The following is a 51,597-nucleotide window of genomic DNA, read 5'->3' on the forward strand; positions in this document are numbered from 1 at the left end:
GCTTGAAAAATCGGCATTCTCCCTTTCAGGCGGACAGCAGCAGCGGCTTTGCATTGCCAGAACGATTGCAATGAAACCAACTGTCATCCTGCTGGATGAGCCGTCATCTGCGTTAGACCCGATTTCCAACGCAAAGGTCGAAGACTTAATTGTTGATTTAAAGAAGGATTATTCGATTATTATTGTCACCCATAATATGCAGCAGGCATCCCGTATTTCCGATAAAACCGCATTCTTTTTAAACGGCGATTTAATTGAATATGACCACACGGAAAAAATCTTTACCAACCCATCTGTTCAAAAGACAGAAGAATACATTTCCGGACGGTTCGGATAAGGGGGAGAACTCATGGCAATCCAGACGTTAACAAGAAATATCTTTGATGTGAAGGATCTAAACCTGTGGTATGGTGACCATCACGCTTTAAAGGGGGTCTATTTTCCGATTCAAAAGAAGGAAGTTACCGCGATGATTGGACCGTCAGGCTGCGGCAAGTCCACCTTTTTAAAAACCTTAAACCTGATGAATAAAATGATTCCGAATGTCAAAATAACCGGTGAAGTGAATTTTGCCGGGCAAAATATTTTGCATTCCAAAACAGATTTAGTTGAATTACGTAAACATGTCGGCATGGTTTTCCAAAAGGGGAATCCGTTCCCACAGTCGATTTATGATAATGTCGCCTATGGACCAAGAATTCATGGAATCAAGAAGAAAAAGCATCTTGACGAATTGGTCATAAAAGCGTTAATGGATGTGGCGTTATGGAATGAAGTGAAGGATCGTTTAAACGCTCCGGCATTAGGATTGTCAGGGGGACAGCAGCAAAGGTTATGTATTGCGAGAGCATTAGCGACAAAACCGGATGTGTTATTAATGGATGAGCCAACATCCGCGCTTGACCCAATTTCAACTTTGAAAATTGAGGAACTCATTTTTGAATTGAAGGAAAAATATACGATTGTCATTGTGACCCATAATATGCAGCAGGCAGCAAGGGTTTCCGATCGAACCGCCTTCTTCTTAATGGGAGAATTAATTGAGTTTGCGGAAACCTCTAAAATTTTCTCGACGCCAAAAGATTCGCGGACGGAAGACTATATTACAGGAAGATTTGGGTGATATAAATGAATACGAGAGCCAATTTTGATCAAAGTTTACAAGAATTAAAAACGCTGCAATTAAAAATGGCCGGGGAAGCAGAAACAGCTGTTAAAAATGCGATGCTGTCATTGTTAAACCGTGATGTTGAACTAGCAAATAAGGTTATTAATGGTGATCATCTTATCGATGACCTTGAATATGAAATTCATGAAAAAGCATTGATGCTGATTGCCCGCCAATCCCCGGTTGCAAAAGATTTGCGGAGGCTGCATGTGGCGTTAAAAGTCTCATCCGAGGTAGAACGGTTAGGTGATATTGCCGTAAACATTGCCAAATCAACCGTTCAAATCGGGAATGAGCAGCATGTGAAAGAACTAATCGATATCCCTCAGATGATGGAAGTAGCGTTAGAAATGCTGACCGATGCGATCACCGCCTTTTATTCCGAAGATCCTGCACTTGCCAAAAAATGCGCGCAAAAGGATGATCAGGTTGATAAAATGTTTGGGGAGCTAGTACAAGAACTATTAACCTATATCCCGAAAAACCCCGATTTTACCAATCAGATCATTCAATTAGCCTATGTCTGCCGTTATATTGAAAGAATTGCTGACCACGCTACGAATATAGCTGAAAATATTGTTTATCTTGAAACAGGAAAACGATACAATCTCAATGATTAATTAAATCCTATCATTCGAAAGATGAGATAAGCGCACTCTCATCTTTTTTACTTTAGGAAGATCCCACTTGGTCAAAGCAAGTGTTTTGACCTCATGATATCTGACCGTTCCCCCATACTTCTTTCTCATATCCTGTTAAAAAAAGCAGAATCCGACAATTTACGTTTATTGTCCAACTCTCATAATGATGGTACGATTATGTTGAAACAGCAATTCATATTTTTTCCAATTAAGCATATACTAGTGATTTGGTAGTCGGAGGAAAACATGTCTGAGCAAAATATTAATCTGAAACAGCCTTTACAAGGGGAGCTTCATATCCAGTGGGTAACAGCCGATAAACTAGTTCTCTTATGGGATATTACATTGATTACCAAAAAAGTAATCGAATCGTACTTTTCCGTTTGTTTTAGAGACCTTGTTGCACTGATAAGGATCTATGATGTAACCGACATCATCTTTGACGGAAAAAATGCCCATCATTTTTATGAAGTCAGCATTCCTTTAAACAATGGACAGTGGTTTATCAAAGGTTTAGCGGCAAATCGAAGCTATATAGCGGAATTAGCAGTACTCATTCCAACCGCTGGCTACTTTCCCCTTTTTAGATCCAATTGTCTCCAAACTCCTAATCTTAACATGAAAAGCAGCCAGGTAATCAAACAGCAGTCGGAAATGAATGTGAATCAGGTTCCTTCTCCAAAGTGGAGAAAATTGGTTAGTACCTACAGTTATTATGAAGACTAAAGATCTTTGGAGGGACAAAGATGGTCAATGCTATACCACAAAAGGCTAAGATCGATCAAGGTTGGCTGCATAAGCGATGCTTAAAAATATTGCTGCTTAGCTGGGAGTATCCCCCAAATGTCGTAGGGGGGCTTTCAAGGCATGTTTATGGATTGGCCACTCGATTGGCGAGACAAGGCCATGAAATTCATGTGTTAACAGCGGGTGATCGGGAATGGCCGAACTATGAATGGAAAGAAGCGGTGCATGTGCATCGGGTTAGGCCGGTAAATGAACATGATGATCAATTCCTTGCATGGATCGGTGGACTTAATGTCGCAATGGCATTAAAAGGCGAATTATTAGCTAGTGAGATTCCCTTTGACATCATCCATGCACATGATTGGCTTGTTGGGTCAGCCGCGATGGCTCTCAAGGAAGTGCTAAGCATTCCCCTTTTGACCACGATTCATGCCACCGAACATGGAAGAAATCAAGGAATTCATACAGAAATGCAAAATTTTATCCATGAGAGGGAGGTTCAATTAATATCGGCTTCAGATCACCTAATCGTTTGCAGCGAATATATGAAGGAATCGCTGATGACGCTCTTTCAGGTTGAAGAAAAAAAATTAACAGTTATTCCGAATGGAATTCATCTTTCAATGATCAAAACAAGTGCCGCTAAGGTTTTCCCCGAATTGACGAGAAGAGAATATATTTTTTCGATTGGAAGAATCGTGAGGGAAAAGGGGTTTGAAACCATTATAAAGGCTGCGGAGATCGCCAAAGCAATGAACCATGATTACTTTTTTGTGATCGCCGGGGAAGGCCCGATGCTTGAAATATATAGAAAACAGATCATGGAAAGGAATTTAGCTCAGTATGTTGCCTTTATCGGCTATGTGACCGAAGAGGAAAAATTCAGCTTGATTCAGAACTGTGAAATGATGGTGATCCCCAGCTTGTACGAACCCTTCGGAATCGTTGCTCTTGAAGCATTGGCTCAGGAAAAACCCGTCATTGTTTCCAATATTGGTGGAATGAAAGGGATTATTACCCATTTACAAACCGGAATGATAATGAATCCTGATGATCCCTTTAGCTTGCTTGAGCAAATTGAGTTCCTTCGCAAACATAGGCAGCTGGCAAAAAATATCGCGTTAAAAGGTCATGAAGTCGTTAGAAGTTTATATGATTGGGGACAGATTGCTTCTGACACGAGCAGGGTCATGAAACTGATGACTATTGGAGATACCGGTGAGTTAAACCGCTGCAATATAAATTAATTATTTAAAAGGTGAATAGTGCTATGGTGAATATGACCGAATTACAAAAATGTAAGCAGTTATTGAAACAAGAGCCAAGCGTTGGTAAGGTTCAATTTATTCCAGGTCTTTGGGTGAATGGTAAGTATTTCTGGCTGCCAAATCAGACAGAGAAAGTACTTTATGAGGAAGAGTTGGTCATTAAAGTAACGGATAAGCAAATACACTCAAAAGTTGATTTTCATCATATATATATAAGCAATCACAGCCGCCAAACGAAGGACATAAAATTTTTGGCTTTGCATCACTTTCAGAATGTCCATCATGACTGCCTGACATTTGTATCGCCAACAGATCAGCGGATTTTCCATCTTGCTAATCAGACTGTGTGCTTAATGAACTTGCTGACAACTGGGGCAGGGAAGAAGGAATATACAACCGTTCCATTGTGGGATGTATTTAGCGATCAAATTTGGCATTCGGTTAAAACAGGAGAGTTAAAGTTTCAGCCTATGGCAAAAGGTTCGGCTGCCAGCATTCTCGCAATAAAAATGGCGATTGATCCAAAAAAGACCGAGAAAATAGCCACTTGGAGCATTTCGGGAAATAAGAAACACGATGTAGCGGCATTTGAACAAGCCCTTCTGAAAAATCCACTAGCATTTCCGATTGAAAAATGATATTATAGAAAAGTCGTATGAACGAACAAGCTTAATCGTTTGGAGGGAAATGAACATGCGTGTGAATATTACGTTAGCTTGCACTGAATGTGGAGACCGTAACTATATTTCAACAAAAAATAAACGTAACAATCCAGATCGTCTTGAGCTTAAGAAATATTGCCCAAGAGAAAAACGTACAACGTTACACCGTGAAACAAAGTAAACAGCAGGGAAATTCCTTGCTGTTTTTTTGTACATTAGTACAGGAGGGTTTGAAATGAACGATAAAAATTCAATTCGGCAAAAAGTTAGAGAGGTTCTTAACAAGATTCCAAAACCACTCTACGAGGATTATTCATATAAAATTGCTTCTAGACTATATGAATTAGATGTATGGAAACAAGCTGATGTTATTGGAATCACCATTTCCAGACCCCCTGAAGTGGATACATACCAATTGATCCGTAAGGCATGGGAGCTGGGAAAAACCGTCGCCGTGCCAAAATGTCATCCAAACGATAAGCGCATGACGTTTAGAACAGTGACTGAATTTTCTCAACTTGAGTCTGTTTACTACGGATTATTAGAGCCAATTGTTGAAGTAACAACGGAAGTGGCCAAAGAGGAAATGGATTTGATTATTGTTCCCGGGGTAGCCTATACAAGAAACGGTTTTCGAATTGGATTCGGCGGCGGCTATTATGATCGATATCTATCGGGATATTCCGGAAACACCATATCGCTTGCTTTTACCGAACAGCTGATTTCCGATTTTCCGGTTGGCGAATACGATCTTCCTGTTAGCAAAATTATTACTCCGAAAGAAGTTATAGAAATCGTATGATCATAGCAATGTTGTTTTTTTTCTTTATTGCAAGCATGGCCATTGCCGGATATTATTCCAAATCTTTAAGCCGTTCTGGTACCGTTGCTGCGATCATTGTTGGCTGTGCTGTCTATTCTGGGTTTGAAATGAAAGGCTTATTGCTGCTGGGGATTTTTTTTGCTTCGTCAAGTTATTGGTCAAAATATAAAAGCGCCTTGAAAATGAAAATGGAAGAAAAGCTGGCAAAAGGAGCAACAAGAGATTGGCGGCAAGTGCTTGCAAATGGAGGCGCGGCAGCACTATACAGCGTCCTCTATTTTTATCAGCCATCCCCATTGTTTATCGTTGGATTTACGGCGGCCCTTGCCAGTGCTAATTCAGATACATGGGCATCAGAGATCGGCAGTTTAAGCAAACAAAATCCGCTCTATATTCGAACGTGGAAACGAGTGGAAAAGGGCACATCAGGTGCGGTAAGCGGACTGGGAACAGTCGCGGCAATATTAGGTTCGTTATTGATCGCCTTGATGAGTATATTAGTTTTTAACCTGCCATTGCTGCTTGGATGGGTTATTTTTCTCTCTGGTTATCTTGGTAACGTGATTGATACTTTGATTGGGGCCTATTATCAACAGCTTTATGTTTGCCAGAATTGTGGAATAAAAACGGAGAAAACGGTCCATTGCGGTCTGCCAGCGGTACGCATCAAGGGGATTTCATGTGTTGATAATGATATGGTAAACTTTTTATCAGGTGCTTTCGCTTCCCTTTTGGCTATATTTTTTTATTTTCAAATACAGTAATTGATAAAATAAGTTTTTCATTATAAAATATATTGCCTAAAAATGTACAATCTAATTTTGAAAGGTAAATATTGAGGCACAAATGAAGGGGGATTATGATGTTGAGTCGAGTGAATCGGGTGGCTGTAATTGGAACAGGGTTTGTTGGTTCAAGTTATGCCTTTGCACTGTTAAATCAAGGAATAACGGAAGAATTGGTGTTAATTGATATAAATAAGGATAAAGCCGAAGGAGATGCGATGGATTTAAATCACGGACTTCCGTTTGCTCCTACAAGTACAAAAATTTGGCATGGCAGTTATGCCGATTGCGATGAGGCTGATATAGTCGTCATAACCGCTGGAGCTAATCAAAAGCCCGGTGAAACAAGATTAGACTTGGTTGAGAAAAATACCCGTATTTTTAAAGGGATTGTTGGCGAAATTATGGCCAGTGGATTCGATGGAATTATTGTTGTAGCAACGAATCCTGTCGATATCCTCACATATGCTGTCTGGAAATTTTCCGGTCTGCCTAAGGAAAGGGTCATTGGTTCCGGGACGATATTGGATACCGCCCGTTTCCGCTTCTTACTTGGTGATTATTTCGATGTGGATTCACGCAATGTTCATGCCTATATTATTGGCGAACATGGAGATACAGAACTGCCGGTTTGGAGCCATGCCGATATTGCCGGCACTTCGATTTCAGAATGGACGAAATATAAACATAAATATGATCAGGCGGATTTAGACGCTATCTTTTTAAATGTTCGCGATGCCGCCTATCAAATTATTGAGAAAAAAGGAGCAACCTTTTACGGGATTGCCATGAGTCTTCTGAGATTAACGAAGGCTATTCTCCATAATGAAAACGCCGTACTGACAGTTTCTGCCTATCTTGATGGCGAATATGGACAGAAAGATATTTTTATTGGTGTACCTGCGGTAGTAAATCGGGATGGTGTGAGAGAAGTAATTGAGATGGATTTAAATGATGAGGAGAAGCAAAAGTTTGAGCATTCAGTTAAAGTATTAAAGGAAACGATGGCCCCTGTGGTGGCAAATGATTGACGATAAGATTGGGGATTGGTTTCATTAATTGAAATCAATCCCTCTTTTACTAACTATGGATAAAAATAAAGTTCTTTTCACAGAATAAGGTCAGGAGGGATTGGCGATGTCACGTATGATTTCATCGATATTAATGATTGGGTCGATTGGCTATTTTATCTACCGCTATCGATTCAGAATCATGAACTTACTGCTTGCATCTACCTGGCTGCGCCGGCTTGCAGTTGCATCCATGATGGGGTTACCGGGAGTAAAAAACAAATTAATGCAGTCTGTATTTGGAAAACCATCTGAATGGTAAACGCCTCAGATGGTTTTATTTTTAATTCACTGATTTTTAATTGCATTGATAAAGGATGTTTGTTTCATCTCACTTCTTGTTTTCGATTATAATGAAAGAAGGAAATATTGTAGAAAGCAGGGGAGAGATGAAGAGTAGAGAGGAATATATTTTTTGGAAATTGGCGCATAGTTTTATTGCGGACTATGGTTATCGGATTATTCAATTGTTTGAAAATCATCAGGAACTCTGGCTTGAAAAACTTGAAAATAAAGCAGTTCCGATTATTCGGCTTAGACTTCAGGATTTAGATTGGAGCAATGTTTTACAACGGGATATTGAGTTTACCGCTGCCAATGGTGAACGAGTTCGGCAGCAGCTGAACCGGCGGGAACTGCCCATTTTAAACCTTTATATTAGTGAATATCCACCCGTTGATGAATATGAATTTCGGATTGAACACCCATATGTGCATCCTCAAGGAAATAAAACAACGGTACGGACCATTTTGTTGGCACAAGGTTTGATCGATCAAGGGTTTCAATTTCTATCAGAGGCAATGCAGCACCCGACTCAATTTCCTATCGCTGCGGAGTATACCGAGTATGACGTTCAGACACTAAAGGCAGAAACTTTATCTTTAGCCATGAATAAAGAAAAAGCCGATAGAGCTATTCTTTTTAACAGCAAGCCCTTTTTTACATATGTGTTGATCGCCATTCAAGTAGCCGTATTTGTGTTGATGGAAATAAGCGGCGGGAGTACGAATACTTCCACACTTATTAAATTTGGAGCAAAAGTAAACCAACTCATTTATGATGGAGAGTGGTGGCGCTTTTTTACGCCAATTTTTCTGCATATTGGCTTCTTGCATTTACTGTTTAATACAATGGCCTTATATTATTTAGGAATCACCGTTGAACGCATCTTTGGCAAACTGCGTTTCTTGTTTATTTATCTCTTTGCCGGGGTAATAGGGTTTATCGCCAGCTTTATATTTAGCACAAATTTATCTGCCGGCGCCAGCGGAGCGATTTATGGCTGTTTTGGGGCCTTGCTTTATTTCGGTATGATTTATCCCAAATTATTTTCCCGAACAATGGGCATGAATCTGCTGGTTGTGCTGGGAATTAACCTGATTTTTAGCTTCACGGCGCCTAGTATTGACAATGCTGGTCATTTGGGCGGGTTAGCAGGCGGCTTTCTGGCTGCAGGTATTGTACATTTTCCAAAGAGAAAGAAATGGCTGTTGCAAATGCTTTTCCTTATTATTTCCGTCGCGATAACGTGGGGAGCCCTGTCATACGGATATAGTCCGGCAGTCAAATCACAGGATGAAACTTCAGCCCTGATGATGGCCCAAGAATATCTTAAGCAAAAAAATTATGATGCTGCCTATCGTACGTTAAAAGATTTTGAAAAGAGTGCTGACCAGCCAACGGATAAGACATATTTTCTGTTATCCTATGCAGAAATAAAAAAGGGACTGCTCCCCGATGCAAAATTACATTTACAAAAAGCGATTAACCTTAATCCAAAATTTCATGAAGCCTATTATAATCTGGCTCTAATCAATCTTGAACAAAATGATATAGAAGCAGCGAAGATGAACGCCGAAAAGGCGGCAAAACTGAAACCAGATCGCAATGATTACAAAAACTTGGTGCGGGAAATTAATCAACACCTTCAATCATCTGACGCAGGAGAATAGGTTCACCTTTGGCTGTTTCGGTTAACACCAGTAAATGGGTTTTATCTTTTGCTATTAAAATGAGCGGGAGGGTACTGCCTTTGGGATCTATTATTGTACCATCCTGTTTCTTGATTCCAAGTAAATAATTTTTATAAAGCCCTTCCCACAGACGGCCAATGAACATGGCTGTTTCTTCTTTGTTAAAACCGGGGAAGTGGTTGCTGGCCATTTTGGAAAAAACATCCAACGGATATACATCATATTCGTCTAGGTGAATGCGGTAGTGCCTGACACCTTTATTTAGACTGTATTGCATCATTCGCCGCGTTTGTTCATCCAGGTTGGTTTTCCAACGGTTTTGGGCGGCCGTCTTGGGGGTATGGAAGCCAATATAGCTGTCTGTAGTTTGCTTGATTACGTATAGCTGATCCTGTGTCATCCGTTGTGCACTGAAAATGTCTTCGCCTTTTTCATGCAATTCAGCATGGTGGAAAGTGATTGCTTGCCACAAAGCGTTTTCTAAAGCGGGGATTGCTTTCGTTTGCGATAGGCTGTCCGTATGCTGCTTCCAGTCAGCTAACGTACCAATGAGCCGGCCGTTCGAATACAACAAGCCGGCATCTTGGCGTAAATAAGCTTGGCGGTCAAGTGTTGAGTGAATCCTCCATAAAATTTTTTGCCCGGTTAGGTTAAGTGAAGTACTGGCGGTTTTAAACGTAACATTTGTCGCAATTGGAAAGAAGGTAATACTTTCAAGTGCTTTCGGTTGTTTTAGATGCTCTTTAATTGTATAAAATGCCGAGAAAAGAATCATCATCCCGACTAAAATGTAAACCCTTTTCATTTTTGCTTTCATCCTTCCCGGGACAGAGATGTGTTTGTCCTACTATTGTTATATGGGAAAATGAAGCAGCCAATGACAAGAAAAGGACAATTTCATGACTATTAATGTTTCTTTCCGATGTCGCATACATTCAACTAGGACTCATGAACGTCCTTAAGGACTTGCCAGTCGGCAAGTTTTCAATTAAACATGAAAGAGTATATTGCCCTTGAGGATTCGTTTTGTCATAGGTTATACTTTGAATGGAAAGAGGGCTCAGTATTACGTTATTATCTTCAAGCTGTTTACGGGCGACCGCCAAAAAGGTCATTTGCTTCTCCGCTTTAAGGGTAACAAAGAAGAAATGAAAGGCAGGTGGCACATTTCAATGAAAACAATCTATGATATACAGCAGTATCTTAAACAATTTGGGACAATCATTTATATTGGTGATCGGATTGCGGACCTTGAATTAATGGAAGTGGAATTAAAGGAATTGTATCAATCACAATTAATCGAACCTCGTGAATACCAGAGCGCCCTTTTGCTGTTAAGACATGAAATCCAAATGGAAAAAGATAAAAGACAGGTGAAATAAGTTGACAAAACAATGGATAGCCGGCGTTGATTTAGGTGGCACGACCACTAAGATTGCTTTCATAACATTGGACGGAGAAATTATTGAGAAATGGGAAATCCCCACAGACAATACTGATAAAGGAAAAAATATAACGAGAAATATTGCTAATTCAATCACTGAAAAGCTGGGAAACCTGGGTCAGAAGAAGGATCAGCTGCTTGGTGTTGGTATGGGAGCACCGGGACCTGTGGATTATAAAACAGGTGTCATCTTAAATGCAGTAAACTTGGGCTGGCATGATAATTTTCCGCTAAAGGATTATCTTGAAGCAGCGACAGCGCTTCCGGCCATCATTGAAAATGATGCCAACTGTGCTGCTTTAGGCGAGATGTGGAAGGGTGCCGGGAATGGGGCAAAGGAACTTGTTTGTGTCACCTTAGGAACTGGGGTTGGCGGTGGTGTCATCACCAACGGAAAGATAGTCCAAGGAATGAATGGTGCTGCGGGTGAAATCGGTCATATTACCGTTATTCCTTCTGGGGGGGCTCAGTGTAACTGTGGAAAGACAGGCTGTCTGGAAACAGTGGCTTCTGCAACCGGAATTGTTAGGTTAGCGAAGGAAGTACTTGCAAAGCCGACAATGGCAGGGGAACTTGCCGAAAAATATACGGCCAATGGCTATATTTCGGCAAAAGATGTCTTCGATTGTGCCCGAAATCAGGATGTATTAGCTAATCATGTTTTGGATGAGGTCGCTTTCTATTTAGGATTGGCATTGGCCAACATCGCTAATACCTTAAATCCAGAAAAAATCGTTCTGGGCGGCGGTGTTTCAAAAGCAGGCAATATCTTGCTGAAAGCTGTAAGAGAACAATTTGAACGTTTTGCCTTTTCCGCGGTACGCGCCTCAACAAAGCTGACACTTGCTACATTAGGGAATGATGCCGGAGTAATCGGTGCCGCCTGGTTGATAAAAGAAAAGATTGAAAGCTAAAAAGCCTGCCTGCAGGCTTTTTATTTGGATAATCTTAAATGTAGGACTTATTTCCTGTCTCTGAAATAATTCAGAAAAATTTGAAACATATTTGCCATTTTATTCGTATTAATAGATAGAGAAAATTGGGGGAGGGGGAAAATGCTTCGATTACATAAAAACTTGTCTGATTTGGCGATTCTTTTTGTTGTAATACCCCTGCTATTAAGTGCCTGCATGCAACAGGAACCGGAAAAACCAAAAGTGAGTGTTCCGGTGGCAACTGAAAAAACCAAAGACATTCCTGCTTCACATGTTAGGGAATGGAAATTACCGATTGCCATTCCAGAAGGTGAATTTGATAAAATTGCTGGCTGGCTTACAGATACCCAAATTCTTTACATAACCAATCTTCAGCAATCATCAAATGTCTATCGCTATGATCTTTTATCGGGAAAAAGCGAATTGATTTTTCATAGTGATCATCCTATCGTTTCCTTGCAGATCAGCCCTGCCAAAAAGTATCTGTTAATTCACTCTTCTCCTTCAACATACGAGGGAGTGGTCACAATTATTGATATGAATGGAACAGTGCTGCTTAAGAAAGTACTTGTTTCTCATGAATTAGCATATGAATGGAATCCTTATGATGAGTCGAAAGTACTGATTACTGAATTTGCCGAGGATTGGACCTTTAAAGTACTATTAATGGATCTAAAAAATAATGAGACTACTAAGCTTTCCCTGTCACAGCCTTTTATAAAGTGGTTGTCTCAAACCCAACTGGCCTATGTAAATTGGGATAAGGAACAACCTGTATTAGTTGCCCCGCTGATCAGGAAGGACTTAAAGACAGGAAAAGAGACACCTTTGTTTAAGGATCTGATCCAATTCTCAGCATTTCCTCATCTGCTGATGACAATAACAGTCAACGATCAACAACGATCCAATGCGATTTATTCCTTCTATGATCGAGAGTTTAAGCAATTATTTTCATTTTCAATTCCTCAATTGACAAAGTTTTCAGATTGGCTGGTTCCTTATTTTGATTATAACGAATCCAGTGGGAGCTTCATTACCCTCCAGCCAAGAAATAGTGGGGAGGCGGACACCTATACTGGCGGTTTTGACCTTGTGAAATATAATCTTAACAAAGAGGAGAAACAACTCATCATGGGGGGCTTGGAAAATGAGCCAGTAATTTTTGCTCCTTCCGGAGAAGCGCTTCTATACGGCAATCGTTTTGAAAAAATAATTGATCTTCATGAAAGAAAACTTTATCAGGCCTTAAAGGAATAAGGAGTTAAAAAAAGACTGTCGCTGGACAGTCTTTTTGCAGGAACAAGACCTATACCTGTTCCGAAGGCGCTTGCACTTTTCTTTCCTATGTCGCATAAATTCAACAACGCCTCATGAATCGTCCTTCAGGACTTGCCAGTCGGCGAGTGTTCATTTAATGAGTTCCTGTTGGAAATCCTGAATGAATAACAGTCATAACGGTAAACCAGCCAAAAACAGCAAATGAAGCAATTCCCCAAAATGCCCCTAAAAGATTTTTATTCTTTAGGGCAGTGAATGCACCAATTGCTGCAAGCAGCGTAACTAACCCAAAAATAATAACTAATCCCATGAATAATCCCCCTTTATGGCTATTGCCCATTGTTAGAAAAAATTATGTAACAATATTATATACATTCCTTTCCTATTTTATATTTTTTTCTGACATTTGTCGAGGATAAAAAAGTAATATTCATAAGCGGCTTTGATTTAGCCATGATGATTTCTTTTTTTCTTTTGCTGAATAGTGTTAAAATAAGTATTATCGTCATTCCAATTTGGAGGTACCGTTCATGAAATGGCAACAACTTCCCTTAGGGAGCTTACAAACAAATTGCTATATCGTCGAGAATCCTGATCGCTCGTGTTTAATCTTCGATCCGGGCGGTGAAGCGAAGAAACTGATCAGTTTACTTCAATCCAGAAGCTTAAAACCGTTAGCAATATTATTAACCCATGCTCATTTTGATCATATCGGTGCTGTAGAAGAAATTCGCGAAACGTACCATATTCCAGTTTATGTTCATAAACAGGAGGAAAAATGGCTTTTGGACCCAGCTTTAAATGGATCGCAGTTTTTTTCTGTGATCGAACCTATTAAAGTGAATCCTGCTGATCAGCTGATTCAAAATGAAGGGAAAATGAAAATTGCTGACTTTACGATGACGGTTTTTCATACACCAGGCCATTCACCAGGAAGTGTCTCATATTATTTTGAGAATGAAGGAGTCGTCATCGCGGGGGATGCCTTGTTTCAAGGCAGTATCGGCCGTACCGATTTGCCGGGCGGAAATCAATCGATGTTGTTGAAGAGTATTCATGATAAACTTTTAACACTTCCGGAGGAAACGTATGTATTACCTGGTCATGGGGGAGTGACTACGATTGCCGCGGAAATGGATAGCAATCCGTTCTTGAATGGTTTTTTATAAAGAGGATCGCTAAGACTCCTGCAATCTGATAGGCCCAAACTGCCAATAGAAAAGCCCTTCTTATGTGAAGGGCTTTTCTGGGGGATGTTCTATTCATGTAATGGGAGGGGATATTGTTAAGCTACTACATTTACAATATAATAAAGTTTTCACTATGTCAATAGTGTTAATGTAAAAAGGAGTATGTATGATTCCCTATTTAGAAAAGTTAATTTTAGATTCACCCGGTCATTTAATAACCTATGCTGACTTCATGTCCGCAGCCCTCTATCATCCGGAATACGGCTATTATATGAAAGCAAAACAAAAAATAGGCCGCCAAGGAGATTTTATTACTACCAGTAATATTTCTGATGTCTATGGAAGATTGATGGCTAAGTGGTTTGCTGCCCTGTGTAAAAAGACGAAGATTCCCTATTATTTTTGCGAGATTGGTGCCGGTAATGGCCGCTTTGCACATGCATTTTTGCAAGAGTGGACAGCCACGATCAAGACACCCATACAATACATAATCATTGAGACCAGTCCCTATCATCGAATGCTGCAAAAAGAATTGTTAGAACCATTTCCATTCGTTTCTCAATATGAACGTTTAGCTGATTTGAATTCAATGGAGGGGATGATTTTTTCTAATGAGCTTTTTGATGCATTACCGGTCCATGTCATTGAAAAAGAAAATGCCCAGCTGTTTGAAATCATGATTGGGATGAAAGCTGATCAGCTAATTGAACATAAAGTGCCTTTAACAAATCAAGAGATTATTTCTTTTTTGCAGGAAAATCAAATTGATTTACTAGAACGGCAACGGCTGGAGATTCCCCTAGCAATGAACGATATGCTGCAACAAATTGCCTCAGCTTTGATAAGAGGAATAGTGGTGACGGCGGATTATGGTTATACAAGAGAGGAATGGATGGATCCGCGGAGAGCGAGAGGGAGCTTAAGAGGGTTTTATCAGCATCAGCTGATTGATAACGTGCTTCTGCATCCCGGTGAAATGGATATTACCAGCCATATCCATATTGATCATTTGATTCAAAAAGGTAACGACCTCAATCTGCAATTTGTAACAAAGCTGAGACAGGATGAATTTTTGTTAAAAGCCGGAATTTTAAAGGAATTAGAGGATCATTATGACCCGAACCCGTTTTCAGAAGTGAGCAGGCGAAACAGGGCGATTCGCAGCCTAATTATGCCCGGTGGAATCAGTTCCTATTTTCAGATTGTTATCCAGCAAAAAGGATTAAATCATATGAGTGATGCTATTTTGTCATGAAAAAACGCCGGAAATTTATCCGGCGTTTCTTTTAAAACTTACTGTCCACCCAATGGCATCATGAACGTAGTCCAGTATGTGAAGCCCGCAAAGAAAATGGTCAGATAGGCCCCAAACACATACATATACATACGCTCAGAAAGTTTTAGATAGCTTAGCAGGACAAAGAAACCAGTTTGAGCTAAGAAAAGCATGGCTGTTTTATCCATACCACCTAGAAAAAACATGACCGTAAAAATGCCTGTCCAGAAACCACAAACTCTAAACATGCGATCCATATGTATCCCCTCCTTTTACCCTACGATACCATCAATACAATATTATAAAGTAAAAGTCGGCAGAATGTAAATAATGGTTTCGTATTAGTTTGTTACAAGTGCTTGATAGGAGCAAGTTTCGCATCCAGAAATGATATTTTCTTTTTCAACCAATTGGACAGAATCGAATAAGACTTCAAACATGCCCTTGAGGAATTCTTGGTGCATGCTGCAAACTGTTTCGTGCTCTTCTGCCACTTCTTTAAATGGGCAATTAAAAATTTGAAAATAAATTTTTGTTTTATCACCGTTGGCTTCAAATTCAGGGTAGAAGCCAGCTAGGGTAGCAGCATTTTGTAATAAACTTAACTTTTCATCAAAGTTTAATTCATCACTCAGTGATCTTTTTGCCTTTTCTTGTTCAATTAATTCAGCGCCAAATCGTTTCCCTGTTAAAAAAAGCGCCTGCTTTCCAGCCTCTCCAAGTGTTAGCATTGTTTGGATAGCTACCTTTGATAACAACATGTAATCACGGAATGGGAAATGAAGTTGGATCACATCGTCGGATAAACGATATAATCTGCTGGGTCTTCCGCCTTTTCCGGTTTTCTTCGTTTCTGATACAAGCATATTGACATCTTCAAGTTTTGATAGATGCAACCGCGCCACATTCGGGTGGATATTAAAATTATCCGCTACTTCTTGAACTGTCACTTCTTTATGACGTTTCGTAATATACTGATAAATGTAGTATCGTGTTGGATCTGACAAAACGTTAGTAATCTTTAATGTTTGTTCCATCTGTCTCACCTCAGGCCACCTTTAATAATACACATTATAATACAGGAGAAGTAAAGAAGGAATGCGGTTTACAATATTAACACTATATGTTTAGAAAATGTTCACATTTACTGTCGCTAGATTGTAACAATTGGGTGTTAAAATTAGAAAAATGAATCAAAATAACCCCAAGGGTCACAGTTCCCTTGGGATTCTATACACTTTATTTAAAGTTTCTTTTTCGCCTTACTGCGGAATAAAGTACATATGGAAGAATCCCGAACCAGCGGTACCAAAATGACCCTTTCATTTGCTTTCGTTCCAGCCGCTGTCTTTTTCGTTCTTCTCGCGGTTGATCGGCATATTTAACAAGTGTTTGGGTCATATATTTTATATAATCATTCGTTTTCATCAGAAACACCTGCCTTTATGAATACATTAAAAGTATATCCAGGCTTTCTAATCTCAAAACAACCTATTGCAATTCTGTCCATTTTATTAATTTCATCGTTTGCAGATCAAAAACCCCGCTGCCATAAGCCGTTATACCGGAATGAAGTCGAAGAGTGAAATTCACCTTTTGACTGTCACCTGCGGGTAATTCCGTTTTGTAATCCATAACGCCTTCTTGATAGGGTATTTTCCCGTTTTTCGGTATGGACCCTGTTGCTTCAATGGTTTTTTCTATTTTCTTCACCGTGGATAGATAATAATATTCCTGTTGTAAAATGGTTTCGGTTTCATGAGCTACTTTTCGTTCAAATAGTAATCGCCCAACATTCATTGAAAAAAATAGTAAAAAAACAATCAATAGACATAAGGTTAAGGGATAAGTAAATCCTTTCTCATTTTTTTTCATGGGTCCGTCTTCCAATCGACTAATGAAAAGGCAATAACAGAATATTCCTTCCCTAAATTATTTTTAACGGTTACTTTTACAGCATTATTTAATAATTCGAAGGCGTGCTGTGATACATTTTGCAGCACTACTTCATGACCGGTAAAATTTACACGCCTGCGTAAATTCGTTTCGTATTTTTCATAAATAATCGAATCCTTGCCTTTTGTGAGGATCAATTGGCCAGACTCGACTTTTGCCTCGGTTGATAAGCGAATTTCTTTTTTAAACTGGCTGCAAAAAACTTCCCATTCCATCTCCTGCAGTCTGATTTGGTTATCCCGATGATCAAGGATGATTTGAAAAATCGGTGCCAGCAAAAACACAATAATCGAAAAAATAGATAAAGCAAACAGCGCCTCGACTAATGTAAAGGCATTTTCATTCGAGTTTGCCGCAAACTTCAATTTTGCTGTGACGTGTTTTTCCATCAGCGCTTACGCAAACCTCCTTTAGGCCGTTTTCGTTACGATCGTTCCAATGAATTTGGTAATTGACGCCGTTTTGACTAAGCGATCCACTTGTGTAGGCTTGTGAGTCATTGAGTTTTGCCTGAAGTTCTTCATACATGATTTGCCGCGCCTTTTTCTCCATCTCCAGATTTATCGATTGCTCCCTTAGATCGATAAAAAGCGGAATCAAATAGATGCCAATCATGAACACGGCTGCCAAGGATAATAACAGTTCAAGCAAAAAAAATCCTTTATTGTTCTTTAACATAAAAACGCCCCCTGCCAATCAAAAAGGTTAACTTATATTTGTTATTTTTAGTATGAATCAGGATGGAACCAAAATCACTTACATTGCCATTGGGCAGGAATTTGATTGTTAATGGAAGGGAGCCTTCAGTAAGATAGATATTTTTTGAATAGCTTCTTACTAAAAAAGGCGGCAGTTCTGTACGTTCAGAAATTGTGTATTTATATTGGCTAGGGAGAAAAATAATCAAGACCTGATGCTGATGGGCGATTGCATAATTTTGGGCAAAATAGAGGTCTGATTGTAATTGTGTTAAAAATGCCGCTTCTTCCACCACAGAATGCTGTGGTTTTAAGGAAAAGACGGTTACCAAAGAAATAATCATAAAGATGGAGAGGACGAATAATGCCTCGACTAGCGTAAATCCTTTCTGTTTTTCCATTTTAAGAACCAGATGCTTGATTTTTTACCGTGACGTTGCCTTCTCCATCAATGACTATTTCATGACCGTCCGGGCATCCTTGGGTATCTTTTAAGTAACCATCTGATTTTAGATCTTGAAGTGATGGAATTTTATGTTTGTCCATTTGATATGCCTGGACTTCTGCCTCGACCATTTTAACGTAGGCCTCGCAGCCTTTTTTATTGATGTTGGAGTTATGTTTGGCGACGTTTGGAATTGTGATGATTAACAGGATGGAAATGATCAGCATGACGATCATCATTTCGATTAAAGTGAAACCTTTTTCATTCCTGAATAATTTTTTCTTCATTTTCATTACCTCCAGTCATTAAATCCCATCTAATAAATGAAACATGGGTAAAAGAATCGCTAAATACATCGATACAATCAGGAAGCCGATAAGTAAATATAGGATCGGCTGGATGGCTCTTATCCATTTTTCGATCAGCTCCTCCATGACGCTGATACAGTGCCTGCTGAAAAATAATAATTCCTGCTCTAATTTTCCATTCTCTTGACCGTGTTTCACGATCATTGGAAATTCAGATTCTAAGAAGTGGAATGATCCCAAAATTGATTCTAATTTTTCACCGGTGATCAGTTTTCTTTTTATTTCCTTGCCCAGTGCACTGTAAAAAGGCTGTTTTTTATTTTGTTCAAACAAGATCAGCGCTTCGGAAACGGATATTCCAGCGGATAACAGAAAACTTAATTGAATGGAAAAGTAGTGGGTAAACAGCAATTTGAGGATCCTGCCGATAATAGGGAGGCGGGAAAGCAGTGCGCGCTGCTTTAAAATAGGTAATTTTCGGAAGCTGCCATAATAGTAGATTGCTGTTAACAACAGGAGGGCAAGTAGCAATTCCATACCGATCGGAAAATATCGGTCAAAAGCATAGATGACTTTTGTGAAGAAATTCACTTCCAGGCCTAAAGATGAAAATAGACCGGTAAACTTGGGAAGTAAGGTGTTTTGCACAAAGATAAAAAGAAAGCAGGTAATAATGATGAGTAAAATCGGATATTGCAGCATTTTTAATAATCTTTTTAAATCCCGATCTTTTAATAGCGCGAGGCTGCTGCCTTCTTGAAGTGCCTCGGCAAAGCTGCCATGCCGTTCGGCAAAGTAGATATATCCGATTAAGTCTTGATGAAAACCAAGTGCTTGCAGGACCTCATGAAACGGAAGTCCCTTTCGTAATTTTCTTAAACAATCCTGTAATTCCAGCTTTCGATAAGCCGGTAAATGCAAAGAAATCGATTCAATTGCGTCAGCGATTGGATAACCTCTTGCAAGCAGCTCGCCGATTCTTTTTAAGAAACTCGCCTGCTCATGTACCGACCATTTACGTTTCTTCATCATCATACACCAGCCGCTCATATTCAGATTCTTGAATGTAACCTAGCGCAATTCCTTTCTTGATCACTTCTTTTAACGTCTTATATTTTACTTTGACTTGTTCCCCCTTCGCTGCTCTCATCGTTGCGGTTAAATTTCTCCCTGATAAAAGTTCAAATACACTTGCGCGTTTCCATCTGCCGCTTGAATAACAATGTGGTGAACACTCGCCTTCACAATATGGACAAGTCAACTCCACTAATCTTTGAGCCGTAATCGCAATTAATGTTTGCTCTACCTCCAGCCAGTTGATCCCAAATTCATGGAGACGGAATACCGCGCCTCTTGCATCTCGCGTATGCATCGTACTGAGTACCAAATGACCAGTCAACGCAGCTCTTACGGCAATTTTTGCTGTTTCCGCATCCCTGATTTCCCCCACCATAATAATGTCCGGGTCATGACGGAGAATTGCTTTTAAGCCGGCTGCATAGGTAACACCAGCTTTTTCATTCACTTGGACTTGCAGAACGGAATCATAGTTTTTTTCAACCGGGTCTTCGAGCGTAATGACATTACGATGAAAGAGGTGTGCAGTTTCGTTTAATAACGAGTACAAGGTTGTTGTTTTACCGGATCCAGTCGGCCCGGTAAAGATAATCAGGCCATGGGCATGCTTGAGCAGCGCTAATAATTTGCGCGTCATTGCCGGAAAGAGTGAGAGCTGGTGAAAAGGGATTTGTTCCTGCTGCGGTAACAGGCGGATCACGAGGCTTTCGCTGTTGTTCGAAGGAAGTGTGGATAATCTCAGACCGATTAGTTGTCCGTTTACATTGCAAACAATTGCACCGCTTTGCGGGCGTCTGCGTTCACCGATATCCATATTGGCTGTAAATTTAAAGTGGGAAATGAGTTTGTCGCATTCATCTTTTGGAAGTGATAATCGGGGAATGAGTTTGTTGTTTAAACGGATTTGCACGAGTGTATCGGTCTTGCGAGGAATAATGTGAATATCTGTCGCCTGGTTTCTTGCTGCATCTGAAATGATTCGGTCAGCTAACATTTCAATTTCACTTACAATCGGAAACACCACCTTTATTATTTTGTCCTTGTTCTTTATTCGACACTATTCTCCTTTTTCCTTCTTTATTTTTAAAAAAAATAAATTATTTTTGCCGAAATTTTTGTGGTTGATAAAAAAACTAAGGTGTCAGACACCTCTGCAAAGTCTGATTGGTGCCTGACACCGCCTTTAGATCATTTTTTCTGTTAAGTAAAAGAGGCCGCCATTGATGAAAGAGATTTTTATTTTGGGTTCATACTGTTCTTGGAGTGCTTGTTTTTCTGTTTCGTAGTTTTCATTTTCTCCTTCGATATCTTCATAGAAATGATCGAGAAGGCGCAAATCTTGTTCCCAGCGCTGTTTCGCCTCCTCTGCCCATGTATGGTCATCCTCCATAATCAGTGATTTTAGGTATTTTTCAATTCGGACAATGCCGCTTTTGGGCTTGATTAATGGCGATATGGTAAAGGAATAGTCAGGTATCTTAGGTGTTAACGGTATTTGTAACAGACGATCATGAAAATTTTCCACTAGGGCACCATGAATAAGCTGGAGACCAATTGATCGGAACTGATCGCGTTTCCGATCACATTGATAGGAAATTTTCACATTCATGCATAACCAGGGCAATAGCGGTGTCTGCTGTGTTCCTTGCTGATGATTTTCATATAAACGAATATATTTGGCCAAATTTTTAGTAGAGGCAAATATCTGGTGCAGCCGTGGTGAACCAAAATGAATAGATTCCCCTTTAAGATGATTCGGCGCTGCATTATGATCGGTTATCAAAGTCAGCTTCATAGGGTTGGGGATACCACCGGTCTTTTCTAAATAATGCCAATAGAACGGACGATTCATCAGCTCTTTATCCAGTTTGACGGTTAACTGGACCGTTATGTAGCCGGGCTTGTTTTCCAGAATGGGACAATCGTTAGCCTGAAAATATTGTAAAAGAAAGTTATGTATTTCCTGCTGCTGCATGTTGTGATCCTCCCTCCTTCATACTATCGGCAAATTCAATCATCGAAGATAGATTTTCCATCTTGATTCTCATTTCACCTTCTGAACTAGACTCACCAAATATATCAATCAAGTGTTCCTCAATATTCCCAATGCCAAGCTTTGTTAAGATCTCATCCAGTTCGCCAATCACCCGCTCAAATAACTCGATTTTTTCATAAAGCAGTTTTAATATATGTTCTTCAACCGTGTCTTTTATCGCAAAATTATAGATTTTCACATCTTTTTCCTGGCCAAGGCGGTGGATTCGGCCAATCCGCTGTTCCAGCCTCATTGGATTCCAAGGTAAGTCAAAGTTGATAATATGATGGCAAAATTGCAAATTGATTCCCTCACCGCCTGCTTCTGTGGCAATCAACACCTGGGCCTGCTTTTGAAAGAGCTCGCGCATCCAATCCTTCTTACCGCGCTTAAATCCGCCGCGAAAAGGAACAGAGGTGATACCATGTTGTTTTAAGTACCATTGAAGGTACAATTGGGTGGCGCGGTATTCTGTGAAAATGATCACCTTATCATGAATATTTTGGATCAATTCCAACGCTTTATTTGCTTTTGAGTTTGTTTGCACCGCTTCAACTTTTTTGATTAAAAGCTCCATTTGCTGTTGAAAGGCCATTGAAGGGTTTTCCCTTTTCTGGAGCATATTTTTTAATGTATAAAAAACGGCTTCTCTGCTGCTGCAAGCTTCCCGCTGCAGGGTCATCACCGAAAAAGCACTCGTTTGCAGCCAATCGCCTTCATTTTTTAAACTGCAAATGGCTTCATATAATTCCCGTTCGCTTGAACTGAATTCAATCGCAATCGTTTCAACATGCCGCTTCGTCCATTCAATTCCCGTATCCGCACGGCGGTTGCGAATCATGACTTTATTGACTAATTCTTTTAAATGCTGATTATCATTTAAAGAACGGGAATCCCGCTTATATTTTTCATAAAAGGCCGTTTCACTGCCTAAGTGCCCCGGCTTTAGCAGCGAAACAAGGTTAAAAATTTCTTCTACCCTATTTTGAATCGGGGTAGCAGTCAACAGTAAGCAAAACTTCTTTTTAAGATTTTGCACAAATTCGTAGTTTTTTGTCTTATTATTTTTCAGTTTGTGAGCTTCATCGATAATAATTAAGTCATAATCCTGTTGATAAATTATATCCCGATGAGGATTTCGTTTAGCTGTATCAATCGAGGAAACCACCACATCGCATTGCTCCCAAACATAGCTTTTTTTCTGGGTAACAGCTGGGATAAAAAACTTGCTGTTGAGTTCTTGGCCCCATTGGGTGACAAGCGAAGCGGGGACAAGAATTAACACTTTTTTGACTAATCCGCGGATCATGTATTCTTTTAAAATCAGCCCTGCTTCGATTGTTTTTCCTAGTCCGACTTCATCAGCAAGGATTGCTTTGCCATTCATGTTTTCAATGACTTGTTTGGCGGTTTCGACTTGATGGGGAAGAGGGGTTAAATTAGGCAGGTGCTTTGGTGCCTGTAAGCCTTCAAATTCCGGGATGATTAAGTGTTTTTCCGCTTCAATAGCAAGTTTAAAAAGGTTCCAAACTCCCCATGGACCGTCATCGTCTATTTTTTCCAAAAAATCATCCTGCCAGGAGGAATCAAATTCAATTTCTACCTTCATTGTTTTCAGCCTCTTTTCCGAAAAAATGTTTGCTCAATATGCTGCTTAATGGTAGGATGATGTTAGCATTAGAATGTTTAAAATATTTAAAAATAACCTGGAATTTTTATTAGTACATATAGTATGACCCAATTGGAAAATTTTATATATGCGAATGACAACAAGGGGAGAGACTACTTTTGTAGCGCCGAAGGAGCAAGCAATTCTTGTGAATCTCTCAGGCAAAAGAACTCTTGTTTGACGCAACTCTGGAGAGTGCTGCTTTAAGCAGCTACCCAAGGGGAAAGCCATTTAGGTTAAACTTTCAGGTAAAAGGACAGAGACTCCCTTATTTAAATAAAGGGGGAACTCTGTCTTTTTTTGGCTAAAGATCTATTGAATAGGGTAATTATCTCTTTTATAAGAGGTTATTTCATTATACGATCATCGAAAAAAGGGGGATTTCATGATGGCAGAATTAAAACGTACTCCGCTGTTTCCTGTTTATAAGGAATACGGAGGAAAAACGATCGACTTTGGCGGCTGGGAGCTTCCTGTCCAATTTTCCAGCATTAAAGAAGAACATGAAGCTGTCCGCGCCAGAGCTGGTTTATTTGATGTTTCTCATATGGGGGAAATTGAGGTCAAGGGTTCTGACAGCTTAGCTTATTTACAGAAGATGATGACAAACGATATTTCTAAGGTGAATAATGGTGCTGCACAATATACAGCAATGTGTTATGAAACCGGCGGAACAGTTGACGACCTGCTTGTCTACAAATTGGAAGATGAACACTACCTTCTGGTTGTTAATGCTGCAAATCTGGAAAAAGATTACGAGTGGCTTAATAAGCATTTGGAAGGTAATGTGACGCTCAAGAACCTATCTGAAACCACTGCTCAGGTAGCCCTTCAAGGACCTCTGGCAGAGAAAGTTCTTCAAAAGCTGACGACATCGGAATTAAACACCATCGGCTTTTTCAAGTTTCGCCAAAACGTTGACATCGCTGGGAAAAATGCACTTGTTTCCAGAACTGGTTACACCGGAGAAGACGGCTTTGAGGTTTATTGCGACGCCAATGACGTGGTTGAAATTTGGCACGCCATTCTGGCAGCGGGTAAGGAGGAAGGGGTTGTCCCGTGCGGCTTAGGTGCCCGGGATACGTTGCGATTTGAAGCCAACTTACCACTTTATGGTCAAGAACTATCAGCGGAAATTTCCCCGCTTGAGGCCGGCATTGGGTTTGCCGTGAAGTTAAATAAAGCAACCGATTTTATTGGCAAAGCCGCCTTGGTGAAACAAAAAGAAAACGGTCTGTCAAGAAAAATTGTCGGGATTGAAATGATTGACCGCGGTATCCCGCGTCACGGTTACGCTGTCTATAAAGACGAGGAGCGGATTGGCGAGGTTACTACCGGAACTCAGTCACCAACTTTAAAGAAAAATATTGGGCTTGTTCTGATCTCTTCGGAGTATGCGCAGCTTGATACTGAAATAGAAGTGGAAATTCGTGGGAAAAGATTAAGAGCCAAAATCATTTCAACACCTTTTTATAAAAGGGAAAAGAAATAACAGAAGGGGGCAGAAGCATGAAACATCGTTATTTACCAATGACTGAACAAGATCAAAAGGATATGCTTGAAACCATTGGTGTTTCCAGTATCGATGACCTATTCAGCGATATTCCGGAAAAAGTTAAATTCAAGGGGCAATACAATATTAAGCCGGCTAAATCTGAGACGGGTTTAATGAAAGAACTGTTTAAGCTGGCCAAGCGGAATGCCGATCTAAAAGAAAATGTCTCATTCCTCGGAGCCGGGGTTTACGACCATTATATTCCAGTGATTGTCGACCATGTTCTCTCAAGGTCTGAATTTTATACGGCATATACACCATATCAGCCGGAAATCTCGCAAGGGGAGCTTCAAGCTATTTTTGAATTCCAAACGATGATCTGTGAATTAACCGGAATGGAAGTGGCGAATTCCTCGATGTATGATGGCGGCACTGCCCTTGCCGAAGCGGCGATGTTAAGCGCAGGCCATACAAAGCGCAAAACGATCGTTGTTTCCAGCGCTGTTCATCCGGAATATCGTGATGTTTTAAAAACATATGCAAAGGGTCAATATCTTGATGTGGTTGAAGTTCCCGTTAACAATGGGATAACAGATGTAGAGGCGTTAAAGAAATTGGTCAAAAGGGATGTTGCTGCAGTAATCCTTCAATATCCCAACTTTTTCGGAAGAATTGAGCCGTTAAAAGAACTGGAGGAAGTGATCCACGAACATAAAGCGCTGTTTGTTGTTTCTTCCAATCCATTATCATTAGGAGTGTTAACACCTCCTGGCAAGTTTGGTGCGGATATCGTTGTTGGCGATGCTCAGCCTCTCGGAATTCCAACCGCTTTCGGCGGTCCGCATTGCGGATATTTTGCCGTCACCAGCAAGTTAATGCGCAAGGTTCCAGGACGCCTTGTCGGCCAGACAACGGATGAAGCAGGGCGTCGCGGCTTTGTATTGACGCTTCAGGCACGGGAGCAGCATATCCGTCGTGATAAGGCAACATCTAATATCTGTTCCAACCAAGCGTTAAATGCCCTGGCTGCTGCTGTTGCCATGACTGCACTTGGCAAAAAAGGGATTCGCGAAATCGCCGCTGCCAACCTGCAAAAGGCCCACTACGCCAAAAATGCTTTTAAACAAGCCGGCTTTGAAGTAGTATATGATGGCCATAGCTTTAATGAATTTGTGATTAAGTTAAATCGTCCGGTTAAAGAAATCAATCAAAAACTGTTGCACAAAGGGATCATTGGCGGTTATGATTTAGGCCGTGATTATCCCGATTTGGTTCATCACATGTTAATTGCTGTGACAGAGCAAAGAACGAAGGAAGAGATTGATACTTTAGTAAGAGAATTGGGGGATATGCATGCATAATCAAGATCAGAAGCTGATTTTTGAACTTAGCACACCGGGCCGAATTGGATACAGTCTTCCGGAAATGGATGTTCCGGAAACAGAGCTAAATGGTCTTCTTCCTGAAGGTTATCTGCGTGAAGAAGAGCCTAATCTTCCAGAGGTATCTGAACTTGATATCATGCGTCACTATACCGCTCTATCAAAAAGAAATCACGGCTTGGATTCAGGCTTTTATCCATTAGGCTCCTGTACCATGAAATACAATCCAAAAATCAATGAAAATGTTGCCCGCTTGAACGGGTTTGCCCATATTCATCCGCTTCAGGATGAGAGCTCTGTCCAAGGGGCGCTTGAACTGATGTATGATCTGCAGCAGCACTTGAAAGAAATTACCGGCATGGACGAGGTAACATTGCAACCGGCTGCCGGTGCCCATGGAGAATGGACTGGTTTAATGTTAATTCGGGCTTACCATGAAGCAAATGGGGATATGGAGCGTACAAAAGTGATTATCCCTGACTCGGCACACGGAACCAACCCTGCTTCCGCCACGGTAGCCGGATTTGAAACGATTACCGTTAAATCTAACGACAAGGGCCTTGTGGACTTGGAGGATTTGCGCAGGGTCGTGGGTGAAGATACCGCCGCATTAATGCTGACCAATCCCAATACGCTTGGATTATTTGAAGAGCATATTGTTGAAATTGCCGAGATTGTCCACGCCGCTGGAGGAAAGGTGTATTATGACGGGGCGAACTTGAACGCTGTTCTTTCAAAAGCAAGACCCGGGGACATGGGCTTTGATGTCGTTCACTTAAACCTTCATAAAACCTTTACCGGTCCACATGGCGGTGGAGGTCCTGGTTCAGGCCCTGTAGGCGTTAAGGCTGACTTGATTCCATTTCTCCCTAAACCGCTTGTAACAAAACAGGGGGAACAGTACGTGCTTGATTATGACCGTCCGCAATCCATCGGCCGGGTAAAGCCTTTTTATGGGAACTTCGGCATTAACGTTCGTGCCTATACGTATATTCGTTCAATGGGACCTGACGGATTGAAGGCTGTCACTGAATATGCGGTGTTAAATGCCAACTATATGATGAGAAGGCTGGCTGACTATTACGATCTGCCATTTGACAGACATTGTAAGCATGAGTTTGTGCTAAGCGGCAGGCGTCAGAAAAAATTGGGGGTCCGGACGCTGGATATTGCCAAACGTTTGTTAGACTTTGGTTATCATCCGCCAACCATTTACTTCCCATTAAATGTGGAAGAATGTATCATGATTGAACCGACTGAAACGGAATCGAAAGAAACACTTGATTCCTTTATTGAGGCGATGATTCAAATTGCCAAAGAAGCAGAGGAAAATCCAGAAATTGTTCAAGAGGCACCACATACAACGGTTGTCGGCCGACTAGATGAAACAACTGCAGCCCGGAAGCCAATTTTGCGCTACCAAGCATAAGGCATAATAAAGGACTCCATACACAGAGGGCATTGAAAAAGTCCTCCTGATTAATGAAAAATAGCTATAATATTGGAATCAACAAAGTTCTTTTATCTGTGTCAAATTAAAAAAGAGGTATAATTTCTCATTTTTGTGAGGATTATACCTTTTTTGTTGTATAATTAAGGTATCAATTTGAAACGGGAGGCTATGATACAAAATCAAAAAGTAATGATTTTCAGTCCATATATGGATCTTTATAATTTAGGTGTTTCAAAAGAATAATTTCAATTCTGCTTGGATTTCGGACCACGATATTAAATGCTAGTACTTTATTTGGTCTTGTGATCACGTCTGTTTTTCTCTCTAAGTTTTCAGCAGCATGGAGCACTTTATCGACAGCCTCCTTGCTCATCGTTTTTTCTTTGATCCTATCGTATCTATATAAGCAAAAAAAGAGGGTGAAAATATGTTGTACGATGGATACAACCAACAAACAGTCGGAATAGTTAATGCTTTTTCCTCAGGACATCTATTAGGTCCTGCATTCAGAGCGCGTGGTGTCCAAGTAGTTCATGTGACCAACCGAAATGCAGCATTATACTCTCAGATTGCTACTTTTCATTCACATGACTTTCGTGCGTCTTTAGACTTCGCAGGTGATGTTTCTGAAACTGCAAGAAATCTTTCAGTGTGGCGAGTACGTCATGTAGTCGCTGGGACAAAAAGTGGGCAAACGGGATGAACTATTGCTTAGGCATTCCTCGTTATTCTCAACGTTTTGAACCCGGTGAATGGCCGGCGGGCGTTCTTTGTGCAGGAAAGGGCTCAGATTATTGGGGTGATAGAGCTTGTGGTCTTGCGTGTCTTCGCATGATTTTAGCCTATTTTGGAAAGCCTGTTCCCTCTCAGTATGAATTACTAGTGGAAGGGCTACAACGAAATGCATATTCCCCTAAAGGATGGATACATAAGGGACTTGCTGAGCTCGGCGAGAGTTACAGTTTGAGATCAGCTCCCATTGTAATTAAAAATGGGAATCAGCTGGAACAAATACTGAAAACCACAGGACCAGTTATCACCTCGGTAACCCATACTTTTCCTGAAGACGGAAGACGGGGGGGACATCTTGTTGTCGTATGCGGACGGCATACGGAGTTGGAGCCCACTATTACTTTCCGTGACCCTTCGCGATGGGGGGCAAGCCATAGTACTGTAACTGAGAAAAGATTTTTTAGTAGTTTTACTGGGCGAGGTCTCCACTTCTCCCTGGGTTCATAACGAATTTTATTGTGAACGTGATTACGTTTGGAAAGTGGGTATTTAATGGGAAGAAATAGTAAGACCGAACTATAAAAAGGGGCTGTCCTAAAAATGTTAAAGGATACCCCTCATTTTCAAGAACTAGAAGATGTCAAGAGAGCCGCTTAATCTTAATGATCAATTATTTTTTTGCTTTAATCTTGCCTGTCCACTTTTTAAATCCGCCTTGCAGTTGGGTTAGATCTTTATAGCCTTTTTTGTATAAAAATTGCGCCGCTCGGGCACTGCGCATCCCACTTTGGCAATATAAATAAACCGGGAGGTCTGGACGAATTTCCTTCATTCGCATTTTGAGCTGTGACATTGGAATGTTGCGTGCTCCTAAAATATGACCGGCATCAAACTCGTTTGGTTCACGAACATCGATGAGCTGTGCCTTTCTATACCCTTTTCGGAACTCCTCTTCGGTAACCGTCTTAACGATTTTCTTTTGATAGAAATAATTGAAAACGGTGTAAATAATGAGGGCGGCCAAAATAATTAATAAAACATAGAATGAACTCAATTTTTTTTCTCCTTTCAAGCATTACTACACTAGTTTTTATTATATAAGTCATTCTCCTAAAGATAAAGAACAATGATGAAAAATAATGTGGGTAAAATTATACCAAATACAAGATATTTTGCTTTAGCTTCTATTTTTGATAGACTAAAAAACGAAAAAAATTTGGGTAAACGGGGTTTTTGGATGGGAAAAGAAATTTGGTATTTTATTGATTCAGGAAGCTGTTCACCAGCTTTTAATATGGCCTTGGATGAAGCTTTACTTAACTGGCACAGTGAAGGAAAAATACCGCCGGTGATCCGCTTTTACGGGTGGAATCCGGCAACCCTATCAATTGGTTATTTTCAAAAGGTTGACAAGGAAATAGACATGGATGCTGTTAAACGATATCGACTTGGTTTTGTCAGAAGGCCAACCGGCGGTAGGGGTGTCCTCCATGAGCATGAGCTTACATATAGTGTCGTTGTATCGGAGGAGCATCCCAATATGCCTAAGACAGTAACAGAGGCCTACCGGGTCATTTCCGAAGGGATCTTAAAAGGTTTTCATTATTTGGGTTTAGAAGCCTATTTTGCCGTTCCAAAAACAATGGAAGAACGGGATGCACTGGAAAATCCACGATCAGCGGTTTGCTTTGATGCGCCGAGCTGGTATGAGCTTGTCGTTGAAGGCAGGAAGGTTGCCGGTAGTGCACAAACAAGGCAAAAGGGCGTTATTCTTCAGCATGGTTCCATCCTACTGGACTTAGATGAGGATAAGCTATTCAGTTTATTCAAATATCCAAGTAAGCGGATAAAGGAGCGAATGAAACGATCGTTTAAGGATAAGGCAGTTCCGATCAACGAAATCAGTCCAAGAAAAATTTCATTGGAGGAAGCAAAGCAAGCCTTCTCCAAAGGTTTTACCGAAGGGCTAAATATTGATCTTGAACCATTTCAACTATCTGAAAAAGAATTAGATTATGTTCATAGCCTGGCGCATAATCGCTATGAATCGGATGACTGGAATTTTAGAAGATAGGTATGGTATGATGAACGGCGTTTGCCGTTTTTTTATGTTTTTATGTAAAAAAAGAATCAACCTGCGAAATTTGTTAAATTTCGTCGTTTTTGGTAAATAACTTTGATAAAGCTTTTATTTTCTCTGAAATCTATTTAATTTTGAGTTTGACAAAATGAATGTTTTTTGCTCGACATACAATATATAGTGGCTATTTAAATTTATTTAACACAATATATTGATTTTTTCCGAGCTAATATGGTACGTTATGTATATCAAAGCAACTAGATATGCAAAATCAGACGAGAATCTAACAGGAAACAATAGATTTTATTTTTAGAAGGAGTTGTTCTCATGTCTGTTGTGTTTAGACAAAAATTGAATATTGATTTTGAAAGGTTGAATGAGGATATCCGTTTATTTCCTCAGGTACATCCGATTACCCCGGATATGAAAATAACCCACAAGGGTGTATCAAGATTAGTCATGTTGGATCGTTACACCTTTAAAGATACTGAAAAAATAACCCTTTCGAATGGCGATTTTGTTGTTTTAACGGTAAAAGAGGACCCAAAATTTCCGGCACGAGGTTTAGGAACGATCTTGGAAATCGATTGGGAAAAGAAAAAAGCCAAAGTTTTGATTGAAGAGGAATTCAGAGGAGTGTTGGATGATCCGGAAGAAGCCAAAACAGGAGTTATTTTGCGGTCGTTTGACGTGATTGAAAAACCGCTCGAGCTCTTCTATGAACAGATTGCCCGGCGTGTGGCTACAGGCCTTGCTGCGGTTGAGGAAACCGAAGAGAAGCGGAAAGAATGGACCGAGAAGTTCTATCAAGAGCTTGTCAGTTTGAACTTTATTCCGGCAGGACGCGTTCTTTATGGTGCTGGGGCTGACACCGAAGTAACCTATTTTAACTGTTATGTCATGCCTTTTGTTGCCGATTCACGTGAAGGAATTTCCGACCACCGGAAACAGGTCATGGAAATTATGAGCCGCGGCGGCGGTGTCGGCACAAACGGCTCAACACTGCGGCCAAGAAACACACTAGCCCGCGGCGTAAACGGCAAGTCATCCGGCTCGGTATCCTGGCTCGATGACATCGCAAAACTAACGCACTTGGTTGAGCAGGGTGGAAGTCGCAGGGGTGCGCAAATGATTATGCTGGCGGACTGGCATCCGGATATTATTGAATTTATTATTTCGAAGATGCAAAATCCGAGAATTTTACGGTTTTTAATTGAACACACGAATGATGATACCATTAAAAAGCTGGCAAAGGATAAGTTGAAATTTACACCGTTGACAGAGAAGGAAAGAGAGATGTATGAAGGAATTGTCCGTTACAAGGACTTTCCTGGAAATGGTGGCTTTTCTGAAGAAATTATCGAAGAAGCTGAAGAAAAACTGAAGGACGGAGGAAATTATTCTGTCCACAACCCGGAATTCCTGACAGGCGCAAACATCTCGGTTTGCCTGACGAAAGAATTTATGGAAGCCGTTGAAAATGATGGTGAATATGAACTTCGTTTCCCATATGTCGAACAATACGATGACGCGGAAATGAAGATTTATAATGAAGAATGGCACCAAATCGGCGATGTCCGAGAATGGGAAAAACTCGGACACAAAGTCCGTGTTTACAAGAAGATTAAGGCAACGGAACTGTGGAACTTAATTAACATTTGTGCTACCTACTCAGCAGAACCAGGGATCTTCTTTATTGATAATGCCAACGACATGACGAATGCCAAAGCATACGGACAACAAGTCGTCGCAACAAATCCGTGTGGTGAACAACCACTCGCACCATTTTCAGTCTGCAACCTTGCTGCTGTGAATCTGGCAGAAATGGCAGACAAGGAAAAGAAAACGGTAAATTACGAGAAATTAAAGAAGACTGTAGCCGTTGGAGTCCGTATGCAGGATAACGTCATCAACGCTACACCTTACTTCTTAGAGGAAAACAAAAAGCAAGCGCTAGGTGAGCGCCGTGTTGGTCTTGGTGTCATGGGCTTACATGACCTGTTAATCTATTGCGAAACGGAGTACGGCTCACCTGAGGGTAATAAACTGGTTGATCAAGTATTTGAAACCATTGCGACGACAGCATACCGTACTTCGATTGAATTGGCAAAAGAGAAAGGAAGCTTCCCATTCTTAACAGGTGAAACTCCAGATGAAACAAACCGCTTACGCCAAGCATTTATCGAAACAGGATATATGAAAAAGATGCCGGAAGATATTCGTCAAGCGATTTTGGAAAATGGGATTAGAAATTCCCATTTGCTAACCGTTGCTCCAACTGGAAGTACTGGTACAATGGTTGGCGTTTCCACAGGACTGGAACCATATTTTTCCTTTTCTTACTTCCGCAGCGGTCGTCTCGGAAAGTTTATCGAAGTAAAGGCCGATATCGTACAAGAATACTTAGACCGCCATCCGGAAGCGGATCCCGAAAACCTGCCAAAATGGTTTGTAACGGCAATGGAGCTGTCTCCGGAAGCACATGCTGATGTTCAATGTGTCATCCAGCGCTGGATTGACAGTTCAATTAGTAAGACGGTTAACGCACCAAAAGGATACAGTGTGGAACAGGTTGAAAAAGTTTACCAACGCTTATATCGCGGCGGTGCCAAGGGCGGTACAGTTTATGTTGATGGATCGCGTGATACTCAGGTATTAACTCTGAAGGCAGAAGAAAACACCAATGAGCAATTATCAATCTTTGACGAGAAGGAGATGCAGCATGTCGTACTAGTCGATACGATTACCGACCTTCGTTCGACAGATGTAACAATTGGCTCTGAGGTGGGCAATACATGCCCTGTCTGCCGCAAAGGAGAAGTCGAGGAAATTGGCGGCTGTAATACCTGCACGAACTGTGGTGCACAACTAAAATGCGGTTTATAAGATAGTGAAATGTGTGGAGAATGTAGCTTTGAAATAAAGTTGCGGTGTTAATAAAAAAGTTGCGAAGAAACACCTCTTTGGATATGCTAAAGGGGTGTTTTTTTATATCGAAAAGAATGAGAACATCTAAAAGAACACAGCATTAAAATGATTAAACTCTATTACAAAACTACTAAAGGGATATATGATATGATAAGAATTACTATTTTGGATGAAGATCATTCACTTGACGATATAAAAAGGGGTGAGATGCACTGGTCGAATATATGTGAGTTTGATGCATTGATTGAATTTGATTATGATAATCAAAATATTTGTGAATTTTATACCATGCATCATTTTATGTTATTACAAGATATGAGTGAAGCAATTTTGAATTTGCTTACAAAAGGGAAACAAGTGAGTTTTAGAGATTATGGGTATACTTATAATAAGCAACTTACTTTCAAAATGATTGATGAAGATGTGCATATTATGGTTTACCCTCAAAAAGAAAAAAACTCTGTTATTGTCTCACCTAAAGTTTTAGCATTAGATTTTTTAAGAGCATTAAAAGAAATACAAAATTTGTATTGCTCTTACAGAACTGATAATCTAAATGATAATGAGTTGAATGTTTTAAGAGAATATATAAAAAAAATAACTAAAACAGTAAGTCAAGTTAGTTAAAAAATGGAGGTAGGAATGAGAATATATCTTATCATTCCATTAAACCAACTAATATTAGATCCATCACTAAACAATCGGGTGCTTTCCTAATTTTTGAAAGTAATTCTAATATGAAAAAATAAAGTCGAATTTTGTAATAAAAATGTAATCTGACCGTCACGGTGATGTTACGCGTTTCTTGTATAGTAACAGTAACACAACTCACCAGGGGGATTAAACAAGATGTTGAAAAAAATCATAGCCATTTTCGCCATGACCCTAATTCTTAGCCCAATGCTTACTGCTATGGGAGGTAAAGCTGAAGCCGCTTATTATCATACTAAAGCCATTTCGGTAGCGAAAGCAAATTTGGGTGTTCCATACCGCTGGGGCGGAATATCACCAAGAGGGTTTGATTGCTCAGGTCTTGTTAAATATTCGTACGGAAAAGCAGGAAAAGTTTTACCACGGACTGCAGCAGACATGTTCTATACAAAAGGGTATCGTGTTAGTTCGTTAAAGGCTGGAGATTTGATGTTCTTTGCACCAAATAAAGCCAGCAGGCCTACACATGTTGCCATTTATATCGGTAACGGAAAAATGATTCAAGCAGCGTCTTCAAAAGGAGTTTCCATTTCGTACACAAGCAATAGCTATTGGAAGCCACGTTACATTGGCGCAAAGCGTATATAATAATGATAGGAAAGAGCATCGGGAAAGCCGATGCTCTATTAATTTTCCCTCCACCACAGCTTAAACAATATGCCATCTTTTCCAATAACAGCCACCCATAATAAAAATTTTCTACTCGTCCGCTGTACTATTTTCTTATTAAGCCGCTTAAAGTGTAACAATGATATATCTTTAGGGGTGTGCTGCCATGAAGATAGATGGAGTTTTTTCCGGAGGAGGTATTAAAGCGTTTGCGTTAATTGGTGCCTATGAAGAAATTGAGAAACAGGGTCTTGAATTTGTTCGAGTAGCTGGAACGAGTGCTGGATCAATTGTAGGAGCATTGATTGCTGCTGGCTATACGAGCAAAGAAATATATCAACTGATTGGTGAATTGGATCCGCAAAAGCTGTTAGATGCACGAAAAACACTGATTCCCTTTAAATTTGCTAAATGGCTCTTGCTTTACTGGAGATTGGGTCTTTATAAGGGGGATGAACTTGAAAACTGGATTAAAGAAAAACTGGAGCTAAAGGGCTTAAGAACCTTTGCCGATTTGCCGCCAAAGGTACTCCGTGTGGTTGCCTCTGACCTTACAAATGGGCAAATGGTTGTGCTGCCGGAGGATTTGGAGAAATACGGAATTTCCCCGAATTCCTTCTCCATCGCTAGTGCCATTCGGATGAGCTGCAGCATTCCTTATTTTTTTGAGCCGGTGCGTATGCGCACAGCAGGGGGAATGAATATTCTTGTTGATGGCGGTGTATTAAGCAATTTTCCTATGTGGCTTTTTGATAAAGACAAAAAAAGCAGGCCTGTTCTAGGGATTAAATTGAGTGCCAATGAGTATGAACATCGAAAGCATAAAATTAATAATGGAATTGAACTGTTTGGCGCCTTATTTGAAACGATGAAGGATGCGCACGATTCGCGATATATTTCCAAAAGGCATGCAGAAAATATTATTTTCATCCCCACAGAAGGAATCTTAACAACCGAGTTTCATTTAACAGAAGAAAAGAAAAAAGCACTGGTTCATTTAGGCCGGGAACACGCCAGGCAATTCTTGAACAGGTGGAGTTATTGACACAAAAAAAAAACGAGCGTTTATAATGACGCTCGATTTTTCTTTTTGCCCTTCTTACCATCAATAACGGTGAGATGTGCCGGAGGTTTCCTTTTGGTCTTCGGTTTCTTTAAGGTGGAAATTGGGCCAAATGAAGAATTTTTCTGACCTGTGTCTCCGCTTCTTTGCTGCAACCGTTTTTTCGACTGCTTTGCCGCCTTCAAAAAGGCGCGCTGCTCTTTTTTTTGAGGGCTCGAATTTGAAAACTTCCGAACAAGGAAAAAGATGACCAAGACGATTATCGCCATGATGGCTATTTTTTGAATAAAACCAGCGGGATTAGCAGTGAACGAGCTCACAAGACCTAAAAAGGCCAGAACGATAAGTCCTCCTACAATAAGGACGGATGTCCGATTTTTCAAGAAAGCCACCTCCCTCTATGAGCATCATAAGCATTTTTTTTATGTTTTAAACAAGTTTAAATAAAAATTTAGACAATTTCTTCACCTTTCATTCCAAATTCGCTTTCGGTCTCTTTTTTGAGCAATTCCTGAAATGACAGAATCGCTACTTCCACCTGTTCATCTGTTGGTTCCTTGGTTGTTAATAGCTGGAGCCAGAGTCCAGGCAGCCCGAGGTATTTTAGAATTGGAATATTTCTCAGCTTATTTGTAAATTGGAGAACTTCAAAGGAAATTCCTAAAACAATGGGTATGAGCAAGATCCGGTCAACAATTCGTAGCCACAGCGGTGATGTTGGGACAAGCAAGTAAACAAACAGGCCGACGATGACGGTGAAAAGGATGAAACTGCTCCCACACCGGTAGTGAAGCCGAGAATGAGCCTGAACATTTTCGATTGTTAGCGCTGCGCCAGACTCAAAAGTATTTATGACTTTATGTTCAGCACCATGATATTGAAACACCCTTTTAATCAGTGGTGTTAAAGAAACGAAATAAATATAGGAAAGCAGCAGTAATAGCTTAATCGTACTTTCAATGATAACTTGCATAAAATCTGATGGGAAAACGGACCTTGTTAATTCGGCTAATAAGGCAGGCACTAAAGTAAAAGCGAATTTACCGATGATAAAAGATAGTACCCCAATAACGGCAACCCCTAAATACATCGTTAATTTGGATACTTCTTTTTCCGTTAACGTTTCATCATCTTTAGGGTCAACATCATATCGTTCCGAGGAGAAATTTAAATGCTTTGAACCATTGGCACTTGACTCGATGATCGCGATAATTCCTCGAAGAAAGGGGATCTTTTTTAATTTGGCCAAAGCAGAGTTTGCTTTTCGCGGTAAATGAAAGTACTCAATCGAATTGTCTTTTCTTCTAATGGCTGTCACATAGTGATATTTACCGCCAAACATGACGCCTTCCACTACGGCTTGACCGCCATAAACGGGTTTTTGCGAATTAGACATATATTTGACACCAACCTATATACAAAGTTGCACATGATCAGAGGTTTGAGAAATCTGTATGTACTTAATTGTATTCTACTAGAAAAATAAAAAATCCTCTAGATTGACACACTATTGCTGTTAAAAAAATTCAGAAAAAAACATTTTGATGCAAGTGACGGGGATTGGAAGGACATAATAAAGTGAACAAATACTGGAGGTTGTTACAATGGCTAGTGATCATCAAGCAGCAAATTACCCAAAAGCGATGTCCTTTCCAGTCATGGTCTTTTGGACTGGGTTATTTGCCGGACTATTATGGTCAACGATTGGCTTTTTGGCCTATTATCTAAGCTTTACTGAAATCCGTCCGAATTCCATTTTAATTCCTTGGATATTAGGAGATTGGAAATATGGATGGATCGGCACCATCATTTCCATTATCGTCATTGGAATCTTATCGATAGGGGTTGCTTTTATCTACTCAGCACTGTTCAAACGTTTCAATGGTTTATGGGTTGGACTTGGATATGGAGCCATCTTATTTTTCCTCGTTTTTTTAATACTTAATCCGCTATTTCCCGCCAATAAACCACTTTTGAGTTTGTCCAGAAATACAATTATTACAACCGTTTGTTTATATATCCTCTATGGGATTTTTATTGGCTATTCCATTAGTTACGAGTATCAAAATAAAAAAGTTCAGGATAAAGAAGCAGCTACATAAGTTTGTTATTAGTCGGAATAGCCCAGGTATGATAAAATAATTTTGTCCGTTTTTGGAATTGATAAGGAGAGTGGAAATGATGGAAAAATTAGCAAAACTAAGGAAAGCTTTTGGGGAACAAGGAATTGACGGGTTATTAATTACAAGTCCATATAATCGCCGCTACATTTCCAATTTTACAGGAACTGCCGGTGTAGTATTAATTAGTTTGGACCAAGCACAATTTATTACCGACTTCCGCTACATTGGTCAGGCTTCCAAGCAGTGCGAGGGTTTTGAAATCATTAGGTTTTCTGATACGATCCCAAAAGAAATCGCCCATCAGGTGAAAAAACTGGGAATAAAAAGACTTGGCTTTGAAGAAGATTATTTAACTTATTCTTTATTTAAAGTATATGAAAAAGAAGTGAAAGCTGAACTTGTACCGATTTCAGGATTAGTGGAAAAATTACGCTTGATTAAGACTGATGCAGAGATTAAGATATTAAAGGAAGCTGCCGATATCGCTGATGCTGCTTTTAAACATATTGTTGATTTCATCCGTCCAGGAAAAACAGAGATGGAAGTGTCGAATGAGTTAGAATTCTTTATGAGAAAAGCTGGAGCAACTTCTTCTTCATTTGATACCATTGTGGCTTCAGGAGTCCGTTCTGCGCTTCCACATGGAGTAGCAACTGACAAGGTGATTGAAAAAGGAGATATGGTTACCCTCGACTATGGTGCCTATTATAAAGGGTACGTATCTGATATTACCAGAACAGTCGCTGTTGGTGAGCCTGACAGTAGACTAAAGGAGATTTATCAAATCGTTCTCGATGCACAGCTGCGTGGACTGGATGGCTTTAAACCTGGCTTGACTGGCAAGGAAGCAGATGCCTTGACTAGAGACTATATTACGGAAAAAGGGTTTGGCGATAACTACGGACACTCAACCGGTCATGGGATCGGACTTGAGGTTCACGAGGGTCCGGCCGTTTCAGCCAAATCGGATATCGTTCTTGAACCAGGTATGGTGGTTACATGTGAACCAGGTATTTATGTTCCAGGACTTGGTGGAGTTCGTATTGAAGACGATACTCTTATCACAAAAGACCACAATGAAGTCCTTACACATTCAACAAAAAATTTACTTATACTGTAAAGTCTTAGGAGGAATTTTAGTATGATTTCTGTCAACGATTTTCGTACAGGATTAACCATTGAGGTAGACGGAGGCATTTGGCGTGTCCTGGACTTCCAACATGTTAAACCTGGTAAAGGAGCGGCGTTTGTTCGTTCTAAGCTGCGCAACCTTCGCAATGGCGCGATTCAGGAAAAAACCTTCCGCGCTGGTGAAAAAGTGGAAAAGGCTCAAATCGATAACCGTAAAATGCAATACTTATATGCAAGTGGTGACCAGCATGTATTCATGGATATGGAATCCTATGAGCAAGTTGAACTTCCAGCAGCAAGCATTGAGTATGAACTGAAGTTTTTAAAAGAAAACATGGAAGTTCATATTATGATGTATCAAGGTGAAACGCTTGGGGTTGAATTACCTAACACCGTGGAATTGGTGGTAACTGAAACAGAGCCTGGTATTAAAGGGGATACTGCTTCAGGCGGTACCAAGCCGGCCACTCTTGAAACAGGACTGATTGTGCAAGTTCCTTTCTTTGTAAACGAAGGGGACAAATTAATTATTAATACCACTGAAGGAACCTACGTTTCAAGAGCATAGTTTAAAACAAGCCTAATTGTAATAAAAACCTGAATTCTATAATATTTAGAATTCAGGTTTTTTATTTTCCCCTATAATTCATTGATAAAGAAACTCCCTTTGCAAGTCATATTGTAACCAAGCAGGCATACATTTTAATTAATGAGACAGGCATGAGGAGGAAAAACAATGGAAACGATCTTGAGCTTCTTACCCAAAAAAATTGCCGACCAAATTAAACAACTCCCGCCTAACATAAAAGAAGAATTGGAAGAGATTCGCATCCGGATCAGTCGACCGATTGAACTGACGGTAAAAGGGACGCCCCGGTTTCTACGATATATTATACAGCCGGAAGATGCCTTTCACTTAATGAATAAAATCAGTCATTTCTCTATTTATGCGTTGGAAGAAGAACTAAAGCGCGGTTATATAACCGTTTCGGGAGGACACCGAATTGGACTAGCCGGGAAGGTTATCCTAGAAGCCGGGAATGTCAAAGCAATTCGGGATATTGCTTCCTTTAACATTCGTATCGCTCGCGAAAAAATCGGTATCGCTGAATCGATTATTCCCTTTATTTTTCAAGGAAAATGGCTGAATACAATGGTCATCGGACCACCGCAAACAGGAAAAACAACCTTACTGCGTGATCTTGCCAGAATCATTTCAACCGGGAGTGAAGCAAACGGTATACCGGCTAACAAGGTCGGAATTGTCGATGAGCGAAGCGAGATAGCCGGTTGTATCAATGGTGTTCCCCAATTAACCTTTGGATACCGTCTGGATGTATTGGATGCCTGCCCAAAGGCAGAGGGCATGATGATGATGATTCGATCGATGAGTCCAGAAGTCCTAATCGTTGATGAAATAGGCCGTAAAGAGGATGCAGAAGCGATTCAAGAAGCAGTCCATGCCGGTATTAACTTGATGATGACAACCCACGGGTCAAATTTTGCAGAAATCAGCAAACGACCAACATTACAGGCCATTGTGAAACAAAAAATCTTTCAACGGTATGTCGTTTTGAGCAGAAACTCAGGACCAGGTACGATTACCGATATTTTAGATGAGAATGGCAGAGAAATACAAGTAAAAGTGAGTGTGACCTAAATGGTTAAGTTAATCGGTGCCCTATTTATTATGGCAGCAACCACCGTTATCGGATTTGAAGCCTCAAGGCACTTAAGCGACAGACCGCAGCAACTAAGGGCACTAAGGTCTGCCCTGCAGTCGCTGGAAGCAGAAATAATGTATGGGCACACCCCATTGCATGAAGCCTCCAGGAGATTGGCGGCCCAGTTGTCAAAACCGCTTTCAACCTTTTTTGACAGCTTCGCCAAGAAATTAACGGATACAGAAACAACCGTGAAAGAAGCTTGGGTAGCAAGTTTACATGAAGTTTGGAAAGCAACGGCTTTTAAAAAAAGTGAATTTGAAATCATGAGACAGTTTGGTGAAACATTAGGACGCCATGATCGCTTTTCCCAACAAAAGCATATCATGCTGACTCTTTCTCATCTCGAAAGGGAAGAAGCAAATGCCGTACAAGCACAAATGAAATACGAAAAAATGGTAAAGAGTCTTGGATTCTTGTCTGGCCTGCTACTGATTATTTTATTATTTTAGGGGGAAAAGCAATGGGTTTAGAAGTCGATATTATTTTTAAAATTGCCGGAGTTGGAATTGTTGTTGCCTTTTTGCACACGGTTCTCGATCAGGTTGGTAAGAAAGAATATGCCCAGTGGGTAACGTTATTCGGGTTTATTTATATATTGTTTCAGGTTGCTTCCATTGTCGATGACCTTTTCCAAAAAATCAAATCCGTATTTTTATTTCAATAGAAAGGAGGGCTTTGCGATTGAAATTATTAAGATTGTCGGGGTTGCCCTCATCGCCACCTTCTTGGCGCTGATAATAAAGGAGCAAAAGCCTAATTTTGCTTTCCTCTTAACCGTCTTTGCCGGCTGTGTGATTTTTCTTTTTTTAGTGGACAAGATCTTTGAAATTATTCATATGCTGGAGAGGCTGGCCATCAATGCAAAAGTAAATTTGATTTATGTTGAAACCATTCTAAAAATTATTGGAATTGCCTATATTGCTGAGTTTGCTGTCCAAATTACCAAGGATGCGGGCCAAGGAGCGATCGCTTCAAAGATAGAATTAGCTGGAAAAGTTATTATTCTCGCAATGGCCATCCCTATCCTTACCGTATTGATTGAGACCATTATCAAACTTATTCCGAGCTAATAATCGTTGTAAATGAGGTGTGAAATATGAAGCGGCGTTTGCAGACAATTCCAATGATTGTTGTTATCATCTTTTTTTGCTTTATTCCTAGTGTACAAGCCAACCAAGGGACTGAAGAGTCTAATCGAACTTTATCAACATCGCCGCAGGAACTGGTAGATAAACAGTTAGAGACATTAGATTTAACCGAGTTAAAACAATTCTGGGAGGATATATCCAATAAATACGGCGGCTTTCTTCCGGAGAGTCAGAAAGGAAGTCTATATGATTTTATTAAAGGTGATAAACACTTTTCTTTTAAAGAATGGGGCAAGGGATTTTTAAAGTTTGCCTTCCATGAATTCGTGGCAAATGGGAAATTGCTGGGTTCATTAATTATGTTAGCCATTTTTAGTATGTTTTTGCAGTCGATGCAAAATGCTTTTGAACAAAGCAATATTAGTAAAATTGCCTATGCGATTATTTACATGGTTCTGGTGATCATCGCTTTAAACAGCTTCCATGTTGCCGTTAGTTATACAAATGAAGCAATTGGCACAATGATTGCGTTTGTGTTAGCACTGGTACCGCTCTTGCTTGCCTTGATTGCTGCTTCAGGAGGAATCGTCTCCGCCGCCTTTTTTCATCCGGTGGTTTTATTTTTAATGAATATGAGCGGCATGTTTATGCAGTATATCATTTTGCCGCTGTTGTTTTTAGCCACCTTGTTAAGTATTGTCAGTACGATGTCAGATCAGTATAAAGTGACACAATTGGCTGCTCTTTTACGAAACTGGAGCATTGGCTTAATGGGGCTTTTCCTGACAGTTTTCCTCGGCGTTATATCCGTTCAGGGGGCATCAGCCGCGGTTACAGATGGAGTCGCTATTAGGACGGCAAAATTTATCACCGGCAACTTTATCCCGGTCATTGGCAGGATGTTTACCGATGCTACCGATACCGTGATTGGCGCCTCGGTCCTGTTAAAGAATACAGTTGGCATTGCTGGGGTGGCGATTCTGATGATCATCGTGGCATTTCCGGCAATAAAAATATTGCTGATTTCCTTTATCTATAAATTTGCGGCAGCGATCCTTCAGCCGCTTGGGGGCGGGCCGATTATTACCTGTCTTGATATTATCAGCAAAAGTGTCATTTATGTATTCGCTGCCCTTGGGATTGTCTCATTTATGTTCTTTTTAAGTATTACGGTCATTGTAGCGGCTGGCAACCTGACAATGATGATGAGATAGGGGGCAAAAAATGGAATTTATCACTGAGTGGGTCACAAATATTATTCTTTTTATTCTTTTAGCCACGGTCATTGATATGCTGCTGCCAAACTCAAGTATGCAGAAATATACAAAAATGGTCATGGGGCTGTTATTAATTGCGATCATTCTAACCCCAATCCTGAAAATCATCTCCAAAGATTTTGAAGCTGCATTAACATCGATACATTTTCAACAGCCATCGGAAGATAAAAATATGAAAAATTTAATAGATTTAAAGAAAAAAGAAATACAAGCCTCCCAGCATGCATATATTTTAGAAGAATTGGCTGGCAGGCTGAAAAAGGACGTGAAGGAGGAGTTGATGAAACAATACGGATTGGAGATAGCCGATATTGATGTAGAAGTGAATACGAAAAGTGACCAAGCAACGCTTAAAAACCTCCAAAAGGTAATGGTTCTTCTATCGCGGCCAGACACAGGCGTGAAGACAGTCGAAGCGGTTAAACCGATCGTCATTGACACAGAAACACCTCTTCCATCTAAAAAAGCAACAGAAGAAGCAAAACAAATTGCTGCATTTCTATCAGAGAAATGGAATGTAACGGAAGACACGGTTGAAGTTCAGATTGAAGGGGGGGGCAATAATAAAAATGGATAATAATAAAGGTCCATTGTCATGGTTGAAAAAACTGCTCAACTTGGACAAAACTTCTGAAAAAAAAACGGGAAAGTACCAATATATGCTGCTTGTTCTGTTAATCGGTGCAGCCTTTATGATTGTCGGAAATAGTGTTTTTAAGACAGATTCAAATTCAACTGCCATTCCGGCAGCAGCCAATGAAAAGACAAATTCAAAGGATGTCGCCGTATTTGGTCAAAAAAAGTCCTCCGGAAACAAGACCATTGCTGAATATGAAGAAAAGTATGAGACACAGCTTAAAAAAGCGCTGGAGGAAATGCTCGGTGTGGATGATGTTACCGTTATTGTCAACCTCGATTCAACCGATCGTAAAGTTTTGGAAAAAAATAAGAATACTAAATCCCAAACAACGGAAGAAGGAGATCGTGAAGGCGGGCAGCGAAAGGTTCAGGAGGTTTCCACGGATGAACAGCTTGTGATTATTCGTAAGGGTGATAAAGAAGTGCCGATTGTGATTGAAACCAAGAAACCCAATGTTCGCGGCGTGCTCGTAGTAGCAAAGGGCGCTGATAATATTGAAGTAAAAAAATGGATAAAAGAAGCTGTGATAAGAGTCTTGGGAGTCCCAAGTCATCGAGTTTCAGTTATGCCTAAAAAATAAAAGGGGTGTGTTATCATGTTATTGAAAAAACAAACAGTATGGTTATTAACAATGCTGAGTCTTGTGGTGGTATTGTCGGTGTATTACCTTACATCCCCAGAACAACAGAAAAGCGATCTAGCGGCAGTTGAGGAAAAAGCAAAGGACAAAGTGGAGAAGAACCAGGCAACACAAAAATCCAAAGCAACTGAAGAGAAGAAGGTCAATTCCACGATTGCCAGTGATGCCGAATTTGATGAATTACGAATGGACCTTCAAGATGAACGCAGTCAAAAGGAAGAAGAATTAACAATGGAAATGGCTGCAACGAATCTGCCGGCAGATGAAAGAAGTAAAATTAAGGATCAAATGGATGAGTTAAGAGAAACAGCCCATAAAGAAGAAATCCTCGAAACGATGATTAAAACAATGGGTTATGAGGATGCTCTCGTTCGTGCTGACGGTGAAAATGTAAAAGTAACGGTAAAAGCCAAGAAAAAACCATCAGCTCAAGAAGCTAATAAAATTATTCTTGAAGTAAAAAAAGAAATCGATCATGCCAATTTTGTTGCCGTAACGTACCAGCCATCTAAATAATGTTTTCAAAGGAAAGCCAGAGGCTTTCTTTTTTTCGTCTATCATTATTGAACTTTTACAGGATATTATCGTATAGTATTAATAGTTAGTCATAATAAAAAGTCGGACAAGGGGTGTACCTAGTGTTAAAAGTTCAAGAAATTCGTGAGTTGATTAAGTTAATCGATCAGTCCAGTATTGATGAATTTGTCTATGAAAACGAAGGTTCAAAAATCAAAATGAAAAAAACAGGCAGCGTGACGATCGCTGCCGCCCAGCCAGCAGGACAAACTGTCTCCGTCGAGCCACAAACAGTTCCTGTTGAATCGGTTGTGGTACCTGCTGCAGCAGTTCAAGAAGTGAAACAAGAAGCTCCCAAGGCAGAACCAGTTGTGGAAGAAAACACAGAAAATCTACATAAGATTACTTCGCCAATGGTCGGGACATTTTATGCTTCACCAAGCCCGGATGCGGATCCATATGTCACGGCAGGCTCAAAGGTTTCGAAGGATTCCATTGTTTGTATCGTGGAAGCAATGAAACTATTTAATGAGATTGAAGCAGAAGTAAATGGTGAAATTGTGGAAGTGCTTGTGAAAAATGGACAATTAGTGGAATATGGGCAGCCTTTATTTTTAGTAAAGCCTGAATAAGGAGCGGTAAACGGAATGATAAAAAAACTGTTAATTGCAAACAGGGGAGAAATAGCCGTTAGGATTATTCGTGCCTGCCGCGAAATGGGGATTGAGTCCGTAGCTGTGTATTCTGAGGCAGATCGCGACGCTCTGCATGTCCAGCTTGCGGATGAAGCCTACTGTATCGGGCCGACATCGTCAAAGGATAGTTATTTAAACGTGACAAATATTATTAGTGTAGCAATCGCGACAGCTTGTGACGCGATTCACCCGGGATATGGTTTCTTGGCCGAAAATGCTGATTTCGCCGAGCTTTGCCGCGAATGTAATATCACTTTCGTGGGCCCGAGTCCAGAAGCGATAACGAAGATGGGTACAAAAGATATTGCCAGAGAAACGATGCGTGAAGCTGGCGTTCCAATTGTACCCGGTTCTCAAGGAATTATTCAAACAATTGATGAAGCACTTGAACTTGCTGAGAAAATTGATTATCCAGTGATTATAAAGGCTACCGCTGGCGGTGGCGGTAAAGGGATCCGTGTTGCCAGAAATGAGCAAGAATTAATTAAAGGGATCAACATAACCCAGCAGGAAGCGTTAACAGCGTTTGGCAATCCTGGCGTGTATATTGAAAAATATATTGAGGATTTTCGCCATGTTGAAATTCAAGTACTTGCCGATAATTATGGTCATGCCATCCATTTAGGGGAAAGGGATTGTTCAATTCAGCGAAGACTGCAGAAGCTGCTCGAGGAAACTCCTTCGCCTGCTCTTGATGGAGAAATTCGTGAGGAGATGGGAAATGCAGCAGTCAAGGCGGCAAAAGCGGTTGATTATTCTGGGGCAGGAACGGTAGAATTTATTTATGACTACCGTAATCGGAAATTTTATTTTATGGAAATGAATACAAGGATTCAGGTAGAGCATCCAGTAACAGAAATGGTGACAGGAATTGATCTTATCAAGGAACAGATTCGCGTAGCCAACGGTGAAAAACTATCGTTAACACAAGCTGATGTCACCTTTAATGGCTGGGCTATTGAATGTCGGATTAATGCCGAAAACCCGGAAAAGAATTTTCTCCCTTCTGCCGGTAAAATCAAAATGTATCTACCTCCAGGAGGGCTCGGTGTCCGTGTAGATTCTGCTGCTTATCCGGGATATACAATTCCACCTTATTACGATTCAATGATTGCCAAGGTGATTGCTTATGGCGCCAGCCGTGATGAGGCGATTGCGAGAATGAAGCGGGCACTGGGTGAATTTGTCATTGAGGGAATCCATACAACCATTCCGTTCCATTTAAGACTGCTTGATCATGAAGCTTTTGTCGAAGGGAATTTCAATACCAAATTCCTTGAATTACACGATATAATGAAATCAGAATAAAAAAACTCGAGGTGTTTTAAATGAGTGAATTCAGCATTTTAGAAATGGATCAAGGAAATAACAGCCATGGGAAAATAGAAATTGCCCCTGAAGTCATTGAAGTCATTGCCGGCATTGCCGCTTCCGAGGTGGAAGGTGTGACCGGAATGCGTGGCAATTTTGCCACTGGGGTTGTGGAACGGCTAGGAAAAAAAAACCACGGCAAAGGTGTCAAGGTTGAACTGACGGAATCTGGAATCATCATTGATGTGTATTGCCTAATGAAATTCGGTATATCCATTCCTGCTGTTGCCGGAAAGATCCAGGAAAATATCCGTCAGGCACTGCTTAATATGACTGCTCTTGATCCAGAAGAAGTTAACATTCATATTGTTGGAGTTCAATTTGAAACACAAAAACAAGAACCAGTTGTTGAGGAAGAAGTCTAACATGCTAGCCAAAGGAGCCTATCCTTTGGTTTTTATTTTAAAGAAAAGCCCTTTTTGTCGTGCAGTGGAAAAATAGTTATGCTATTATCGTTTTGATAAATACTATATGAAAGAAAAATAAAAAATCAGGTCTATCTTTAAAGGAGAAAACAGAATAATGAATAGAAGAACAGCGAGAGAAAAGGCATTACAGGCTCTTTTTCAAATTGACATAAGTCATAATGACCCATCTTCCGCCATTGAACATGTTCTCGATGGGAAGGCAGGTAACGATTTTTTATCAAAGCTTGTTTTCGGTGTAGTAGAGCATCAGTCGGAAATTGACCGTGTTATCAGCGAAAACCTTGAAAAGTGGTCGCTCGAGCGGTTGGCAATTGTTGACCGCAACTTGTTAAGATTAGCGGTTTATGAATTAAATTTTTTACAGAATGAGATACCAAAAAATGTAATTTTAAATGAAGCCATTGAAATTGCAAAAATATATGGGGATGACCAGTCGAGCAAGTTTGTTAATGCTGTTCTTTCAAAGATAAAGGAAAAGCTTTAGCGATTGGTCTTAAGGGGAGGATGAATGTAAAATGACCGCAGAAATTATAAGTGGTAAAGAAATTGCTGCAAAAAAAAGACTGGAGCTTGCCAAGGAGGTTGAAAAGCTCAAAGCTCAGGGGATAACCCCGGGTTTAGCCGTTATTCTTGTCGGTGATAACCATGCTTCCAAGACTTACGTCAGGAATAAGCAAAAAGCTTGTCACGAGCTAGGAATGTATTCATTACTCGTTGAATTGCCTGAGGAGGTTTCCGAAGAGGAACTGCTGAAGAAAATAGACGAATTAAATAATGATCCTGTCATCCATGGTATTTTAGTCCAACTACCGCTGCCAAAACATATCGATGAGAAAAAGGTAATTGATACTATTTCTCCAACAAAAGATGTTGATGGTTTTCATCCGGTAAATATTGGAAAAATGATGACTGGAGAGAATGGTTTTCTTCCATGCACACCGTTTGGCATCATCGTGATGCTCGAGGATACAGGAATATCTGTTGCCGGAAAACATGCCGTAGTAGTTGGGAGAAGCAATATCGTTGGTAAACCCGTTGGTCAGTTATTATTGAATCGACATGCGACGGTCACTTATTGCCATTCCAAAACGGAAAACTTAAAGCACTATACTCAGACTGCTGATATCTTGGTGGTTGCAGTGGGAATTGCCAATTTTATTAAAGCAGACCACATAAAAGAGGGTGCCGTGGTGATCGACGTTGGTATGAATCGTAATGAGGCCGGCAAACTTTGTGGTGATGTTGACTTTGAGGAAGTGAGCAAGAAAGCAGGATACATAACGCCGGTACCCAATGGGGTCGGTCCGATGACGATTACGATGCTGATGTACAATACAGTAAAAGCGGCGGCTGAAAGCATCAACCGTTAACATCCTAACATGTCCTTATCATTCATGTTTTTAGTTCAATTGGTAAGGACAGATTTTTTTAATCGGTCACTAGGAAGGGGTTTTTATGAAGGAGCAGCGATTTTTAACTGTCAGTGCCTTAACTAAATACATAAAACGAAAATTTGATGCCGACCCACATTTAAGTGACATCCATGTGCGCGGCGAGATATCAAACTTTAAGCAGCATTCCAGCGGTCATATGTATTTTACCTTAAAGGACGAAAAAGCCCGTATTCTTGCCGTCATGTTTGCCAGCCATTCCCGCTCAATGAAGTTTTCCCCAGAAAATGGGATGAAAGTGATCGTTAGAGGCGAAATCACAGTTTACGAACCAAGCGGTCAGTATCAGATCTATGTTAAACAAATGCAGACTGACGGGATAGGTGAATTGTTTTTAGCATTCGAACAATTAAAACAGAGATTAGAAATGGAAGGCTTGTTTGCCCCGGATAAAAAAAAGCCGCTCCCGCCTTTTCCAAAAACAATCGGCGTGATTACGTCGCCAACTGGTGCAGCTATAAGGGATATTATTACCACTATTAAACGGCGCTATCCGATCGGCAATATCCTTGTATTTCCGGTCCTAGTTCAAGGAGACCAAGCTGCACCTTCCATTGCCAAGGCAATTGAAAAAGCCAATAATCGTACGGATATCGATATTTTAATCGTAGGGCGCGGCGGCGGTTCGATAGAGGAATTGTGGGCCTTTAACGAAGAGATTGTTGCCCGCGCCATATATGCGTCAACGATCCCTGTTATTTCAGCAGTAGGGCATGAAACGGATGTTACGATTGCGGATTTTGTTGCCGATTTAAGAGCTCCTACGCCGACAGGTGCTGCCGAACTGGCAGTTCCGCATATTGAGGAGTTAATGGATCGGATTTTGCAGCGCCAAACCAGACTGATCCGAATCATGCAGGAGAAATTTCGTTTTGAAAAAGAACGCTTGCAGCGGGTACAAAAATCCTATGCCTTCCGATATCCGCACAGGCTATATGAGCAAAAGCTCGAACTGGTTGATAAAGTAACTGAAAGGTTAGTCCGCGGAACTTCACGGTTAGCTTTATTGAGGCAGAATCAGCATGAAGCTCTGTTCAAACGCTTGCAGCGCAGCCATCCGAACGAAATGCTACAGGAAGCGGTTCTTCGTTCAGACCGCATGCAAAAAGAGTTGAAACGATCGATGACACAAATTTTCACCAAAAAACAAACAGAATTTGAACGAATGATTGCAACTTTACAAGCTCTAAGTCCATTAAAAATTATGGAGCGGGGCTATAGCTTGACTTACAATAAAGATAAACGGCTTGTAAAAAGTGTAACGCAAATAAAGCTAGAAGATACCGTACAAATTCAATTTACTGACGGCAATGTTTTTTGTAAAGTGGAAGAAATAAAGGAGAGCAGAGTACATGACGACTGAGAATAATTTAACATTTGAAGAGGCGATGACGAAGTTGGAGGAAATCGTCGAAAAGCTTGAAGAGGGCGATGTTCCTTTGGAAGAAGCAATCATTTATTATAAACAGGGCATGGAACTATCCAAGCTTTGCCATGATAAATTGAAAAGTGTGGAAGAACAGTTAACCCAAATTATTACAGAGGATGGACAGACGGAAAGTTTTTCAATTAACGAGGAGGAGTAGCATTGGAAACTCAAGCTTTAGACTCATTTGCGAAAAAATATAAACAATTGCTTGATGTTGAGCTGCGGAATTTAATTGAAGAACTGAATGCTCCGGCTATCATAAAAGAATCAATGATTTATTCGCTTGAAGGCGGCGGAAAAAGAATTCGCCCTTTGTTATTATTTGCGACTCTTAACGCATTTGGAATTGATCCTCGAAACGGACTGCAGGTAGCTGCGGCGATTGAGATGATCCATACGTATTCACTCATTCATGATGATCTGCCGAGCATGGATAATGATGATTTCCGCAGAGGAAAGCCGACAAATCATAAAGTGTTCGGTGACGCTATTGCTACTTTAGCGGGTGATGCATTGTTAACCTACAGCTTTGAAGTGATTGGCAGAATTCCAACAGAAACAGCCTCATCAGATACAAAATTATCATTAATTGTGGAAATGGCCCAAGCTGCAGGTGCGGAAGGCATGGTTGGCGGCCAGGTTGCCGATATGGAAGGCGAGAACAAGACATTGACCCTTGAGGAGCTTGAATACATTCATATTCATAAAACAGGTAAACTGTTAAGGTTTAGTGTTATTGCAGGGGCGATTTTGGCCGGCGCACATAAAACCCAATTGGAAAACCTATCTTTATTTGCCCACCACCTTGGCCTGGCTTTTCAAATTCAGGACGACATCCTGGATTTAACAGGGAATCAACAAATATTAGGGAAGCCGGTCGGCAGCGATACGGCCAATCATAAAAGCACTTATCCACAGCTGCTTTCATTGGAAGGGGCGAAAGCGGCCTTACAACAGCAAATTCATCAAGCAAAAGATAAGCTGATCAAGACGGGCTTGGAGATCCATCTTCTTCTTGAATTAACCGACTTAGTGGCAACAAGAAACCATTAAACAAGTATGAGTAAAATTAATGTGGGCAAAATTTAACCCCTTCATTTGGTGAGGGATTGTCAGATCGCTCACCAAATAAAGGGGCCACCAAGCGAAAGCGCGGTAGTGTTCTAAGCTAAATACATGA

63 protein-coding genes and 1 riboswitch (1 of these 64 running past the window's edge) are annotated in these 51,597 nt (G+C 40.5%); of the genes, 45 read left to right on the forward strand and 18 right to left on the reverse strand.

Going from position 1 to position 51,597, the window contains the following annotated elements; all coding sequences use genetic code 11:
* From pstB (JK635_RS03960) to JK635_RS04015, 12 genes are all read left to right on the forward strand, one after another.
* A protein-coding gene (gene pstB, locus JK635_RS03960; RefSeq protein WP_438803818.1) for a phosphate ABC transporter ATP-binding protein PstB crosses the window boundary here: on the forward strand, positions 1–337 show its 3' portion. Its footprint begins 485 nt before the window's first position; 337 of the gene's 822 nt are visible here — the last part of the coding sequence; the start codon falls outside the window, past its left edge; the stop codon is at positions 335–337.
* Positions 338–349: 12 nt separating this feature from the next.
* On the forward strand, positions 350–1,123 hold the full coding sequence (gene pstB, locus JK635_RS03965; protein WP_202652571.1) for a phosphate ABC transporter ATP-binding protein PstB: 774 nt from the start codon (positions 350–352) through the stop codon (positions 1,121–1,123).
* A gap of 5 nt (positions 1,124–1,128) precedes the next feature.
* On the forward strand, positions 1,129–1,788 hold the full coding sequence (gene phoU / locus JK635_RS03970; RefSeq protein WP_202652573.1) for a phosphate signaling complex protein PhoU: 660 nt from the start codon (positions 1,129–1,131) through the stop codon (positions 1,786–1,788).
* 267 nt (positions 1,789–2,055) lie between these two features.
* Positions 2,056–2,535, forward strand: a complete 480-nt coding sequence (locus JK635_RS03975; RefSeq protein WP_202652575.1) for a DUF4912 domain-containing protein — start codon at positions 2,056–2,058, stop codon at positions 2,533–2,535.
* Positions 2,536–2,555: 20 nt separating this feature from the next.
* Positions 2,556–3,803 carry a glycosyltransferase family 4 protein gene (locus JK635_RS03980; RefSeq protein ID WP_202652576.1) on the forward strand — a complete coding sequence of 416 codons (1,248 nt, stop codon included), beginning with the start codon at positions 2,556–2,558 and terminating at the stop codon, positions 3,801–3,803.
* Between the two features lie 23 nt (positions 3,804–3,826).
* Complete coding sequence (locus JK635_RS03985; RefSeq protein ID WP_202652578.1) at positions 3,827–4,462, forward strand: hypothetical protein; 636 nt, start codon at positions 3,827–3,829, stop codon at positions 4,460–4,462.
* A gap of 55 nt (positions 4,463–4,517) precedes the next feature.
* Positions 4,518–4,667, forward strand: a complete 150-nt coding sequence (gene rpmG / locus JK635_RS03990; RefSeq protein WP_004435679.1) for a 50S ribosomal protein L33 — start codon at positions 4,518–4,520, stop codon at positions 4,665–4,667.
* A gap of 54 nt (positions 4,668–4,721) precedes the next feature.
* Positions 4,722–5,288, forward strand: a complete 567-nt coding sequence (locus JK635_RS03995) for a 5-formyltetrahydrofolate cyclo-ligase (RefSeq protein WP_202652580.1) — start codon at positions 4,722–4,724, stop codon at positions 5,286–5,288.
* On the forward strand, positions 5,285–6,073 hold the full coding sequence (locus JK635_RS04000) for a DUF92 domain-containing protein (RefSeq protein ID WP_202652583.1): 789 nt from the start codon (positions 5,285–5,287) through the stop codon (positions 6,071–6,073). The genes JK635_RS03995 and JK635_RS04000 overlap by 4 nt, the downstream gene beginning before the upstream one ends.
* 98 nt (positions 6,074–6,171) lie before the next feature.
* The gene (locus JK635_RS04005) at positions 6,172–7,125 is read left to right on the forward strand and encodes an L-lactate dehydrogenase (protein WP_202652734.1); all 954 of its coding nucleotides are present in this window, start codon (positions 6,172–6,174) and stop codon (positions 7,123–7,125) included.
* A 106-nt stretch (positions 7,126–7,231) separates the two neighbouring features.
* The gene (gene yqgO, locus JK635_RS04010) at positions 7,232–7,426 is read left to right on the forward strand and encodes a protein YqgO (RefSeq protein ID WP_202652584.1); all 195 of its coding nucleotides are present in this window, start codon (positions 7,232–7,234) and stop codon (positions 7,424–7,426) included.
* A gap of 127 nt (positions 7,427–7,553) precedes the next feature.
* Complete coding sequence (locus tag JK635_RS04015; protein WP_202652586.1) at positions 7,554–9,116, forward strand: rhomboid family protein; 1,563 nt, start codon at positions 7,554–7,556, stop codon at positions 9,114–9,116.
* Here JK635_RS04015 and JK635_RS04020 read toward each other — a convergent pair.
* Positions 9,079–9,942 carry a hypothetical protein gene (locus JK635_RS04020; RefSeq protein ID WP_202652588.1) on the reverse strand — a complete coding sequence of 288 codons (864 nt, stop codon included), beginning with the start codon at positions 9,940–9,942 and terminating at the stop codon, positions 9,079–9,081. The two genes, JK635_RS04015 and JK635_RS04020, sit on opposite strands and share 38 nt — an antisense overlap.
* Before the next feature lie 367 nt (positions 9,943–10,309).
* Between JK635_RS04020 and JK635_RS04025 the strand changes: the two genes are divergently transcribed.
* The 3 genes from JK635_RS04025 (at position 10,310) to JK635_RS04035 (ending at position 12,773) form a co-directional block, all read left to right on the forward strand.
* Complete coding sequence (locus tag JK635_RS04025) at positions 10,310–10,519, forward strand: YqgQ family protein (RefSeq protein WP_202652589.1); 210 nt, start codon at positions 10,310–10,312, stop codon at positions 10,517–10,519.
* Position 10,520: 1 nt separating this feature from the next.
* Positions 10,521–11,495: an ROK family glucokinase gene (locus JK635_RS04030; protein ID WP_202652591.1), complete on the forward strand. Its 975-nt coding sequence runs from the start codon at positions 10,521–10,523 to the stop codon at positions 11,493–11,495.
* A gap of 141 nt (positions 11,496–11,636) precedes the next feature.
* The gene (locus tag JK635_RS04035) at positions 11,637–12,773 is read left to right on the forward strand and encodes a YqgU-like beta propeller domain-containing protein (RefSeq protein ID WP_202652593.1); all 1,137 of its coding nucleotides are present in this window, start codon (positions 11,637–11,639) and stop codon (positions 12,771–12,773) included.
* Positions 12,774–12,927: 154 nt separating this feature from the next.
* On the opposite strand, the gene JK635_RS04040 is transcribed toward JK635_RS04035, so the two are convergent.
* The gene (locus JK635_RS04040) at positions 12,928–13,104 is read right to left on the reverse strand and encodes a DUF2759 domain-containing protein (protein ID WP_202652595.1); all 177 of its coding nucleotides are present in this window, start codon (positions 13,102–13,104) and stop codon (positions 12,928–12,930) included.
* Between the two features lie 220 nt (positions 13,105–13,324).
* On the opposite strand from JK635_RS04040, the gene JK635_RS04045 reads away from it, so the two are divergent.
* Positions 13,325–13,963 (forward strand): MBL fold metallo-hydrolase, encoded by a 639-nt coding sequence (locus tag JK635_RS04045; protein ID WP_202652597.1) that lies wholly within the window; start codon positions 13,325–13,327, stop codon positions 13,961–13,963.
* A 187-nt stretch (positions 13,964–14,150) separates the two neighbouring features.
* A complete protein-coding gene (locus tag JK635_RS04050) occupies positions 14,151–15,239 on the forward strand; it encodes a class I SAM-dependent methyltransferase (protein WP_202652599.1) in 1,089 nt (362 codons plus the stop codon).
* A gap of 38 nt (positions 15,240–15,277) precedes the next feature.
* Here JK635_RS04050 and JK635_RS04055 read toward each other — a convergent pair whose 3' ends face one another.
* The 12 genes from JK635_RS04055 to JK635_RS04110 form a co-directional block, all read right to left on the reverse strand.
* Entirely contained in the window at positions 15,278–15,517 is a 240-nt protein-coding gene (locus JK635_RS04055; protein WP_202652601.1) for a DUF2626 domain-containing protein, read from the reverse strand.
* Positions 15,518–15,601: 84 nt separating this feature from the next.
* Positions 15,602–16,297 carry a helix-turn-helix transcriptional regulator gene (locus tag JK635_RS04060; RefSeq protein ID WP_202652736.1) on the reverse strand — a complete coding sequence of 232 codons (696 nt, stop codon included), beginning with the start codon at positions 16,295–16,297 and terminating at the stop codon, positions 15,602–15,604.
* A gap of 202 nt (positions 16,298–16,499) precedes the next feature.
* On the reverse strand, positions 16,500–16,688 hold the full coding sequence (locus JK635_RS04065) for a YqzE family protein (RefSeq protein WP_202652603.1): 189 nt from the start codon (positions 16,686–16,688) through the stop codon (positions 16,500–16,502).
* Between the two features lie 63 nt (positions 16,689–16,751).
* Positions 16,752–17,135, reverse strand: a complete 384-nt coding sequence (comGG, locus tag JK635_RS04070; RefSeq protein ID WP_202652605.1) for a competence type IV pilus minor pilin ComGG — start codon at positions 17,133–17,135, stop codon at positions 16,752–16,754.
* Positions 17,132–17,605 carry a competence type IV pilus minor pilin ComGF gene (gene comGF, locus JK635_RS04075; RefSeq protein ID WP_202652607.1) on the reverse strand — a complete coding sequence of 158 codons (474 nt, stop codon included), beginning with the start codon at positions 17,603–17,605 and terminating at the stop codon, positions 17,132–17,134. Before comGF ends, comGG begins: the two co-directional genes overlap by 4 nt.
* Complete coding sequence (locus tag JK635_RS04080) at positions 17,556–17,894, reverse strand: hypothetical protein (protein ID WP_202652609.1); 339 nt, start codon at positions 17,892–17,894, stop codon at positions 17,556–17,558. Before JK635_RS04080 ends, comGF begins: the two co-directional genes overlap by 50 nt.
* On the reverse strand, positions 17,878–18,315 hold the full coding sequence (gene comGD / locus JK635_RS04085; protein WP_202652611.1) for a competence type IV pilus minor pilin ComGD: 438 nt from the start codon (positions 18,313–18,315) through the stop codon (positions 17,878–17,880). The genes JK635_RS04080 and comGD overlap by 17 nt, the downstream gene beginning before the upstream one ends.
* A gap of 1 nt (position 18,316) precedes the next feature.
* On the reverse strand, positions 18,317–18,646 hold the full coding sequence (gene comGC, locus JK635_RS04090; protein ID WP_202652613.1) for a competence type IV pilus major pilin ComGC: 330 nt from the start codon (positions 18,644–18,646) through the stop codon (positions 18,317–18,319).
* 18 nt (positions 18,647–18,664) lie between these two features.
* Complete coding sequence (gene comGB, locus JK635_RS04095) at positions 18,665–19,702, reverse strand: competence type IV pilus assembly protein ComGB (protein ID WP_306792901.1); 1,038 nt, start codon at positions 19,700–19,702, stop codon at positions 18,665–18,667.
* Entirely contained in the window at positions 19,683–20,738 is a 1,056-nt protein-coding gene (gene comGA, locus JK635_RS04100) for a competence type IV pilus ATPase ComGA (protein WP_202652738.1), read from the reverse strand. The genes comGB and comGA overlap by 20 nt, the downstream gene beginning before the upstream one ends.
* A gap of 189 nt (positions 20,739–20,927) precedes the next feature.
* Positions 20,928–21,719, reverse strand: a complete 792-nt coding sequence (locus tag JK635_RS04105; protein ID WP_202652615.1) for a YqhG family protein — start codon at positions 21,717–21,719, stop codon at positions 20,928–20,930.
* Complete coding sequence (locus tag JK635_RS04110; RefSeq protein ID WP_202652617.1) at positions 21,697–23,388, reverse strand: DEAD/DEAH box helicase; 1,692 nt, start codon at positions 23,386–23,388, stop codon at positions 21,697–21,699. The genes JK635_RS04105 and JK635_RS04110 overlap by 23 nt, the downstream gene beginning before the upstream one ends.
* A 154-nt stretch (positions 23,389–23,542) precedes the next feature.
* Positions 23,543–23,631, forward strand: a riboswitch (glycine riboswitch).
* Positions 23,632–23,836: 205 nt separating this feature from the next.
* Between JK635_RS04110 and gcvT the strand changes: the two genes are divergently transcribed.
* Genes gcvT through gcvPB form a run of 3 tightly spaced genes read left to right on the forward strand, consistent with a single transcriptional unit; the run spans position 23,837 to position 27,754 of the window.
* Positions 23,837–24,940 (forward strand): glycine cleavage system aminomethyltransferase GcvT, encoded by a 1,104-nt coding sequence (gcvT, locus tag JK635_RS04115; protein ID WP_202652741.1) that lies wholly within the window; start codon positions 23,837–23,839, stop codon positions 24,938–24,940.
* A 17-nt stretch (positions 24,941–24,957) separates the two neighbouring features.
* Positions 24,958–26,304, forward strand: a complete 1,347-nt coding sequence (gcvPA, locus tag JK635_RS04120; protein WP_202652619.1) for an aminomethyl-transferring glycine dehydrogenase subunit GcvPA — start codon at positions 24,958–24,960, stop codon at positions 26,302–26,304.
* Positions 26,297–27,754: an aminomethyl-transferring glycine dehydrogenase subunit GcvPB gene (gcvPB, locus tag JK635_RS04125; RefSeq protein WP_202652621.1), complete on the forward strand. Its 1,458-nt coding sequence runs from the start codon at positions 26,297–26,299 to the stop codon at positions 27,752–27,754. The genes gcvPA and gcvPB overlap by 8 nt, the downstream gene beginning before the upstream one ends.
* 220 nt (positions 27,755–27,974) lie before the next feature.
* Here gcvPB and JK635_RS04130 read toward each other — a convergent pair whose 3' ends face one another.
* Positions 27,975–28,151, reverse strand: a complete 177-nt coding sequence (locus tag JK635_RS04130) for a hypothetical protein (RefSeq protein WP_202652623.1) — start codon at positions 28,149–28,151, stop codon at positions 27,975–27,977.
* Positions 28,152–28,477: 326 nt separating this feature from the next.
* On the opposite strand from JK635_RS04130, the gene JK635_RS24950 reads away from it, so the two are divergent.
* Entirely contained in the window at positions 28,478–29,017 is a 540-nt protein-coding gene (locus tag JK635_RS24950) for a C39 family peptidase (protein WP_202652625.1), read from the forward strand.
* A gap of 163 nt (positions 29,018–29,180) precedes the next feature.
* Here JK635_RS24950 and JK635_RS04140 read toward each other — a convergent pair whose 3' ends face one another.
* Positions 29,181–29,564, reverse strand: a complete 384-nt coding sequence (locus JK635_RS04140; RefSeq protein ID WP_202652627.1) for a rhodanese-like domain-containing protein — start codon at positions 29,562–29,564, stop codon at positions 29,181–29,183.
* Between the two features lie 183 nt (positions 29,565–29,747).
* Between JK635_RS04140 and JK635_RS04145 the strand changes: the two genes are divergently transcribed.
* The 5 genes from JK635_RS04145 (at position 29,748) to JK635_RS04165 (ending at position 35,883) form a co-directional block, all read left to right on the forward strand.
* Positions 29,748–30,584 carry a lipoate--protein ligase family protein gene (locus tag JK635_RS04145; protein ID WP_202652629.1) on the forward strand — a complete coding sequence of 279 codons (837 nt, stop codon included), beginning with the start codon at positions 29,748–29,750 and terminating at the stop codon, positions 30,582–30,584.
* A gap of 333 nt (positions 30,585–30,917) precedes the next feature.
* Positions 30,918–33,476, forward strand: a complete 2,559-nt coding sequence (locus JK635_RS04150) for a vitamin B12-dependent ribonucleotide reductase (RefSeq protein WP_202652630.1) — start codon at positions 30,918–30,920, stop codon at positions 33,474–33,476.
* A 189-nt stretch (positions 33,477–33,665) separates the two neighbouring features.
* A complete protein-coding gene (locus tag JK635_RS04155) occupies positions 33,666–34,145 on the forward strand; it encodes a hypothetical protein (RefSeq protein ID WP_202652632.1) in 480 nt (159 codons plus the stop codon).
* 222 nt (positions 34,146–34,367) lie between these two features.
* Entirely contained in the window at positions 34,368–34,817 is a 450-nt protein-coding gene (locus JK635_RS04160) for a C40 family peptidase (RefSeq protein ID WP_235887859.1), read from the forward strand.
* A 187-nt stretch (positions 34,818–35,004) separates the two neighbouring features.
* Positions 35,005–35,883 (forward strand): patatin-like phospholipase family protein, encoded by an 879-nt coding sequence (locus JK635_RS04165; RefSeq protein ID WP_202652634.1) that lies wholly within the window; start codon positions 35,005–35,007, stop codon positions 35,881–35,883.
* 20 nt (positions 35,884–35,903) lie between these two features.
* Here the strand turns inward: JK635_RS04165 and JK635_RS04170 are convergent, their stop codons facing one another.
* Together JK635_RS04170 and JK635_RS04175 are read right to left on the reverse strand one after the other, a co-directional pair.
* On the reverse strand, positions 35,904–36,293 hold the full coding sequence (locus JK635_RS04170) for an SA1362 family protein (protein WP_368857066.1): 390 nt from the start codon (positions 36,291–36,293) through the stop codon (positions 35,904–35,906).
* A gap of 59 nt (positions 36,294–36,352) precedes the next feature.
* Positions 36,353–37,297 carry a DUF1385 domain-containing protein gene (locus JK635_RS04175; protein ID WP_202652638.1) on the reverse strand — a complete coding sequence of 315 codons (945 nt, stop codon included), beginning with the start codon at positions 37,295–37,297 and terminating at the stop codon, positions 36,353–36,355.
* 208 nt (positions 37,298–37,505) lie between these two features.
* Here JK635_RS04175 and JK635_RS04180 point away from each other — a divergent pair, with 208 nt between their 5' ends.
* The 19 genes from JK635_RS04180 to JK635_RS04270 all read left to right on the forward strand — a co-directional run bounded on the left by JK635_RS04180 (position 37,506) and on the right by JK635_RS04270 (position 51,470).
* Positions 37,506–38,003 (forward strand): YqhR family membrane protein, encoded by a 498-nt coding sequence (locus JK635_RS04180; RefSeq protein WP_202652640.1) that lies wholly within the window; start codon positions 37,506–37,508, stop codon positions 38,001–38,003.
* A gap of 79 nt (positions 38,004–38,082) precedes the next feature.
* Positions 38,083–39,144: a M24 family metallopeptidase gene (locus JK635_RS04185; protein WP_202652745.1), complete on the forward strand. Its 1,062-nt coding sequence runs from the start codon at positions 38,083–38,085 to the stop codon at positions 39,142–39,144.
* Between the two features lie 21 nt (positions 39,145–39,165).
* Entirely contained in the window at positions 39,166–39,723 is a 558-nt protein-coding gene (gene efp / locus JK635_RS04190; RefSeq protein ID WP_202652642.1) for an elongation factor P, read from the forward strand.
* A 168-nt stretch (positions 39,724–39,891) separates the two neighbouring features.
* Complete coding sequence (gene spoIIIAA, locus JK635_RS04195; RefSeq protein ID WP_202652644.1) at positions 39,892–40,815, forward strand: stage III sporulation protein AA; 924 nt, start codon at positions 39,892–39,894, stop codon at positions 40,813–40,815.
* Positions 40,816–41,331 carry a stage III sporulation protein SpoIIIAB gene (gene spoIIIAB / locus JK635_RS04200; protein WP_202652645.1) on the forward strand — a complete coding sequence of 172 codons (516 nt, stop codon included), beginning with the start codon at positions 40,816–40,818 and terminating at the stop codon, positions 41,329–41,331.
* 11 nt (positions 41,332–41,342) lie between these two features.
* Positions 41,343–41,546, forward strand: coding sequence for a stage III sporulation protein AC (spoIIIAC, locus tag JK635_RS04205; RefSeq protein ID WP_007084610.1), 204 nt, complete (start codon positions 41,343–41,345; stop codon positions 41,544–41,546).
* Positions 41,503–41,952, forward strand: coding sequence for a stage III sporulation protein AD (spoIIIAD, locus tag JK635_RS04210; protein WP_202652647.1), 450 nt, complete (start codon positions 41,503–41,505; stop codon positions 41,950–41,952). Before spoIIIAC ends, spoIIIAD begins: the two co-directional genes overlap by 44 nt.
* Before the next feature lie 26 nt (positions 41,953–41,978).
* Positions 41,979–43,184, forward strand: a complete 1,206-nt coding sequence (gene spoIIIAE / locus JK635_RS04215) for a stage III sporulation protein AE (protein ID WP_202652649.1) — start codon at positions 41,979–41,981, stop codon at positions 43,182–43,184.
* 10 nt (positions 43,185–43,194) lie between these two features.
* Positions 43,195–43,824, forward strand: coding sequence for a stage III sporulation protein AF (gene spoIIIAF, locus JK635_RS04220; RefSeq protein ID WP_202652651.1), 630 nt, complete (start codon positions 43,195–43,197; stop codon positions 43,822–43,824).
* Positions 43,817–44,467, forward strand: a complete 651-nt coding sequence (gene spoIIIAG, locus JK635_RS04225; RefSeq protein WP_202652653.1) for a stage III sporulation protein AG — start codon at positions 43,817–43,819, stop codon at positions 44,465–44,467. Before spoIIIAF ends, spoIIIAG begins: the two co-directional genes overlap by 8 nt.
* Positions 44,468–44,482: 15 nt before the next feature.
* Positions 44,483–45,043, forward strand: coding sequence for a SpoIIIAH-like family protein (locus JK635_RS04230; protein ID WP_202652655.1), 561 nt, complete (start codon positions 44,483–44,485; stop codon positions 45,041–45,043).
* Between the two features lie 122 nt (positions 45,044–45,165).
* A complete protein-coding gene (accB, locus tag JK635_RS04235; protein WP_202652657.1) occupies positions 45,166–45,675 on the forward strand; it encodes an acetyl-CoA carboxylase biotin carboxyl carrier protein in 510 nt (169 codons plus the stop codon).
* A 15-nt stretch (positions 45,676–45,690) separates the two neighbouring features.
* Positions 45,691–47,046, forward strand: coding sequence for an acetyl-CoA carboxylase biotin carboxylase subunit (gene accC / locus JK635_RS04240; protein ID WP_202652659.1), 1,356 nt, complete (start codon positions 45,691–45,693; stop codon positions 47,044–47,046).
* 20 nt (positions 47,047–47,066) lie between these two features.
* A complete protein-coding gene (locus tag JK635_RS04245) occupies positions 47,067–47,474 on the forward strand; it encodes an Asp23/Gls24 family envelope stress response protein (RefSeq protein WP_202652661.1) in 408 nt (135 codons plus the stop codon).
* Positions 47,475–47,631: 157 nt separating this feature from the next.
* The gene (gene nusB, locus JK635_RS04250) at positions 47,632–48,021 is read left to right on the forward strand and encodes a transcription antitermination factor NusB (protein ID WP_202652663.1); all 390 of its coding nucleotides are present in this window, start codon (positions 47,632–47,634) and stop codon (positions 48,019–48,021) included.
* A 31-nt stretch (positions 48,022–48,052) separates the two neighbouring features.
* The gene (gene folD, locus JK635_RS04255; protein WP_202652665.1) at positions 48,053–48,907 is read left to right on the forward strand and encodes a bifunctional methylenetetrahydrofolate dehydrogenase/methenyltetrahydrofolate cyclohydrolase FolD; all 855 of its coding nucleotides are present in this window, start codon (positions 48,053–48,055) and stop codon (positions 48,905–48,907) included.
* Between the two features lie 85 nt (positions 48,908–48,992).
* Positions 48,993–50,351: an exodeoxyribonuclease VII large subunit gene (gene xseA, locus JK635_RS04260; RefSeq protein WP_202652667.1), complete on the forward strand. Its 1,359-nt coding sequence runs from the start codon at positions 48,993–48,995 to the stop codon at positions 50,349–50,351.
* Positions 50,341–50,574, forward strand: coding sequence for an exodeoxyribonuclease VII small subunit (locus JK635_RS04265; protein WP_202652669.1), 234 nt, complete (start codon positions 50,341–50,343; stop codon positions 50,572–50,574). The genes xseA and JK635_RS04265 overlap by 11 nt, the downstream gene beginning before the upstream one ends.
* 2 nt (positions 50,575–50,576) lie before the next feature.
* The gene (locus tag JK635_RS04270; protein WP_202652671.1) at positions 50,577–51,470 is read left to right on the forward strand and encodes a polyprenyl synthetase family protein; all 894 of its coding nucleotides are present in this window, start codon (positions 50,577–50,579) and stop codon (positions 51,468–51,470) included.
* Positions 51,471–51,597: the final 127 nt, after the last annotated feature.

The sequence above is a fragment of the Neobacillus paridis genome, assembly GCF_016765675.1.
GTDB classification, from domain to species: Bacteria; Bacillota; Bacilli; order Bacillales; family Cytobacillaceae; genus Neobacillus; species Neobacillus paridis.

Bases quoted from the DNA above. Each gene is read 5' to 3' on its own strand.
- spoIIIAB (WP_202652645.1), top strand. From the start codon at position 40,816: ATGGTTAAGTTAATCGGTGCCCTATTTATTATGGCAGCAACCACCGTT.
- JK635_RS04050 (WP_202652599.1), top strand. From the start codon at position 14,151: ATGATTCCCTATTTAGAAAAGTTAATTTTAGATTCACCCGGTCATTTA.
- JK635_RS04145 (WP_202652629.1), top strand. From the start codon at position 29,748: ATGGGAAAAGAAATTTGGTATTTTATTGATTCAGGAAGCTGTTCACCA.
- gcvT (WP_202652741.1), top strand. From the start codon at position 23,837: ATGGCAGAATTAAAACGTACTCCGCTGTTTCCTGTTTATAAGGAATAC.
- efp (WP_202652642.1), top strand. From the start codon at position 39,166: ATGATTTCTGTCAACGATTTTCGTACAGGATTAACCATTGAGGTAGAC.
- JK635_RS04245 (WP_202652661.1), top strand. From the start codon at position 47,067: ATGAGTGAATTCAGCATTTTAGAAATGGATCAAGGAAATAACAGCCAT.
- spoIIIAG (WP_202652653.1), top strand. From the start codon at position 43,817: ATGGATAATAATAAAGGTCCATTGTCATGGTTGAAAAAACTGCTCAAC.
- JK635_RS04160 (WP_235887859.1), top strand. From the start codon at position 34,368: ATGTTGAAAAAAATCATAGCCATTTTCGCCATGACCCTAATTCTTAGC.
- JK635_RS04060 (WP_202652736.1), bottom strand. From the start codon at position 16,297: ATGGAACAAACATTAAAGATTACTAACGTTTTGTCAGATCCAACACGA.
- xseA (WP_202652667.1), top strand. From the start codon at position 48,993: ATGAAGGAGCAGCGATTTTTAACTGTCAGTGCCTTAACTAAATACATA.
- yqgO (WP_202652584.1), top strand. From the start codon at position 7,232: ATGTCACGTATGATTTCATCGATATTAATGATTGGGTCGATTGGCTAT.
- JK635_RS04185 (WP_202652745.1), top strand. From the start codon at position 38,083: ATGGAAAAATTAGCAAAACTAAGGAAAGCTTTTGGGGAACAAGGAATT.
- JK635_RS03980 (WP_202652576.1), top strand. From the start codon at position 2,556: ATGGTCAATGCTATACCACAAAAGGCTAAGATCGATCAAGGTTGGCTG.
- JK635_RS04005 (WP_202652734.1), top strand. From the start codon at position 6,172: ATGTTGAGTCGAGTGAATCGGGTGGCTGTAATTGGAACAGGGTTTGTT.
- folD (WP_202652665.1), top strand. From the start codon at position 48,053: ATGACCGCAGAAATTATAAGTGGTAAAGAAATTGCTGCAAAAAAAAGA.
- accC (WP_202652659.1), top strand. From the start codon at position 45,691: ATGATAAAAAAACTGTTAATTGCAAACAGGGGAGAAATAGCCGTTAGG.
- gcvPB (WP_202652621.1), top strand. From the start codon at position 26,297: ATGCATAATCAAGATCAGAAGCTGATTTTTGAACTTAGCACACCGGGC.
- rpmG (WP_004435679.1), top strand. From the start codon at position 4,518: ATGCGTGTGAATATTACGTTAGCTTGCACTGAATGTGGAGACCGTAAC.
- spoIIIAE (WP_202652649.1), top strand. From the start codon at position 41,979: ATGAAGCGGCGTTTGCAGACAATTCCAATGATTGTTGTTATCATCTTT.
- gcvPA (WP_202652619.1), top strand. From the start codon at position 24,958: ATGAAACATCGTTATTTACCAATGACTGAACAAGATCAAAAGGATATG.
- JK635_RS04180 (WP_202652640.1), top strand. From the start codon at position 37,506: ATGGCTAGTGATCATCAAGCAGCAAATTACCCAAAAGCGATGTCCTTT.
- JK635_RS04110 (WP_202652617.1), bottom strand. From the start codon at position 23,388: ATGAAGGTAGAAATTGAATTTGATTCCTCCTGGCAGGATGATTTTTTG.
- JK635_RS04080 (WP_202652609.1), bottom strand. From the start codon at position 17,894: ATGTTAAAGAACAATAAAGGATTTTTTTTGCTTGAACTGTTATTATCC.
- JK635_RS04065 (WP_202652603.1), bottom strand. From the start codon at position 16,688: ATGAAAACGAATGATTATATAAAATATATGACCCAAACACTTGTTAAA.
- JK635_RS04150 (WP_202652630.1), top strand. From the start codon at position 30,918: ATGTCTGTTGTGTTTAGACAAAAATTGAATATTGATTTTGAAAGGTTG.
- JK635_RS24950 (WP_202652625.1), top strand. From the start codon at position 28,478: ATGAACTATTGCTTAGGCATTCCTCGTTATTCTCAACGTTTTGAACCC.
- JK635_RS04155 (WP_202652632.1), top strand. From the start codon at position 33,666: ATGATAAGAATTACTATTTTGGATGAAGATCATTCACTTGACGATATA.
- comGF (WP_202652607.1), bottom strand. From the start codon at position 17,605: ATGGAAAAACACGTCACAGCAAAATTGAAGTTTGCGGCAAACTCGAAT.
- phoU (WP_202652573.1), top strand. From the start codon at position 1,129: ATGAATACGAGAGCCAATTTTGATCAAAGTTTACAAGAATTAAAAACG.
- JK635_RS04055 (WP_202652601.1), bottom strand. From the start codon at position 15,517: ATGGATCGCATGTTTAGAGTTTGTGGTTTCTGGACAGGCATTTTTACG.
- JK635_RS04105 (WP_202652615.1), bottom strand. From the start codon at position 21,719: ATGCAGCAGCAGGAAATACATAACTTTCTTTTACAATATTTTCAGGCT.
- comGD (WP_202652611.1), bottom strand. From the start codon at position 18,315: ATGGAAAAACAGAAAGGATTTACGCTAGTCGAGGCATTATTCGTCCTC.
- spoIIIAA (WP_202652644.1), top strand. From the start codon at position 39,892: ATGGAAACGATCTTGAGCTTCTTACCCAAAAAAATTGCCGACCAAATT.
- nusB (WP_202652663.1), top strand. From the start codon at position 47,632: ATGAATAGAAGAACAGCGAGAGAAAAGGCATTACAGGCTCTTTTTCAA.
- pstB (WP_202652571.1), top strand. From the start codon at position 350: ATGGCAATCCAGACGTTAACAAGAAATATCTTTGATGTGAAGGATCTA.
- spoIIIAC (WP_007084610.1), top strand. From the start codon at position 41,343: ATGGGTTTAGAAGTCGATATTATTTTTAAAATTGCCGGAGTTGGAATT.
- JK635_RS04130 (WP_202652623.1), bottom strand. From the start codon at position 28,151: ATGAGCAAGGAGGCTGTCGATAAAGTGCTCCATGCTGCTGAAAACTTA.
- JK635_RS04045 (WP_202652597.1), top strand. From the start codon at position 13,325: ATGAAATGGCAACAACTTCCCTTAGGGAGCTTACAAACAAATTGCTAT.
- JK635_RS04025 (WP_202652589.1), top strand. From the start codon at position 10,310: ATGAAAACAATCTATGATATACAGCAGTATCTTAAACAATTTGGGACA.
- JK635_RS04020 (WP_202652588.1), bottom strand. From the start codon at position 9,942: ATGAAAAGGGTTTACATTTTAGTCGGGATGATGATTCTTTTCTCGGCA.
- JK635_RS04175 (WP_202652638.1), bottom strand. From the start codon at position 37,297: ATGTCTAATTCGCAAAAACCCGTTTATGGCGGTCAAGCCGTAGTGGAA.
- JK635_RS04040 (WP_202652595.1), bottom strand. From the start codon at position 13,104: ATGGGATTAGTTATTATTTTTGGGTTAGTTACGCTGCTTGCAGCAATT.
- JK635_RS03975 (WP_202652575.1), top strand. From the start codon at position 2,056: ATGTCTGAGCAAAATATTAATCTGAAACAGCCTTTACAAGGGGAGCTT.
- JK635_RS04035 (WP_202652593.1), top strand. From the start codon at position 11,637: ATGCTTCGATTACATAAAAACTTGTCTGATTTGGCGATTCTTTTTGTT.
- JK635_RS04165 (WP_202652634.1), top strand. From the start codon at position 35,005: ATGAAGATAGATGGAGTTTTTTCCGGAGGAGGTATTAAAGCGTTTGCG.
- JK635_RS03995 (WP_202652580.1), top strand. From the start codon at position 4,722: ATGAACGATAAAAATTCAATTCGGCAAAAAGTTAGAGAGGTTCTTAAC.
- JK635_RS04265 (WP_202652669.1), top strand. From the start codon at position 50,341: ATGACGACTGAGAATAATTTAACATTTGAAGAGGCGATGACGAAGTTG.
- JK635_RS03985 (WP_202652578.1), top strand. From the start codon at position 3,827: ATGGTGAATATGACCGAATTACAAAAATGTAAGCAGTTATTGAAACAA.
- JK635_RS04000 (WP_202652583.1), top strand. From the start codon at position 5,285: ATGATCATAGCAATGTTGTTTTTTTTCTTTATTGCAAGCATGGCCATT.
- spoIIIAD (WP_202652647.1), top strand. From the start codon at position 41,503: ATGACCTTTTCCAAAAAATCAAATCCGTATTTTTATTTCAATAGAAAG.
- comGC (WP_202652613.1), bottom strand. From the start codon at position 18,646: ATGAAGAAAAAATTATTCAGGAATGAAAAAGGTTTCACTTTAATCGAA.
- comGA (WP_202652738.1), bottom strand. From the start codon at position 20,738: ATGTTAGCTGACCGAATCATTTCAGATGCAGCAAGAAACCAGGCGACA.
- comGG (WP_202652605.1), bottom strand. From the start codon at position 17,135: ATGAAAAAAAATGAGAAAGGATTTACTTATCCCTTAACCTTATGTCTA.
- JK635_RS04015 (WP_202652586.1), top strand. From the start codon at position 7,554: ATGAAGAGTAGAGAGGAATATATTTTTTGGAAATTGGCGCATAGTTTT.
- comGB (WP_306792901.1), bottom strand. From the start codon at position 19,702: ATGATGATGAAGAAACGTAAATGGTCGGTACATGAGCAGGCGAGTTTC.
- JK635_RS04230 (WP_202652655.1), top strand. From the start codon at position 44,483: ATGTTATTGAAAAAACAAACAGTATGGTTATTAACAATGCTGAGTCTT.
- spoIIIAF (WP_202652651.1), top strand. From the start codon at position 43,195: ATGGAATTTATCACTGAGTGGGTCACAAATATTATTCTTTTTATTCTT.